This window comes from Klebsiella sp. 28 (assembly GCF_018223905.1).
Taxonomy (GTDB): domain Bacteria; phylum Pseudomonadota; class Gammaproteobacteria; order Enterobacterales; family Enterobacteriaceae; genus Klebsiella; species Klebsiella pneumoniae.
Map to the genome: position 1 here is coordinate 1 of NZ_JAGRQY010000088.1, position 44537 is coordinate 44537.

Below are 44537 nucleotides of genomic sequence, written 5' to 3' on the forward strand. Positions count from 1 at the left end.
TCACCGTTCTTGCAGAATACGGTCCCCAGTATCCTCGGTATTATCGAATGCATCAGCGGTCCCACCGGGGCGGCAATTCTGCTGCTGTTGCCTATGTACGCCATTCATAAATTACCGGTGCTTGCCCCCTGGCGCGGTAAAGCGAGCAACGTTTTCGTCACCCTGATCGGTCTTATCACCGTATCTGCCATTTTTTACGGCATGTTCCAATAACCACCATTATTAGCGAGATGTTATATGAGTCATTATCTGCAGATTAACGGCCAACGGCTTATCGATTCCCTGTATGCACTTGGCGAACATGGTGCGCTGCCAGGCGGCGGTGTATGCCGCCTGGCAGCGACTGCCGAAGATAAAGCCGGCAGGGACTTTGTTGTAGCCCGCATGAAGGCGCTGGGCCTGAGCGTGTCAATTGATGCTATCGGCAATGTCACCGGCGTTTATCACGGCGAGGAGACGTTGCCGATGGTGATGATGGGGTCACATATCGATACCGTCGCCACAGGTGGGTTATACGATGGCAACTACGGCGTTATGGCCGGCCTTGAGGTGATTGCCACCCTCCAGGATGCCGGGATCCGCACCCGACGACCGTTGGCGGTAACCTTCTTTACTAACGAGGAGGGGGTGCGATTTCAGCCCGATATGATGGGCAGCGTGGTGTTTGCCGGCGAGTATCCGTTGGCGCAGGCGCTCGCGGCAAAAGATCTCGACGGTATCACGCTCGATGAAGCGCTGCGTAACATTGGTTATAAAGGCGAACGTCAGCCGGGAGATATGGCGGTAGATAGCTACGTTGAGCTGCATATCGAACAGGGACCAATTCTTGATAAAGAGCAGATTGATATTGGCGTGGTTACCGGCGTACAGGGTATTTCGTGGCAGGAATTTACCCTGAGAGGCGTATCGAATCATGCGGGTACTACCCCAATGTCCATGAGACGTGATGCCGGGCTGGCGGCTGCGAAAATCGCTGTTTTTGCCCGTGAGCTGGCGCTAAGCCTTGGTGGTAATCAGGTAGCTACCGTTGGACATTTCAGCGTGAAGCCTAATCTGATCAACGTCATTCCCAACCATGTCGTCATGTCAGTGGATCTCCGCAATACCGATAATGCGATCTTATGTCTGGCGGAGCAGCAATTGGCCGAATTTGTCGCGAAAACGTCGCAGGAAGAGGGCGTGGAGATAACCAGCCGCTCACTGGTGCGCTTTAATCCGGTCATTTTTGCCGATGAGATCGTCAATGCGGTGGAAGCCGAGGCGGAGCGTCAGGCGCTCAGTTACCGACGTTTGCCAAGCGGCGCCGGACACGATGCACAATTTATGGCGTCGGTATGTCCCGCCGGGATGATTTTTGTCCCCTGCGTCGATGGCATTAGCCATAACGTCAAAGAACATAGCGCAGCCAAAGATCTGATTGCTGGCGCCAATGTGCTGCTGCAGGTGGTTTTACAGCGCGCCCAGCGTATGGACTAATGTTTACAGGAGCAGAGAATGAATCAGCAACAGCTAAAGCAGCAGCTTATCGCCTGGCGTCACTATTTGCATGCCCATCCGGAAAGCGCCTTCGAGGAGCAGAATACTTCACGGTTTATTGCCGAAAAGCTCGAAGCTATGGGCATTGAGGTGCACCGCGATATTGGCAAAACCGGGGTGGTGGGGAGATTGAAATGCGGCGACGGGAAGGGCGTTATCGCTATTCGTGCCGATATCGATGCCATTCAATTGACCGAACAGGGAGACTGGTCTTACCGCTCCATGACCGCCGAGCGGATGCACGGCTGCGGACATGATGGTCATACCTGCATTGCGCTGGGCGCGGCGCAGTTGCTATTGCAGCGGCAGAATTTTAACGGCACGGTCTGCTTTGTTTTTCAGCCTGCTGAGGAACCTGGCTATGGCGCCAGAGCGATGATGGACGATGGCGTTATTGAACGCTTTGGCATAGAGGAAATCTACGGTCTGCATAATATGCCGGGTATGAAAGCCGGGACTATCGCCACGCGAGTCGGTGGCATTATGGCCAGTGAAGATAACTTTATTATTCGTATTAAAGGGCAGGGAGCGCATGCGGCGCGGCCGCATATGGCGAAAGATCCGCTGGTCATTGCGGCGGAAATCATCCTGGCTTTGCAGACAATTGTTTCGCGAAATGTTGATCCGAACGTGCCAGCGGTCATTTCCTGTACTGAACTGCACACCGATGGCATCCGCAATGCGATTCCGACGCACGTCGAAATCAAAGGGGATACGCGCAGCTTTGCACCGGAGGTGCAGATGCTGCTCGAAGAACGAATGCGTACCATTAGCGAAGCGATTTGCGCGATGCACGGTGCGACGTGCCAGTTCAGCTATACCCATGAATTTGCGCCAACGGTGAACTGGCAGCAATGCGTTGATGTAGCGGTCACCGCTGCGATTAACGTGGTAGGGGCTGAGAAGGTGGACGGCAACGTCGCACAGATGATGATTTCGGAAGATTTTGGCGCTTTTCTGCAAAAAATCCCCGGCTGTTTCATCTTTTTAGGCAACGGCGATAGTTCAGATGCTCAGGGCAATACACCGTTGCATAATGCCTGCTACGACTTTAATGATGAGATATTGCTAACTGGCGCGGAGTATTTTGCCGAGGTCGTCAGAGCCCGTCTGCCGCAGGAGTGATATTGATTGGCCCGATAGCAGAATGCCGTCGGGCCATGTTTTTTAGCTTGCCTTTTTAATCGGCGGCAGGTCGAAAGCCTCGCGCAGGGCGCGGACGAAGGCCTTATCGTGGCAGATGGTTTTCCCCGGGCTGTCGGAGAGTTTCGCCACCGGCTTGCCATTACATTCCACCAGCTTAATCACGATATTGAGCGGTTTAACCTGCGGCAGATCGCAGGTTAAACGGGTGCCAATCCCAAAGCTGAGCTTCACCCGCGAGGCGAAGTGGCGGTACAGATCGACGGCTTTGGCCAGGTCGAGATTATCGGAGAAGACCAGCACTTTGCTCAGCGGATCGATACCCAGCTTCTGATAATGGGCGATAGCTTTTTCTCCCCATTCCACCGGGTCGCCGGAATCGTGGCGCAACCCCTGATAGCGGGTGGCGAATTCCGGACCGAAATCGCGCAGGAACGCATCCATAGTGATGCAGTCGGTCAGCGCGATCCCCAGCTGGTCGGGATACTCTTCCAGCCAGGCGGCAAGGGCCGCCCGCTGGCTGCTGGCAAGGCTGGGGCTGATCTGCTGGTGGGCCTGGAACCACTCATGGGCCTGGGTACCCATCGGGGTTAAATTCAGACGGCGCGCCAGATCGTAATTGCTGGTGCCGACAAACCATGGTTCCTGCTGCAGACGCCGCACAATACCTTCCTGCACCTCGCGTGAGAAACGACGGCGGGTGCCGAAGTCCATCAGACGGAAGGCGCTCATGTCGAGGTCAGCGGTCATGGTGGCGAAGTCGCCTAGCTTATGTTCCAGCGTGTTGAGCGCCTGATCGACGCCCATCTCTGGTGAACGATAGCGATGGACCAACTCGCTTATCACCGCCAGCAGCGGGACTTCCCACATGATGGCTTCCCGCCATGGGCCGGTAAGGCGAATGTTCAGCTTACCATTGTCATTGCTGACCGTGACCTGGCTCGGGTCATAGCGAAAATCGCGCAGCCAGTTGAGGTAATCCTGGCGAAAAAAGGGAAGGGTGGACAGCCAGCGATATTCATCATCCCGCAGCCTCAGGTCGCGCATGGACTCCACCTGCTCGCGGATCGCGTCGGCATAGATGCCGAGCAGGTCGTCTCCGCGGCAGCGAAACTCCGCCGCCACATGCACATCGCCGTAGCGGTGGAAGACAGCCTGCTGCATGTGCAGCTTATAGGCATCCGTATCAAGCAGCGAGTGCAGTACAGGAGAAGTGAATTGTGTCATGGTGCGCAGTAGCATCCTCTCACTGGAGCGTTCCATCGAAACCAACGCGGAAAATGGAGGCGGAGTATACCTTTATTACCCGACTCTGTCCCGCGATGGCGAGCAATGGTGACGCTAACGGTCATTTGCGAGGCCTAGTTTAATATATTGAACATGGATCACACCACAAGCTTTGCGTCGGGTCGAGGGCATTTCGTGCCGCGAGTGTTAACAAAATGTAGCGATTTCCGTGTTTCACGTTGAAAAGATGAAGATTCTGCATAGCGCGATTGACACAACAGGAATAGACTGGGACGACACTTTACCGAAGATGCTAAAGGTTTTTTATGACACAACAGCCCCAAGCCAAATACCGCCACGACTATCGTGCGCCGGAGTATCTGATTAGTGATATCGATTTGACCTTTGACCTGGATGCCGCAAAAACCGTTGTTACGGCCGAGAGCAAGGTCTCCCGCCACGCGGCTGCGTCTGATGTGCCATTGCGCCTGGACGGCGAAGATCTGACCCTGATCGCTCTGCAGGTGAACGGCCAGCCGTGGAGTGACTATAAAGAAGAAAACAATCAGCTGGTGATCGGCGGCCTGCCGGAGCATTTCACCCTGACCATCGTCAATGAGATCAGCCCGGCGGCGAACACCGCGCTGGAAGGCCTGTATCAGTCAGGCGAAGCGCTGTGCACCCAGTGCGAAGCGGAAGGTTTCCGCCATATCACCTGGTATCTGGACCGTCCGGATGTGCTGGCGCGCTTTACCACCAAAATTATCGCCGATAAAGCGAAATACCCGTTCCTGCTTTCCAACGGCAACCGTATGGCGGAAGGGGAGCTGGAGAACGGTCGTCACTGGGTACAGTGGCAGGATCCGTTCCCGAAGCCGTGCTATCTGTTTGCGCTGGTGGCCGGTGATTTTGACGTCCTGCGCGATTCATTCCGCACCCGCTCTGGCCGCGAAGTGGCGCTGGAGCTGTACGTCGATCGCGGCAACCTCGATCGCGCTCCCTGGGCGATGACCTCGCTGAAAAACTCTATGAAGTGGGATGAGGAGCGCTTTGGCCTCGAGTACGACCTCGATATCTATATGATTGTCGCCGTCGACTTCTTTAATATGGGTGCCATGGAGAACAAAGGACTCAACGTCTTTAACTCCAAATATGTTCTGGCCCGTACCGATACCGCCACCGATAAAGACTACCTCGATATTGAGCGCGTGATTGGTCATGAATATTTCCATAACTGGACCGGCAACCGCGTCACCTGTCGTGACTGGTTCCAGCTCAGCCTGAAAGAGGGGCTGACCGTGTTCCGCGATCAGGAGTTCAGTTCCGACCTCGGCTCACGGGCGGTGAACCGCATCAACAACGTGCGCACCATGCGCGGGCTGCAGTTTGCCGAAGACGCCAGCCCGATGGCGCACCCGATCCGTCCGGATATGGTTATCGAGATGAACAACTTCTACACCCTGACGGTCTATGAAAAGGGTGCCGAAGTGATCCGCATGTTGCACACCCTGCTGGGTGAAGAAAACTTCCAGAAAGGGATGCAGCTGTACTTTGAACGCCATGACGGCAGCGCCGCCACCTGCGACGATTTCGTGCAGGCGATGGAAGATGCCTCTAACGTCGACCTGTCGCACTTCCGCCTCTGGTACAGCCAGTCCGGTACGCCAATCGTCACCGTGCATGACGACTATAATCCGGAGACCGAGCAGTATACGTTGACCATCAGCCAGCGTACGCCGCCGACCGCCGAGCAGGCCGAGAAGCAGCCGCTGCATATCCCGTTTGCCATTGAGCTGTACGATAACGAGGGCAAGGTGATCCCCCTGCAGAAGGGCGGTCACCCGGTACACCCGGTGCTTAATGTGACCCAGGCCGAGCAGACTTTCGTCTTCGATAACGTTTATTTCCAGCCGGTGCCGGCGCTGCTGTGCGAATTTTCAGCGCCTGTGAAACTGGAATACAAGTGGAGCGATCAGCAGCTGACCTTCCTGATGCGTCACGCGCGGAATGATTTCTCGCGCTGGGATGCGGCGCAGAGCCTGCTGGCGACTTACATCAAGCTGAACGTCAACCGCCATCAGCAGGGGCAGCCGCTGTCGCTGCCGGTGCACGTAGCGGATGCCTTCCGCGCCATCCTGCTGGATGAGAAGATTGATCCGGCGCTGGCCGCTGAGATCTTAACCCTGCCGTCAGCCAACGAAATCGCCGAGATGTTCGCGATTATCGATCCGATCGCCATCGCCGCCGTGCGCGAAGCGCTCACCCGCACCCTGGCGAACGAACTGGCGGACGAATTCCTCGCGGTTTATAACGCCAATAAGCTCGACAGCTATCGGGTGGAGCACGCCGATATTGGTAAACGTGCTCTGCGCAATACCTGCCTGCGCTATCTGGCGTTTGCGGAACCGACGCTGGGCGATAAGCTGGTGGCGACGCAGTATCACCAGGCAGATAACATGACCGACGCGCTGGCCGCCCTGTCGGCGGCGGTTGCCGCTGAGTTGCCGTGCCGCGATGCGCTGATGCAGGAGTACGATGACAAATGGCATCAGGACGGTCTGGTGATGGATAAGTGGTTTATCCTGCAGTCCACCAGCCCGGCAGCCAACGTGGTGGAAACCGTGCGCGGTCTGCTGAACCACCGTTCGTTCAGCATGAGCAACCCGAACCGTGTGCGCTCGTTAATCGGCGCTTTCGCCAGCAGCAACCCGGCGGCGTTCCATGCTGAAGATGGCAGCGGCTATCAGTTCCTGGTGGAGATGCTGACCGAGCTTAACCAGCGTAACCCGCAGGTGGCGTCGCGCCTGATTGAGCCGTTGATTCGTCTGAAGCGTTATGATGAGAAGCGACAGGCGCTGATGCGCGCCGCGCTGGAGCAGCTGAAGGGGCTGGAGAATCTCTCTGGCGACCTGTTCGAGAAAATCAGTAAGGCGCTGGCGTAACGGTGGCAAAATCCCCGGTTGCGCTCTCGCTTACCGGGGCTACAGCGCTGTGCGATTTGGTAGCCCGGCCGAGCGAAGCGCGGGCCGGGGACGTTAGTTAGCCATGACTAAACAAACGCGGCGCACGCTCGCTGTCGCCGCGTTTCATCACCCGATCCAGTACTTCAGCCTCCAGCTCGGCCAGCTTCGCCGAACCGGTGCGCCGCGGTCGCGGGATATCCACGCTTAAATCGAGGCCAATCTTCTTCTCTTCAATTAACAGCACCCGATCGGCCATGGCCACCGCTTCACTGACGTCGTGCGTGACCAGCAGGACCGTAAAGCCATGCTCCTGCCACAGGGAGACGATCAGCTCCTGCATCTCCAGACGGGTGAGGGCATCCAGCGCCCCCAGCGGTTCGTCCAGCAGCAGCAGGCGCGGGCGATGGATCAGCGCGCGGGCCAGCGCAACGCGCTGCTTCTGCCCACCCGACAGCGCGGCCGGCCACTCCTGTGCGCGGCTTTCAAGTCCGACGCTGGCCAACGCCTGCAGGGCGGCGTCGCGCCAGGCGCCTTTTAACCCCAGCCCCACGTTATCAATCACTGTTTTCCACGGCAGCAGGCGCGCATCCTGAAACATCATCCGGGTGTCGTCCTGGATCGCCGCCAGGGGCGTCGCGCCAGCCAGCAGTTCGCCGGCGTTTGGTTTTTCCAGACCTGCCAGCAGGCGCAGCAGGGTACTTTTGCCGCCGCCGCTGCGGCCTACCACCGCCACAAACTGGCCGCTGGGAATATGCAGATCCAGCTCGTTAAGAATGGTGTTGTCGCCATAGCGTTTCGTCACCCCGTTCAGCAGCAGCGGGATACCTGGGTTGAGACGGGCAGTGTTCATGCGTTAGCCTCCTGAAGATGATACGCCGGATTCCAGCGCAGCCAGAGCCGTTCCAGCAGCTGGGCGCAGACGTCGGCCAGTTTGCCAAGGATGGCGTAAAGGATGATCGCCACTACCACCACGTCGGTTTGCAGAAATTCACGCGCGTTCATCGCCAGATAACCGATGCCGGCATTCGCCGAGATAGTTTCGGCGACAATAAGCGTCAGCCACATCAGACCAAGGGCAAAACGCACGCCGACCATAACTGAGGGCAGGGCGCCGGGTAATATCACGTGACGGAACAGGGCGAAGCCGGATAAGCCATAGCTGCGCGCCATCTCAACCAGCCCACGGTCAATATTGCGGATCCCGTGCCAGGTGTTGATATAGATCGGGAACAGGGTGCCCAGCGAGACAAGGAAGATCTTGGCGGTCTCATCGATGCCGAACCACAAGATCACCAGCGGGATCAGCGCCAGATGCGGGACATTGCGCAGCATCTGGATCGAGGTATCCAGCAGACGCTCGCCCCAGCGAGACAGGCCGCTGATCAGGCCGAGTATTAGCCCGATCGAGCCGCCGATGGCGAAGCCGACCAGCGCCCGCCATGAGCTGATGGCCAGATGCTGCCACAGCTCACCGCTGGCCGAGAGGGTCCAGAACGCTTTCAATACCCCCTCCGGCGAGGGCAGCACCCGCGTCGACAGCCAGCCGACGGACGAGGCCAGCTGCCAGACAATGACCGTCCCTACCGGCAGCAGCCAGGGGGCGAGGCGTAACAACAGGGGATGGGTTGATTTTGCCATCACGGTCTCCTCAGCTTTGCGCTACTTTACGCGGAATAAACTCGTTGGCGACCGCTTCCCCCTGCAGGCGCAGGCTTTGCGGCTGCGGGATGGACGGCACCGCGACGTCAAGCAGGGGGAACAGAAGCTCTCCGACCCGGTACGCCTCTTCCAGATGCGGATAGCCGGAAAAGATAAAGCTATCGATACCCAGCGCGGCGTATTCATTGATCCGTTCGGCAACGGTGGCGGCATCGCCCACCAGCGCGGTCCCGGCGCCGCCGCGCGCTAAACCCACGCCAGCCCACAGGTTGGGGCTGATTTCCAGCTTATCGCGTCGCCCGTTGTGCAGGGCCGCCATCCTTTGCTGGCCGACGGAGTCGGTTCTGGCGAAAGCCGCCTGGGCGCGGGCGATCGTCTCGTCGTCAAGATGGGAGATAAGGCTGTCCGCCGCCTGCCACGCTTCCTCGTTGGTTTCCCTGACGATCACGTGCAGACGGATGCCAAAACGCACCTGGCGACCATGCCGGGCGGCTTTCTCTCGCACCTGAGCTATTTTCTCTGCCACCTGGGCCGGCGGTTCTCCCCAGGTAAGATAAAGATCGACCTGCTCAGCGGCCAGCTCCTGCGCCACCTCAGACGAGCCGCCGAAATAGAGCGGTGGACGCGGCTGCTGCAGTGGCGGAAACAGCAGTTTGGCGTCGCGAACGCGCTGATGCTTGCCGTTAAAGGTGACGGTTTCTCCCTCCATCAGCTTACGCCAGATGTGGGTAAATTCAGCCGAGGCCTCATAGCGCTCGGTGTGGTCGAGGAAGACGCCGTCGCCTGCCAGTTCGGCAGGATCGCTGCCGGTGACCAGATTGAACAGCGCCCGGCCGTTTGACAGCCGGTCCAGGGTCGCCGCCTGACGCGCGGCCACCGTCGGCGATACCACGCTTGGCCTGAGGGCGACAAGGAACTTCAGCCGCTGCGTCACCGGGATCATTGAGGCCGCGACCAGCCACGCATCCTCACAAGAGCGTCCGGTCGGGATCAGCACGCCGGTGAAGCCCAGCCGATCCGCCGTCTGCGCGATTTGCTGCAGATAGCCATAATCGACCGGACGGGCACCCTCTTCGGTACCCAGATAACGACCATCACCATGGGTCGGTAAAAACCAGAAAATATTCAGACTCATGATTTCGCTCCTTGTGTGGCGGTGGGCTGCCAGATGCGGGCCCGGATATCAACTTTTTTTGGCACCAGCTTGTTCTCGTAGAACAGGTCTGCCGTCTGCTGCTGGCGAGCGGCGGTTTCGGCGCTCACCGGGGTAACCGCGGTGGGGGGACGATGGTCCAGATAGCTGGCGATCACCGCCTCCGGTAAGCCCATCGTTTTCGCCAGCAGCGTAATGCTTTGCGCGCGTTGGCTGTGGGTCAGGGCATCGGCCTGAGTAAAGGTGTCGAGTACGCCTTCAATGAAAGCGCCATTGCGTTCAGCGTAGGGCCGGGAAGCAAGATAGAAGGATCCCGTCTGTTTCAGATCGGTTCCGTCAGTGAGTACCCGGGCGCCGCCCTGCAGCAGCGCGGCGGAGTAGTACGGATCCCAGATGGCCCATGCGTCGACATTGCCCTGCTGGAAGGCGGCGCGCGCATCGGCGGGGGCAAGGTAAACCGGCTGAATATCGCTAAATTTCAGACCAGCGAGCTGCAGGGCGCGCAGCAGCAGATTGTGGGAGCTGGAGCCTTTCTGGAAAGCGACCTTTTTCCCTTTTAACTCAGCAACGTTATGAATCGGGCTGCCCTGCGCCACCAGGATCACCTCCGCCTTGGGCTTGGGCGGCTCCGCGCCGATATAGACCAAATCGGCGCCTGCCGCCTGGGCAAATATAGGCGGAATATCGCCGGTACTGCCGATATCAATGCTGCCGACGTTCAGCGCCTCCAGCATCTGCGGACCGGCCGGGAACTCAATCCACGAGATATGGGTTTGCGGATAGCGCTGCTCCAGCAGCTGATGGCTCTTCGCCAGCACCATGCTGACGCTGCCTTTCTGGTAGCCGATGCGCAGAGCGTCAGGCGCCGCCGGGGCGGCGTGACCCAGCGTAGAGAATAGCAGCAGTCCGCCCAGAGTCAGGGCGCGGAGAGGATTAAGCATGCTCCACCCCACGCAGAGATGTTAACGACGGCGCACGGCTGCTGGGGCGATGCAGCGCCTGCCAGAAGGTCTCCAGGGCGTCATCAAGGCGCCGCTGCAGATTCGCGGTAAACTGCGGCTTATGCTGGTAATCGGTCACCTGGCTGTCATCAGCGAAGACGCCATGGAGGATCTCCTGGGCCTTGAGGGCATTCAGCACTGGCTTCAGCGCGTAGTCCACCGCCAGCATGTGAGCGATGGTGCCGCCGGTGGCCAGCGGCAGCACAATTTTGCCCTCCAGCGCTCGCTCAGGCAGCAGGTCGAGCAGCGTTTTCAGCGCGCCGGAGAACGAGGCTTTATACACCGGCGTGGCGATGATCAGGCCATCAGCCCCGGCCAGCTGTTCATTGAGCGTCTGCAGCGCCGGGTTGTCAAAACGAGCGTACAGGAGGTCTTCCGGGGCAAAGTTCTGCAGATGCCAGTGGCAGACTTCGATATCGGCGGCGGTGAGCGTCTCTCTGGCGTATTCCAGCAAGGCGCTGGAACGGGAAGGGTAACGCGGGCTGCCCGCAAGCGTAATGACGCGCATCTCTCTCTCCTTATAACTAAATGTTTGCATTTATCTATAATTGATAACATTTATAGTGAGTGTGACAGAGGGCCATTATTTCCCTAAATGATTTATCCGCGGTTAGATAGCCGAAAAGCGCATAATGGCGCGCGGGGTAGGTAATCGTTTGCGCTGATGGGGGATTTTTTGTCGCAGGTCAATTCCCTTTCCGCAACAGATCGCACATAATACGCCCCCGGTTTGCACACCGGGAATCCAGGAGAGTTCATGTACTACCCCTTCGTTCGTAAAGCCCTTTTTCAGCTCGATCCTGAGCGCGCTCATGAAGTTACCTTTCAACAATTACGCCGTGTCACCGGGACGCCGCTGGAAATGCTGGTTCGCCAGAAGGTACCGGCCAGGCCTGTCACCTGCATGGGGCTAACCTTTAAAAACCCGCTGGGTCTGGCGGCCGGGCTGGATAAAAATGGGGAATGCATTGACGCGCTGGGCGCGATGGGGTTTGGTTCGATTGAGATCGGCACCGTGACGCCGCGTCCGCAGCCGGGCAACGATAAGCCAAGGATCTTCCGTCTGGTTGATGCCGAGGGATTGATCAACCGCATGGGCTTTAATAACCATGGCGTCGATAACCTGGTTGAGAATGTGAAAAAGGCGCATTTTGACGGCGTGCTGGGTATCAATATCGGCAAAAATAAAGATACGCCGGTTGAGCACGGGAAAGATGATTACCTGATTTGTATGGAAAAAGTCTATCCGTACGCCGGGTATATCGCCATTAATATCTCCTCGCCGAATACCCCAGGGCTGCGCACGCTGCAATACGGCGAAGCGCTGGATGATTTACTCTCCGGTATTAAAAATAAGCAGCTCGAGCTGCAGCAGAAGCATCAAAAATATGTCCCGGTCGCCGTAAAGATCGCGCCGGATCTTTTGCCTGAGGAATTGATCCAGGTTGCCGATAGCCTCGTGCGTCATAATATTGATGGCGTGATTGCAACCAATACCACCCTCGATCGTTCCCTGGTTCAGGGAATGAAACATTGCGATGAGACCGGCGGGCTTAGCGGTCGTCCATTACAATTAAAAAGCACTGAAATTATCCGTATGCTCTCCGCTGAGCTGAATGGCCGTTTGCCTATCATCGGCGTGGGCGGCATTGATTCGGTGATTGCCGCGCGGGAAAAGATTGCCGCCGGGGCATCGCTGGTGCAGATCTATTCTGGATTTATTTTTAAAGGTCCGCCGCTGATTAAAGAAATTGTTACCCACATCTAATCTTTTCCTCCTCTGAATCCCACCCAGGGCTTTATTTCCGGCCCTGGTTGTTTTATATTCCCTCACTGTTGCTTATTTAAACATTTTAGACTTTTCTTAATTTTAGAAAATATTCTGCGGTAAGTCGCAACAACTTTGCAGAGGCGTATGAAAGGGGACAGGGGGAAAAATGCGGATTAAACCTGACGATAACTGGCGTTGGTATTACGATGAAGAGCACGACCGCATGATGCTCGATCTGGCCAATGGCATGTTATTTCGCTCGCGCTTCGCCCGGCGCATGCTGACTCCGGATGCCTTTGCCCCTTCGGGATTTTGCGTTGATGACGCCGCGCTCTATTTCTCTTTTGAAGAAAAATGTCGCGATCTCGAGCTATCGAAAGAGCAGCGGGCGGAATTAGTCCTTAACGCGCTCACCGCCATCCGTTTTCTCAAACCGCAGATGCCGAAAAGCTGGCACTTTATCGCCCATACCCATCACTGGCAGCCGAGCGGCGGCGACGCCGCCTGCGTTTGGCTGAGCGATACCGGCGAGCAGGTGAATTTACTGGTGGTGGAGCCGGGCGATAACGCCGCGCTCTGTCTGTTGGCTCAGCCGGGTCTCACCCTTGCCGGCCGCGTCATGCAGCTGGGCGATGTCATTAAAATCATGAATGACAGACTGCAGCCGGCGCAGAGCGCGGTCAGCTACAGTCTGGGGCAGGCGGTTTAAGGCGCCAGGCGTAGCGCTGTTTTCGGTACACAGCTGCAGGCGAGAATAGTGCCATCCCCGGCAACCGCGTTTTTCTTTAACGGACTCACTTCTCCCTCTTCCAGCCGGATGCGGCAGCTGCCGCAGATCCCCGCCCGACACGAATAGGGTACGCGAATGCCCTGTTGTTCCAGTTGCTCCAGCAGCACCTGCTGGTTATTGCCGGTAAACTGTTGACCCTGCCATTCGATGGCAACCGTAGCCTGCTGCTGCGCCTCGGGAGCCGGGGTATCGTCGCTTTCACCTGCCCCGTAGGCTTTCGCCGGGCCGCGGGTAAGGATTTCCACTTCATCTCCCACCCGGATCACCCCGCTGTTGCGGGCAATCAGGTTCTGGCCAAAATCGACATCGCCATTGTCCAGCGCGGTACGAAAACGCTTTAAGGTTTCCAGCGGCTCCCCGGCGGGATGCTTCTGACCGCGCTCCGGGCTGACGGTGGTAAAAATGCAGCGGCTGCACGGCTTAGCGACGTCAAACACCACCTCGCCGATGCGGATCACTTTCCAGCTATCTTCATCCCAGGCCGCCGCGCCGGTGACCACAAGGTTAGGGCGAAACTGTTCTATGCTTACGCTGGCCGGGCAGCGCTGTTGCAGATCGCGCAGGGAGGCCTCGTTAGCCAGCAGGTAAGGGTAGCCGTCGGCGAAGGAGAGCGGCACCGCATCATGGCGCTTTACCCGGCGGGTTAGCTGCGGCCCCAGCCAGCGCAGCTGGACATCGCGCTTGAAAAAGCCGCTGAGCCACTGGTTAACGGCGGCGGGCGCGATGAGGGCGGTAAAATGGTTGCCCCAGACTTCGGTCGGCTCGGCCTGCGTGGCGAAATCGCTAAAACGCACCACGGCGCTGCTGCCGTCCGGTGCGGTCAGGTGAAGGCCATCATGCAGCGGCGCCGGAATAAATTTCACCATTTGCGGAAACTGGCGAGCGGTAATAAAGGTCCCGTCGGTTTCGGTGACCATAAACAGGCGATCGAAGGCCAGGCCGCTGATATCAGCAAAGGCGTGGGTCAGGCCCATGCCGCGCATGGATTTAACAGGATGAATAAAAAGTCGCGATAGCGTTACCATACGCTGCCTCCGGGTTCCAAAAATAAGCCTATAACTTTATGACATAGGGCACATATTGGCTATAATGCGCACCAATTTTCTTTAAGTAAAAGTGACGATATGAATTCTCTGTTTGCCAGTACGGCTCGTGGGCTGGAAGAGCTGTTAAAAACTGAACTGGAAGGGCTTGGCGCGACGGACTGCCAGGTAGTCCAGGGCGGGGTCCATTTTCAGGGGGATACGCGCCTGCTGTATCAAAGCCTGATGTGGAGCCGGCTGGCTTCGCGCATCATGCTGCCGCTGGGCGAATGTCGCGTATACAGCGATCTGGATCTGTACCTCGGCGTACAGGCCATTCCGTGGACGGAGATGTTCAACCCTGGCGCCACCTTCGCGGTGCATTTTAGCGGCCTCAATGACGAGATCCGTAACAGCCAGTACGGCGCGCTGAAGGTTAAAGACGCCATTGTCGACAGCTTCACCCGTAAGAATCTGCCGCGCCCGAACGTCGATCGTGAGTCGCCCGATCTGCGGATCAACGTCTGGCTGAACAAAGAGACGGCGCACATCTCGCTGGATCTGAGCGGCGAAGGCCTGCACCTGCGCGGCTATCGCGATGGTACCGGAATGGCGCCGATCAAAGAAAATCTCGCGGCGGCGATCGTCATGCGCTCTGGCTGGGTACCGGGTACGCCGCTGCTCGATCCGATGTGCGGCTCCGGTACCCTGCTGATTGAAGCGGCGATGCTGGCGACCGACCGCGCGCCGGGCCTGCACCGTGGCCACTGGGGCTTTGGCGGCTGGGCGCAGCACGATGACGCCATCTGGAAAGAGGTGAAGGCGGAAGCGCAAACCCGCGCTCGTCAGGGATTGGCAGCGTATGAGTCACGCTTCTACGGCTCAGACGTCGACGCGCGCGTAATCGAGCGCGCGCGCCGCAACGCCCGCCGCGCCGGCATTGGCGAGCTGATCGATTTTGACGTGAAAGACGTCGCCCAACTGAACAACCCGCTGCCGAAAGGCCCGTACGNNGACGTTCGCCGTACGGCGAACGTCTGGAAAGCGAGCCAGCGCTGATCGCTCTGCACAGCCTGCTTGGCCGGATAATGAAAAGTCAGTTCGGCGGCTGGAACCTGTCGGTATTCAGCGCTTCGCCGGAGCTGCTGAGTTGCCTGCAGCTGCGTGCCGACAAGCAGTTTAAAGCCAAGAACGGCCCGCTGGACTGCGTGCAGAAGAATTATCACCTGGCGGAGAGCGAAGGCGGCAAGCCGGCGATGTTGGCGGAGGATTTTGCTAACCGTCTGCGTAAGAACCTGAAGAAGTTTGAAAAATGGGCCCGCCAGGAAGGAATTGAATGCTATCGCCTGTACGATGCTGATCTACCGGAATACAACGTGGCCATTGACCGCTATGCCGACTGGGTGGTGGTCCAGGAGTATGCCCCGCCGAAAACCGTCGACGCGCATAAGGCGCGCCAGCGTCTGTTCGACATCATCGCTGCGACTATCGCCGTACTGGACATGGCGCCTAACAAGCTGGTGCTGAAAACCCGTGAACGGCAGAAGGGGAAAAACCAGTATCAGAAGATGGCGGAGAAGGGCGACTTTATTGAGGTACAGGAGTATAACGCGCGCCTGTGGGTCAACCTCACCGACTACCTGGATACCGGTCTGTTCCTCGACCACCGTATCGCCCGTCGCATGCTCGGCCAGATGAGTAAAGGTAAGGACTTCCTGAACCTGTTTTCCTATACCGGCAGCGCCAGCGTCCACGCAGGCCTCGGCGGTGCACGATCCACCACCACGGTGGATATGTCACGCACCTACCTGGAGTGGGCGGAACGCAACCTGCGTCTCAATGGCCTGACCGGCCGCGCGCATCGCCTGATGCAGGCGGACGTGCTGGGTTGGCTGCGGGAGAGCACCGAGCAGTTCGATCTGATCTTTATCGATCCGCCGACCTTTTCCAACTCCAAACGAATGGAAGATGCGTTTGACGTCCAGCGCGATCACATTCGCCTGATGACCGATCTAAAACGTCTGCTGCGTAAAGGCGGCACCATTATGTTCTCGAATAACAAACGCGGTTTCCGTATGGATCATGACGGGCTGGCGGCGCTTGGCCTGAAGGCGCAAGAGATTTCGCAAAAAACGCTGTCGCAGGATTTTGCCCGCAACCGTCAGATCCACAACTGCTGGCTGATTACCGCAGCCTGAAAGGAATAAATAATGTCACTGATTAGTATGCACGGCGCCTGGCTTTCCTTCAGCGATGCGCCGCTGCTGGATAATGCCGAGCTGCATATTGAAGATAACGAACGCGTCTGCCTCGTCGGACGCAACGGCGCCGGTAAATCTACCCTGATGAAGATCCTCAACCGCGAACAGGGGCTGGATGACGGACGCATCATTTATGAACAGGACCTGATCGTGGCGCGTCTGCAGCAGGATCCGCCGCGTAACGTTGCTGGTACGGTATACGATTTTGTCGCCGAAGGGATCGCCGAGCAGGCGGCTTATCTGAAAGCCTACCATGACGTGTCGCATCAGGTGATGACCGATCCGAGCGACAAAAATTTAAATGAACTGGCGCGCCTGCAGGAGCAGCTCGATAACCTGGGACTATGGCAGCTGGACAGCCGCATTAACGAAGTGATTGAGCAGCTGGGCCTTGACGCCAATGCGCAGCTGGCGTCGCTGTCCGGCGGCTGGCTACGTAAAGCGGCGCTGGGCCGCGCCCTGGTCAGTGGGCCGCGCGTGCTGCTGCTGGATGAGCCCACTAACCACCTCGATATCGAAACCATCGACTGGCTGGAAGGTTTCCTGAAAACCTTTAAAGGCACGATTATCTTTATTTCGCATGACCGTTCCTTTATCCGCAATATGGCGACGCGCATTGTCGACCTCGATCGTGGCAAGCTGGTGACCTATCCGGGAAATTACGATCAGTATCTCCTCGATAAAGAAGAAGCCCTGCGGGTCGAAGAACTGCAGAATGCAGAATTTGACCGCAAGCTGGCCCAGGAAGAGGTGTGGATCCGTCAGGGAATCAAAGCGCGCCGGACCCGTAACGAAGGCCGAGTCCGCGCGCTGAAGGCGATGCGCCGCGAGCGCGGTGAGCGTCGGGAAGTGATGGGCAGCGCGAAGATGCAGGTTGAGGAGGCTTCCCGTTCCGGCAAAATCGTCTTTGAGATGGAAAACGTCAACTATCAGGTTGACGGCAAAGTGCTGGTGAAGGATTTCTCCGCACAGATCCAGCGCGGCGACAAGATCGCCCTGATCGGCCCCAACGGCTGCGGGAAAACCACGTTGCTGAAGCTGATGCTCGGCCAGCTGCAGGCCGACAGCGGGCGGATCCATGTTGGCACCAAGCTGGAGGTCGCCTACTTCGACCAGCACCGCGCGGAGTTGGATCCGGATAAAACGGTGATGGACAACCTGGCGGAAGGCAAACAGGAGGTAATGGTTAACGGTAAGCCACGCCATGTGCTGGGTTATCTACAGGACTTCCTGTTCCATCCGAAACGAGCGATGACCCCGGTACGTGCGCTTTCCGGAGGGGAACGTAACCGCCTGCTGCTGGCCCGGCTGTTCCTGAAACCCAGCAATCTGCTGATCCTTGATGAACCGACTAACGACCTCGATGTTGAAACGCTGGAGCTGCTGGAAGAGCTGATCGATGGCTATCAGGGGACCGTGATGCTGGTGAGCCACGATCGTCAGTTTGTCGACAATACCGTGACCGAGTGCTGGATCTTCGAAGGCGGCGGTCGTATTGGCCAGTACGTCGGCGGCTATCACGACGCCCGCGGTCAGCAGGCCCAGTCTTTGGCGCAAAAGCAGACGGTCGTTAAAAAAACGACGGAAGTCGCTCAGCCAAAAGCAGAAACTGTCAAACGCGGCGGGAACAAACTAAGCTATAACCTGCAGCGCGAGCTGGAACAACTGCCGCAGAAGCTGGAGGCTCTCGAGGCCGAACTGCAGACGCTGCAGGATCAGGTTGCCGATCCCGATTTCTTCGGTCAACCGCACGATCGCACGCAGCAGGTGCTGGCGCAGCTAGCCGAAGCGGAGCAGGCGCTGGAAGCGGCCTTTGAACGCTGGGAATATCTCGAAGGATTAAAGAACGGCGCCTGAGCCGAGGAGTTGTCATGTGCGATCATCATCATGCTGCGCGACATATTCTATGTCCCCAATGTGATTTGCTGGTGGCTTTGCCGCAGCTTGAGCATCGCCAGAAAGCCGCCTGCCCGCGCTGCGGTACAACGTTAACCACCACGTGGGACGCGCCTCGCCAGCGTCCCACGGCGTATGCGCTGGTCGCGCTGTTTATGCTGCTGCTGGCCAACCTGTTCCCTTTTATCTATATGAAAGTGGGCGGCATCAGTAGCGAAATAGAGCTGCTGGAAATTCCCAACGTACTGTTTACCGAGGATTACGCCAGTCTCGGGACTTTCTTTTTACTCTTTGTTCAATTAGTGCCGGCGTTTTGCCTGGTCACCATTTTGCTGCTGGTTAATCGGGTCAGAATGCCTGCCGGCCTGAAGACGTTCCTTGCGCGAATTCTCTTTCAACTGAAAACCTGGGGGATGGCGGAGATCTTTCTTGCCGGCGTGCTGGTGAGCTTCGTCAAGCTGATGGCCTACGGTGATATCGGCATCGGTCTGAGCTTTGTTCCCTGGTGTATGTTTTGCCTGCTGCAGTTACGTACTTTTCAGTGCGTCGACCGCCGCTGGCTATGGGATGATATTGCCCCCATGCCGGCCATTACCCAGCCGCTGAAGGTCGGGGTGACCGGTATCCGTCAGGGGCTGCGCTCCTGTGCCTGCTGTACGGCGGTGTTGCCGGTCGATCAGACCGTCTGCCCGCGCTGTAACAGTAAAGGAACGGCGCGGCGCAAAAATAGCCTGCAGTGGACGCTGGCGCTGCTGGTGACGTCATTTATCCTTTATCTCCCTGCCAACATTATGCCGATCATGATCACCGATCTGCTGGGCGATAAAATGCCATCGACCATTATGGCCGGGGTGATTTTACTGTGGAGCGAAGGTTCTTATCCGGTGGCGCTGGTGATCTTTATCGCCAGTATTATGGTGCCGACGCTGAAGATGATCGCTATCGCCTGGTTATGCTGGAACGCCAACGGCAACGGCGCGCGAGATTCGGAGCGCATGCATCTGATCTATGAGGTGGTGGAATTTGTTGGCCGCTGGTCAATGATTGACGTTTTTGTCATCGCCGTGCTCTCTGCGCTGGTCCGCATGGGAGGATTAATGAATATCTATCCAGCCATCGGCGCGGTCATGTTTGCGCTGGTGGTGGTGATGACCATGTTTTCAGCCATGACATTTGATCCCCGTTTACTGTGGGATCGTGAGCCAGATTCAAGCCATGAGGAAATACAACAACATGGAAAATAAGAGCGGAGAAGCGAAAGTGCAGAAGGTGAAGAACTGGTCACCGGTGTGGATCTTCCCTATCGTCACTGCGCTAATCGGGGCATGGATCCTGTTTTATCATTACAGCCATCAGGGGCCTGAGGTCACGCTGATCACCACCAACGCGGAAGGGATTGAAGGGGGAAAAACCCGGATCAAGAGCCGCAGCGTAGACGTTGGGGTGGTGGAGAGCGCGACGCTGACCGACGATCTCACCCACGTGGAAATCAAAGCCCGCCTCAATTCCGGGATGCAGAAGCTGCTGCACAACGATTCCGTCTTCTGGGTGGTAAAACCGCAGGTTGGGCGCGAGGGGATCAGCGGTCTTGGGACATTGTTGTCCGGGGCCTATATTGAACTGCAGCCGGGAACGAAAGGTTCGGTGCCAGCTCAGTATCCGCTACTGGATTCTCCGCCGCTGGCCTCGCCGGATGCCAAGGGGATCCGTATTCTGCTGGAAAGCAGCAAGGCGGGTCAGCTGTCGCCGGGCGATCCGGTGTTGTTCCGCGGCTATCGCGTGGGGTCAGTGGAAACCAGCACCTTCGACACGCAGAAACGTCGTATAACTTACCAGCTGTTCATCAATGCGCCGAACGATCGCCTGGTGACCACCAACGTTCGTTTCTGGAAAGACAGCGGGATCGCTGTAGATTTGACCTCGGCGGGGATGCGCGTCGAGATGGGCTCGCTGTCGACGCTGTTTGGCGGCGGGGTGAGCTTCGATATTCCTGAAGGACTGGACCTCGGCGAGCCGGTGGCGAATAAAACGGAATACCATCTGTTTGACGATCAGAAGAGCATCCAGGATTCAGTCTTTACCGAGCATATCGATTACGTCATGTTCTTCAAAGACTCGGTTCGCGGCCTGCAGCCGGGCGCGCCGGTGGAGTTCCGCGGTATCCGTCTGGGCACCGTCGGCAAAGTGCCGTTCTTTATTCCGGGGCTGAAGCAGCGTTTGAACGATGACTATCGTATTCCAGTGGAAGTGCGGGTTGAACCGCAACGGCTGATTAATCAGCTTGGCGGCGATCCGAATATTCGCGCCCACATTGACGATCTGATCAACCGCGGACTGCGCGGCTCGCTGAAAACCGGTAACCTGGTGACCGGCGCGCTGTATATCGATCTCGACTTCTATCCGAAGGCGCCCCCGCGCGGGAAAATACAGGAGTTTAACGGCTATCCGATTATCCCGACCATCAGCGGTGGACTGGCACAGATCCAGCAGCGTCTGATGGATGCGCTGGATAAGATTAATAACCTGCCGATTAATCCGCTGCTGGAGCAGGCGACCAGCACCCTGGCGCAGAGCGAGAAGACGATGCAGCACGTGCAGACCACGCTGGATAATCTGAATAAGATCACCTCCAGCCAGTCAATGCAGCAGCTGCCCGCCGATATGCAGACGACGCTGCGTGAGCTGAACCGTAGCATGCAGGGCTTCCAGCCGGGCTCTGCGGCCTACAATAAGATGGTGGCCGATATGCAGCGTCTGGATCAGGTGCTGCGTGAGCTGCAGCCGGTTCTGAAAACGCTAAATGATAAGAGCAATGCGCTGGTATTTGAGGCGAAGGATAAAAAAGATCCACAGCCGAAGGGAGCGAAATAATGAAAAAATGGTTACTGGCGGCAGCCGTATGCGTACTGACGGCGTGCAGTAGCGGCGGGGAAAGCAAGACATACTATCAGCTACCGGTTGTGCAGGGCGGCGCGCAGAGCGCCGCCAGTCAGGGGGCACGTCTGCTGTGGGTAGAGCAGGTCAGCATCCCGGATTATCTGGCGGGTAACGGGGTGGTCTATCAGACCACCGACGTGCAGTATGTGATCGCCAATAATAATCTGTGGGCCAGTCCGCTGGATCAGCAGCTGCGCACTACGCTGGTGGCGAATCTCAGCCAGCAGTTGCCGGGCTGGGTAGTGTCGTCCCAGCCGCTGGGGAGCGAGCAGGATACCCTCAACGTTGCGGTCAATGGCTTTCATGGTCGCTATGACGGGCGGGTTATCGTTAGCGGCGAGTGGCTGCTGAAGCATCAGGGACAGCTGATTAAACGCCCGTTTAACATCGTCCTCAGGCAGGAACAGGATGGTTATGACGCGATGGTCAAGACCCTGGCGCAGGCGTGGAGCCAGGAGGCGGCTGCCATTGCCAGCGAGCTTAATCGTCTGCCATAAGTAAAATTCATCATAATGATCTGCCGCGCGGTTCACCTGGGCCGCGCGGCATTTTTTTTGCCAGGTCAGTTTGTTACCGGCGGCTGCGCCGAGCGAACAAAAAATGAACTCTTATATAGGTCACAAATATGACACTGGCGTGAATTTTGCGCATTGACGTTGCCTTCTTTTCGCGGTATTCGTAACCCGTGGCTGCACAATTTGCGACCACTGTTTTCTTTTCCACCAGATCAAAGAATGAGGGAAACGAGGCATGAAGAGACAAAAACGAGATCGCCTGGAACGGGCACACCAACGCGGATATCAGGCGGGTATCGCGGGAAGATCGAAAGAAATGTGTCCATACCAGAGCCTGAATCAACGCTCATGGTGGCTGGGAGGCTGGCGAGAAGCCATGGAGGACAGGGTACTAACGGCCTGACACTGTCTCTTTAAAAAAGAAGCCTCCGCATAGCGGGGGCTTCGCCTTTTAATCGCTACTGAATGTTATCAGAAAGCGGAAGTATCCTGGAACAGACCCACTTTCAGATCGTTCGCGGTGTAGATCAGACGATCGTCAACCAGCACTTCACCATCCGCAAGTCCCATAATCAGACGACGGTTAACAATGCGCTTGAAGTGGATGCGGTAGGTGACTTTTTTCGCGGTCGGCAGAACCTGACCGGTGAATTTCACTTCGCCAACGCCCAGCGCGCGGCCTTTGCCTTCGCCGCCCAGCCAGCCAAGATAGAACCCGACCAGCTGCCACATAGCATCCAGGCCCAGGCAGCCCGGCATCACCGGATCGCCGATAAAGTGGCAACCGAAGAACCACAGGTCAGGATTGATGTCGAGTTCTGCCTCAACATAACCTTTATCGTAGTTACCACCGGTTTCGGTCATTTTGATGACGCGGTCCATCATCAGCATGTTTGGTGCCGGTAACTGCGGGCCTTTCGCGCCGAACAGTTCACCACGACCAGAGGCAAGAAGATCTTCTTTTGTATAGGATTCGCGTTTATCTACCATGTTTTCAGTAAGCCTTATTTTAAGTTCGGGACGCAGGATAGCTAACACGTGTAAGCTGAACAAGTCCGATCAGTTAGAACTTGTCCCACCTAACCAGCGTAGCGGCCACGGAAAACGATGGCGAGTCTCTTGCTGGGTCGCCTGCGCTATCCGCTCCTGAATGGTTTGTCGCAGCGTCTGTCCTTCACCGTCCCACATCAGCTGGGTCAACATCGGCAGCGCTTCGGTAATATCGTCAATGGCCCAGATAGCAAACTGGTTGTCGGCAACGGCCTGACGTAGCTCGTGGCTCAGGCTGAGATGACGAACGTTGGCGGCAGGGATAATCACTCCCTGTTTGCCGGTTAAACCGCGCTGCTGACAGATAGTGAAGAAGCCTTCAATTTTCTCGTTCAGGCCGCCGACCGGCTGCACGCGACCAAACTGGTCGACGGAGCCGGTGATCGCGATGCTCTGATTTATCGGTACATTGGCCAGGGCGCTGATTAAGGCGCAGAGTTCCGCCATGGAGGCACTGTCGCCATCCACTTCACTGTAGGACTGCTCAAAGGTCAGCGAAGCAGTGAAGGGAAGCTGCTGCTCCAGCTCGAGCTCGGACATCAGAAAAGCCTGCATGATCATCATGCCTTTCGCATGAATGTTACCGCCCAGCTCGGCTTTACGTTCGACGTCGATAAATTCGCCATCGCCAATGTGCACGACGCAGCTGATGCGTGAAGGTTCACCGAACGCGCGTGGATGACCGGGGAATTCGATCACCGACAGGGCGTTGATCTGCCCGACGCATTCGCCTTCGGTTTCAATCAGGATCTGTTCCTGCAGGATTTCATCCTGCATACGCTCCGCCAGGTAGCCTTCACGCCATACCCGGCGCGCCAGCATGGTCTGCATCGCTTCGCCGGTAATCTCCTCTCCTTCGCAGAAGGCGGCAGCCTCCCGCAGCTGGCGGGTTATCCATAGCGGACTGAGCGGCAGGGTCTCCTGGTCGCCGGTATAGCGCGTTCCCTCATCGATCAGCAGAGGCCAGGCATCGGCTGCCGGGCCCGGGAGCTCCAGCTGCTGCGCATTCTGCCATACCCACTGGCACCAGGCCTTTAGCGTGTCGGCGTCAGCAAACTGCAGAGTGTCTTCATACTCGCTATAGATCGCCTGCGCAGCCAGCTCCGGCTCCATTTCCTGGAAATCGGCCAGCGATTCGCGTTCGCCCACCAGGATGATTTTCAGACTCAGCGGCATGGAGGGAATGCTGACCGGCAGCGGACGCGATTCATCCATAGAAAGCCAGTCAAAGCGCTGACGAGTCACCATATTTTTCAGACGCACCCACAGCAGCGGTTGCGCCAGCAGTGTACGTAGCGAAAGCACAAGCACGCCGCCGTTGGCCTGATGGACCAGCCCAGGCTGGAGGGTGATTGCACCGTTAAACTGGCGTACGCAGCCAAACAGCTGTTCCGCTTCTACCCAATCGGCCATCACGACCGGGGCAGTACTGGCGAAATTATCCTCAGCGCCCTGCGCCGGTGCGAGCGTCACCTGAGCGTCGGTTACCTCATAGCGGACGCCGTAAAGCGGTGCGGCAGGCTCGTGCAGAGTCCGGGTTTCAGCCGCCAGCCATTGCAGATATTCCGGCTCTTCAGGGGCTTTCACCAGCATGAAGGAGGAGACTGCCGGCGTGTACAGCAGCTGCTCAAGCCCATAGAACAAACGCGGCTGCAGATCGCCCGAGAGGGAGGGGGCCGGATGGGAAAGTTCAGCTTGAGCAAACAGCGCCTGGTAAGCTTCCAGATCAGGCGCAAGGTCGGTTCGGGTCAGTTTCGTAATGGTCAAAGTCGCTGTTTTTTAGTTAGATGTAAAGCGCGCAATTATACCTGATGCCGCGACCGAGCACACGGAGGATTATGGTTACCCTGATGATTACCCGGTCGCAGACTTCACGAATAATGATTTATATTCAGCACATCAGAAAAAAACTGATATCCTGAAATGAGTTACACGGTCACATTGAGATCGCAATGAAATATCAACAACTGGAAAATCTTGAAAGCGGCTGGAAATGGAAATATCTGGTAAAGAAGCACCGGGAAGGTGAGCTGATTACCCGCTACATTGAGGCCAGCGCTGCGCAAGCTGCGGTAGATGACTTGCTGACGCTCGAGAATGAACCTGTGCTGGTGCATGCCTGGATTGAGCAGCATATGAATCCGGCGCTGATGAACCGCATGAAGCAGACTATCCGCGCGCGACGGAAACGCCATTTTAACGCTGAGCATCAGCATACGCGTAAGAAGTCTATCGACCTTGAGTTTGTCGTTTGGCAGCGACTTGCTGGCCTGGCGCAGCGGCGGGGCAAAACCTTGTCTGAAACCATCGTCCAGCTGATTGAAGATGCCGAGCACAAAGAGAAATATGCCAGCAAAATGTCGAGCCTGAAGCACGATCTGCAGGTACTGTTAGGGAAAGAATAGCCAGGTAGGATCGTCGACCCGCCTGCTGGTGGTTGCCCTGGCCGGGGGCTGCTTCACAGCTCTCAGCCGCTAAAGTGGGCGAGAGGGCATAAAAAAAACCCGCCGAAGCGGGTTTTTTTTATCGGTTATAACTTAAGCCGCCGGCTGAGTTACAACTTCTTTGTAGCCTTTAACTTCGATCTCTACACGACGATCCGGAGCCAGGCAATCGATCAGGGCAGCGCGAGCTTTCACGTTGTCGCAGGTGTTGCCAGTAACCGGGTTGGATTCACCCATGCCGCGAGCGGAGATTTTGCCAGCCGGGATGCCTTTAGCAACCAGGTAGTCAACAACGGACTGAGCACGTTTCTCAGACAGCTGCTGGTTGTAAGCTTCGGAACCGATGCGGTCGGTGTAGCCCAGAACAACAGCGGAACCGTCTTTCGGATCCATGTTGCTCAGCTGAGTGTACAGCTGATCCAGAGCCTGCTGACCTTCCGGTTTCAGGGTAGCTTTGTTGAAGTTGAACAGAACGTCAGACTTCAGGGTGAAGTGCTTGGTAGCCACTTCCGGAGCCGGAGCCGGAGCCGGAGCAACAACCGGTGCAGCATCTTCCTGACCGAAGCGGTAGGAAACGCCCAGGCTCAGCATGCCGTTATCAGGACGGGTACCCACAGTGCCCGCGTCGCCGATGTTGTTAACCCACTGGTATTCCAGACGGGTAGCGATGTCACGAGTAACAGCCCACTCTACGCCGCCAGCAAATACTGGGGAAACGCCAGTGTCGTGTTCGCTACGGGAAACGCCGGTAGAAGCGTAGTTGCCTTTGGAGTCAGCGCGCCAAACCATGCCGCCCAGACGGGTGTAGATGTCCAGATCGTCAGTGATCGGGTAACCCAGTTTAGCGGTCAGCTGAACGCCCTGAGCTTTGAAAGCACCGTTGTCAACGCTGCCTTTATATGCCATACGGCCCAGCCAGTCATAACCCATTTCGAAACCGAGGTACGGGTTAACCTGGTAACCACCGAACGCACCAGCACCAAGCTGATCGTTACGGGTCGGACCGTTGTTGTTCTGGAAACCGTTACCGTAGAAACCGGTGTCGTGATACTGGGACCAACCCAGTTTACCACCTGCATACCAGGTGTTATCTTTCGGAGCGGCCTGCGCTACGGTAGCGAAGCCAGCCAGTGCCACTGCAATCGCGATAGCTGTCTTTTTCATTTTTTGCGCCTCATTATCATCCAAAATTCGCCATGAAGTTACAAAAGACCTCACGGTTAAATCCTTCACCGGGGGCGTGACTTGTTGTTAACTATGCTGATACATGCAGCGTAAGCCGATCACCCCTGGCGATGTAAAGTCTACAACTTAGTTCGAAACTTACAAGTGTGAACTCTGTCAGGCATATGAAAAAAAAGGGTTGTGTACACAATATTTAACAAATATGGTTGATTTTCGTACACGAAAAAAAGACAGAAATCCCCGTGTGGCAGGCATTCCGCGAAAAAGACCATAAAAAACGCTGTACCTTTCCCAGCGGTAAAAAAAATTCCAGGAATAATCCTAATTTCACTCAATGATACAAATTTGAGTGAATTTTTAGCCCGCTGAGTTGTCTGCCGAGCGTGCCCTGATTTCGCACCGGGCGCATGATGAATCCCATCGCGGACCCTACCTGGGCAGCGTTAACGAGACGTTCGTGTTCGTCAGCGGTTAACTCCTCCGCCAGCCAGCAGATAACCACACTATAATTACCCGTGCGCAGGGCACGGATCATTGAGTCTATGGTATGGCTGGGAGAGAGCTGGCTAATTTGCATGACCTTGGACAGCGGCAGACCGGCGGACTGAACCCATTCGCGGCTGAGCTTTTGTTGCGGCGTGAGCCACAGCTGCCAGCGCGACTGTTGACCCAGCTGCTGTAATAAAGGTAGCAGCAATAACTGCGTCATCATGGGTTGATCTTCACGATAGACAATTTCACTGATCAGCCCATTGGTGTTCTGTTCGCCAGAACGATGAGCGTAGTGGCCTGCCGGAGCAGAAGCCTGTGCTGAACGGTTTGCGTGAGCTGAAGTAAACATAGTCTATCCCGCCTTTAGTTACTGTATGCATATACAGTATCTTCGCCAGGGGAAAAGATCAACCGCAATTTGCCATTTTGCTGCCGGGAATTTAATCGCTTCTCGTGGTTCCTTATCTGTCAAAAGAAGCCCCTGCATTATCCAATCCTTAACGCGCGCTAATGGTTTCATTTCTCCCTGTCGATTGCTGCAACGCTTGCGATTTTCTGAAAGCGTCTCGCAAAACCGCATTCTGGTGAAAAAGTCGGCGAAAATCATCTTGCTGCTGCCCGGGAAGTCCCTTATGTTTTCTCTTAGCGGATCCGTTAACAACTTAAGTTTAATTACATGATTAACAAAGGAATGATCATGAGAAAACTAGTTTGTCCGCGGCTCCCGCAATTTCAGGCCTGCGTCTCACCGCTGGGTCAACTGCATACTCGTCCGCTCTTTGGCGGCTACAGCCTGGCTATTGATGATACGGTGTTTGCGATGGTGGCCGAGGGGAACATTTATCTGAAGGCCTGCGAGCAGAGCGCTGCTTATCGGGTGGAACATCGTAATCCTCTGTTAACGCTGCGCCGACACGGCCGCATAGTGCCGCTGAAGTATTATCAAATTGACGACACTTTATGGCGCGATGAGCAGCAGCTTTTTCGGCTATCGCTACTGTCGTGGCAGAGTGCGCAGCGCGAAAAGAACTGCCGACGGGCGTCGGGCCGCCTGAAGGATTTACCCAATATCAGCTTTCATATGGAATTGCAGCTGATTCACGCGGGCATACCGGACGTTAGGACGTTGCGGGAAGTTGGTGCGCAGGAGGCATGGTTGAGGCTACGCGTAAATAATGCTTCTTTATCGCTGAGCGTATTGCTGGCGCTGGAGGGGGCGATTGCCGGGGTACATGCCGCCGCGCTCCCGACGCCACGGCGTCAGGAGCTTCTCGAATGGGCGGCTACCCGGTAGCGGAAAAGCCTTGTTATTCGGTTTGGGCGTGGACCCGTTGCTGCAGGCGGCAGATTTCAGGCAGCAGCGCCAGCAGCAGGCCAATCTGCTGTAAGACCAAGGGTTCCTTACTGTCCGCGCGCGGTTCCAGATGATGGATCCGGCTTTGCAGGCTGTTCAAAGCCTGTTGCACCCGCTGTTCATCCGCGGGGGTATGGTGCAAGGCGTCATCCACATAACAGACTGCATCATCCAGCAGGGCGAGGATTTCCGGCGTGGACAGTTTTTCCCGATGCGCGCCAAGAGCGGAGATGTAGCTGGTGAACGTGTGGTTAAGGCATAGCAGACGAAAGGCGGTTTCTCGCTGGGTGGCATCCGCGCGTGGTTCAGTCGATAAGTTCGAGACGACGGAGGCCAGCTCAGCATCACGGTTGTAGGCGTCACGACGCGCGACACGGTAGGCCAGCCGGTTGTCGCGGCCCTGATGATACTGCTCCAGAATCGCGTCCAGATAGCGGCAGTTCGCGTTCATTGCCCGGTCCAGCACCCGCGGCAGGTTGCGGAATTTCCAGTCCGGCCAGATGAAGCTGACCGCTGCCCAGGCGATGGCGCAGCCGATCAGCGTATCAATGATACGCGGCAGCGCGACTTCAAAGCCCTCGCCAAGCAGGTTAAAGCACAGCAGCACCAGCAGCGTAATAAACATCGTGGCATGGGCGTACTGCACGTTACGGAAGGCAAAAAACAGCACGCCGGTCAGGACGATCAACAGCAGTTGCCCTTCAACAGAGGGAACCAGCAGCAGGACCGGCAGGCCGATCGCCACCCCAACCAGCGTGCCGATAATCCTTAGCGCCAGGCGATGGCGGGTGGCGTTATAGTTCGGCTGACAGACGAACAGGCTGGTTAGCAGGATCCAGTAGCCATGCTGGAGCCCGGTAAACTGGATAAAGGCATAGCCGGCACAGAGCACCAACGACATACGTACTGCGTGGCGGAAAAGGGCCGACTCTGGCGACATATTGCGCTGCAGGCGCAGCCAGATATCGCTCAGACCGCCAAGTCTGTCGTCGGCCAGCAGCGTCTCGGTATTACTCCCGGCAGGCGCGGTGGTTTGCACCGATTCAATGGTGGCCAGCTGAGCATCGATAGCGCGCAGGTTATTCAGTAAATACCCTAGGGCGTTGAGCTGCTCGTCGGATGCGCCGCCGGCGCGCACGCGCTCAAGTGCCGCATCGAGATGCATGAACGCCCGTTCAAAATGGGCATCATGCTGATAGGGTTCGCGTAACAGAATCGCCCGCGACAGTTTCTGGCAGGCCTGCGCCTGCATCGAAAGCATTCGCTGGAAACGGAACATCACATCGCTATAGCGAAATTGATCGCGTAGGGTTTGATACTGAATATGCGATGAGCTGGCGCGTTCATGAATATCCTGGGCCACAAAGTAGTACTGCAGGGTGCGGCGGGTGCCGCGCTGGCCCCGATCGCCTCGCAGTCGGGTTAGCAGCGAGACCTTGGTTTGGTTAAGCGTAGCTACCAGCTGGCCATTAGCGAGCGCCAGATCGTACAGCGGCGCCTGGCTCTCATCCTCAAGGTCAGGATCAAACAGCCGGGATTTGAGCTCAAGATAGCGGGCCAGTTGCTCATAGCTACGCGCCAGGTTGTCCTGCAATGGACGAATCGGAAAGATCAGGTGCCCGGACAGCGTCAGCAGGTTGTACCACACGGCCCCCGCCAGCAGGAACAACGGCTGCAGATACCAATGATCGTACAGCGTGACGCCGAGCATGGTGTAGATGGCGATAAGCAGGGCGCCGAAGGCAATGGTCGCATAGCGCTGACCGAGGCCGCCAAGCAAAATAAAGCCGATGGTAGACACGGTTAAACCAAGGGCAAACAGCGGCGGCCACGGAAACAGCAGCTCCACGGAGGCGGAGGCGATAAAAAAGCAAACCAGAGTAATGGCAAGATTACGCAGACGGCCAGCCAGACGGTCGTCAAGGTCGGTCAGAGCCGCAGCCACGACGCCGAGGGTGAGGGGGATGGTCAGTTTGACTTCGCCGATCCACCAGGGAAACAGCGTTGTGCCGCAGAGCGCGATAAAAATTCGTACGTTATAAAGCCAGGCGCTGTTCCAGGTGTAGCGGCGTAGCAGGGGGCTAATCATGTCCGTGTTCCGTTCGGTTACTGAAAGCGACGACGCGCATTGGCTTCACGCGCAGCACGCGCGGTTTCCACAGAAACGACCCGGCGACCCACCGGCCAGAGGGCGATGGCGGCGATTTTGAAATTCGCGATCCCCACCGGGATGCCTATGATAGTCAGGCACTGAGCTATACCGCTGAAAATGTGCATCAGGCAGAGCCACCAGCCGAAAAAAATGAACCACAGAATGTTCAGAACGGTACCGCCGGCGTTCAGTAGACCGTTTTTGCGCCCCGGCTCGAGCTCGTCAACATGAATCGCCTCGTTACCGTAGGGAAATAACGAAAGGCGAGTGATTTCCCAGCAGGAACGAGTCAGCGGCAGCGTGACAATCAGAATGATGCTGACCAGGGTGGCGAGTAGCCAGCCTAGAGTGGTGGCGAAACCGCCAAGGATAAAGTTCAAAATATTCAGAATGGTACGCATAAAGCCTCGGTTTTGCCCGGTGGATAATAAGACCTGATGATTGTAACGTTTTTTTGCGCTGGAGCACCTGGTCCGGGGCGGTTAAACTGAAAAACAATCCACCCTGATTGAAAATCGACATTATATGGAACTTAAAGCGACAACATTGGGCAAACGCATGGCTCAGCACCCTTATGATCGGGTGCAGCTACTGAACGCCGGGGTAAAAGTTTCCGGCGATCGTCATGAGTATCTTATCCCTTTCAATCAGTTATTGTCAGTGCATTGTAAGCGCGGTCTGGTCTGGGGCGAACTGGAGTTTGTGCTACCGGACGGGAAAGTCGTGCGTTTGCACGGTACCGAGTGGAGCGAAACGCAGCGCTTTTATCATCATTTACATACGCTCTGGCAGCAGTGGAGCACGGAGATGAGCGATATCGCCGCCGGCGTGCTGAAGCAGCAGCTGGCGACGATCGAGCACACTCGCGCAGAAGGCAAGTGGCTAACCCGTCAGCAGGTGGCGGATGTTCAGGATAATATACGCCATGCGTTGACTGGTTTGCCGATGCCCACCAGTCGGCTTGATGCCTTTGATAACTGCCGGGAGCTGTGGCGGGAGTGTCAGCGCTGGTTAGGCGATATTGAAGCGACGCGTCTGGCCCATAACCAGGCCTTTACCGAGGCGATGCTGGAGCAATATCGCGAATTTTTTGATAGCGTTGAGTCGTCCCCGCTCAATGCGTCACAAGCGCGTGCGGTAGTGAACGGCGAGCGCTCCCTGCTGGTGCTGGCGGGAGCGGGCAGCGGTAAAACCTCGGTGCTGGTGGCGCGAGCGGGCTGGCTGCTGGCGCGGGGAGAAGCCGCGGCAGATCAAATTTTGCTGCTGGCATTCGGCCGCCAGGCGGCGCAGGAAATGGATGAGCGGATCCGCGAGCGTCTGGCATCAGATGATATTACCGCGCGTACTTTCCATTCGCTGGCGTTGCATATTATTCAGCAGGGCAGCAAAAAAGTGCCCACTATCAGTAAGCTGGAAAGCGATACTGCGGCCCGCCACGCATTGCTGCTGAAAAGCTGGCAAAAGCAGTGCCAGGAGAAAAAAGCGCAGGCGAAAGGTTGGCGCCTGTGGCTGGAAGAAGAGATGGGCTGGCAACTGCCGGAGGGGGACTTCTGGCAGGACAAAAAGGTGCAGCGGCGGATGGCCAGCCGGCTTGACCGCTGGGTGAGCCTGATGCGCATGCACGGCGGCTCCCAGGCGGAGATGATTGCCGGGGCGCCGGAAGCGGTACGCGACCTGTTCAGTAAACGGGTGAAGCTGATGTCGCCTCTGATGAAAGACTGGAAAGCGGCGCTCAAGGCCGAGAATGCGGTCGATTTTTCCGGCCTGATCCATCAGGCGGTCAATATTCTCGATAAAGGCCGCTTCGTCAGCCCATGGAAACACATTCTGGTGGATGAATTTCAAGATATTTCGCCGCAGCGAGCCTCGCTGTTGGCCGCGTTACGCCGGCAGAATAGCCAAACCACGCTCTTTGCCGTCGGGGATGACTGGCAGGCGATCTATCGGTTCAGCGGGGCGCAGCTTTCTCTGACCACCGCATTCAACCACTACTTTGGCGAAGGGGATTGCTGTGCGCTGGATACCACCTATCGCTTTAACGGGCGTATCGGCGAAATAGCCAATGGCTTTATCCAGCAAAATCCGCATCAGTTAAGCAAACCGCTGAACAGCCTTATGGCAGGTGATAAAAAGGCCGTCACGCTGTTAGCCGACGACAAGCTGGACGATCTTCTGGATAAGCTGAGTGGTTACGTTAAGCCCGAGCAGCGCATCCTGCTGCTTGCCCGTTATCACCATCTGAAGCCTGAGGCGCTCAACAAAGCGGCGACGCGCTGGCCGCACCTGCAGCTTGATTTTATGACGATTCATGCCAGCAAAGGTCAGCAGGCTGACTTTGTCATTGTGTTGGGACTGCAGGAGGGGGAGGATGCGTTTCCGGCCCCGGCGCGCGAGTCGATTATGGAGCAGGCGCTCCTGCCGCAGCCGGAAGATTTTCCGGATGCGGAGGAGCGTAGACTGTTGTACGTGGCGCTCACCCGCGCTCGTCACCGGGTATGGCTGTTATTTAACAAGGCGCAACCTTCGCCGTTTGTCGAGATCCTGCAGGCGCTGGATGTGCCCGTGGCCAGGAAGCCGTAATCGCGGCTCGATTATTTCAGGCGCTCGGCAAGATAGCGTGGATAATCCGGGATCAGAATATCGAGCGGTTGACCGAAGTGCGGCGACTGGATAATAAAGTCAGCGGTGGAGACGTTAGTGGCGACCGGAATGTTCCAGACGGTGGCCAGGCGCAGCAACGCTTTGACATCCGGGTCGTGGGGAACGGCGTTCAGCGGATCCCAGAAGAAGATCAGCACGTCGATTTTGCCTTCTGAAATCAGGGCACCCACCTGCTGGTCGCCGCCCATCGGACCGCTCAGCATGGCATTAACCTCCAGGCCGGTAGCCCGGGAGACGAGATTACCGGTAGTGCCGGTAGCATACAAAATATGTTGCGCCAGCAGCGCCTGATGGCGAGCAACCCATTTCATCAGCATATCTTTGCAGTGATCGTGAGCCACCAGCGCGATATGTTTTTGCGCAGGCAGGGTACGTGTTGTCAGTTCCATATTTTCATTCCACATTTTGACCTGCAAACAGATTACTGAATGTGGCTGTCGCTGCAAGCATCGGGGATGAAAATTTTGCTGAATCTGTGGGTTAGGCTGGATGGCCCCCTGCTGCGGATTAGCATACACTTAGGTGAAATAGCAGGAGGAAACCATGAAAGAGAATGATATTGCTGGCATCCTGACCTCGACACGGACGATTGCGCTGGTCGGAGCCAGCGACAAGCCTGATCGTCCGAGCTACCGGGTCATGAAGTATCTGCTGGATCAGGGGTATCACGTTATCCCGGTTTCGCCGAAGGTGGCGGGCAAGACGCTGCTGGGACAACAGGGGTATGCGACGCTCGCCGACGTTCCGGAAAAGGTCGACATGGTTGATGTCTTCCGTAATTCAGAAGCGGCGTGGGGCGTAGCGCAGGAAGCGATAGCCATCGGCGCGAAAACGCTATGGCTGCAGCTGGGGGTGATCAATGAGCAGGCTGCGGTGCTGGCCAGGGAAGCCGGATTGAGCGTAGTGATGGATCGCTGCCCGGCCATTGAACTACCGCGACTAGGGTTGGCGAAATAAAATAAAACCCCGCGTTAGCGGGGTTTTATTTTAGTTGCGAAGGCGCGGAGCCTGCAGCTGCTGACGAATCGTTTTGGCCAGTTCGTCAAGGGACGGCTGTTCCGGGTGTTCGTCGCGGGTTTCGCTGCTCAGCTGCGCTTCTGCCAGATAGGTGTGAATCGGCTGGCCATCATCATCTTCCATCACCACATGGTACCAGGGCGCCGCGCGCAGTTCGTCATTGGCGGCAATTTCATCCTCTTCCGGCTCCGCGAGCGAATACTCGGGATCGACATCGACGATGACGCCCAGGTAGCCCAAGAGCGTATGGCGGACCTGTTGGCCGATACCGAATTTGCTGGCTATCATAGGCACCTCCTGGGAAACATGAATACTCCCTATATGAGGCTCATGTTTCGTTTTTCAAGTTACATGACGCGACAGGCAAACCCCTTCAGATACAGCCCTTCCGGGTAGGTTGCGATCACCGGGTGGTCGGCAGCCTGACGGAACTGTTCTATAAATTGTACATCACGCCCGGCATCAATTGCGGCATCGGCGATGATTTTCTGAAATAAATCGGTGGTCATCAGCCCGGAGCAGGAGAATGTCAGCAGCACGCCGCCGGGGTTCAGCAGCTGGATCGCCAGCATATTGATATCTTTATAGCCGCGGCAGGCGCCCATCAGCTGGCTTTTATTTTCCACGAACTTCGGCGGATCCATCACGATCACGTCGAATTTCTCTCCCTGATCGCGGTATTTACGCAGCAGTTTGAACACGTCGTCGCGCACAAACTCCGCTTTGGACAGATCCAGTCCGTTGATCTCCACGTTCTGGCGGGCAACGTCGAGCGCCTCCTGCGAGGTATCCACGCTGGTGACCTGGCGGCAGCCGCCCATCAGCGCCGACACCGCAAAGCCGCCGGTGTAGGAGAAGCAGTTCAGCACCCGTTTATCCGCGACATAGCGGCGGGTGGCCAGGCGGCTGTCGCGCTGGTCGAGGTAGTAGCCGGTCTTGTGCCCGCCCTGGATATCGACTAACAGCTTCATGCCGTGCTCGGTGATCGGCAGCAGCGCCGGGGGCAATTCGCCCACCACCGGCCCCTGGGCCAGCTCCAGTCCCTCTTTTTTACGCACGGCGACATCGCTGCGATCGTAAATGGCGCAGTCCGGGAACAGGTTCTGCAGGGCGCTGATGATGGCGGCGCGCTGGTATTCGGCGCCTGCGCTGAGCAGCTGCAGCACGAAAAAGTTGCCAAAGCGGTCGATAGTGACGCCCGGCAGGCCATCGGACTCGCCGGCGATCAGGCGGTAGCTGTCGAGGCCATCACGCTCGGCCAGCCAGGCACGCCAGGTTTGCGCCTGCTTCAGACGGCGTTCAAAGAAGGCGCTATCGATGGCTTCATTGCGGTCGAAGGTCCACACGCGGGCGCGGATCTGCGACGACGGCGAGTAAGCGCCGCGGGCCAGCCATTTTCCCTGATGGTCAACGATATCGATGGTTTCACCGCTGCGGGCTTTACCTTCCATGCGGGCGACGCCGCCGGAGAATATCCACGGATGGCGACGCAGCAGGGATTTCTCGCGTCCTTTGGCTAACACTAAGCGGGGGAATAGGGAATCTGTCATGGGGCTACCTTTAAGCAACGGGAATGTCGGCACCGAAAAATGGCGCGTAGATTAGCACACCTGGCGCACGCAAGCATCTTTCGCCCGGCAGGCACAGGTGAGCGTTTCGGCACAAAATGCAGGCGCTTCGGCACATTCAGTTGGTGCGGACTCTCATACCCTGTTTTCTCACCCCAACGAGGAGCAGACGATGAAAACAGGTATCCGCATGGCTGTGGCGATGGTAGCGGCTGTGAGCAGCGGCGCGATGGCCGCGCCGTTTAGCGTAAGCAGCAATGATATGCGTGACGGGCAGCCGCTGGCCCAGCAGCACTGGTTTGCCGGTTTCGGCTGTACCGGAGGCAATGTCTCTCCGCAGCTGGCATGGAAAAACGCCCCGGCGGGCACGCGCAGCTTCGCGGTCACCGTCCGGGATCCCGATGCGCCTACCGGCAGCGGCTGGTGGCACTGGACGGTGGTCAATATCGCCAGCAGCGTCTTTTCGCTGCCCGCTGGCGCGGGAGATAAAAACAGCGCTACACTGCCGGGCGGAGCGGTCCAGGGCCGCAACGATTTTGGCTATGCCGGCTTCGGCGGCGCCTGTCCGCCGGCGAGAGATAAACCGCACCGCTATCGCTTTACGGTATGGGCGCTGGATGTCCCCACGCTGCCGGTGGATGCCGGGGCCAGCGGGGCGCTGGTCGGCTATCTGTTACATAGCCATGCTCTCGCCAGCGCACAGTTGACGGCGATGGCCGGGCGTTAAAATAAAAGGTCGGTCTGATGGAGAGTATCCACTTTCAGCATAGCGCCTTAACCGCGGCGGAGATCACCACCCGACGGCTATGCAGACTGCATCGCGTGCGGCTGTTCTCCCCGGCGCTCTGTCGGGTGAAACGCGGCAGCAAAGTGATTGTGCAAGGGGAGAGCCGGGTGCTGGCGACTCCGCAACAGCTGATTGTTTTGCCAGCTGACGTGGAACTGGAGGTGATTAACCAGCCGGAGAATGGCCTCTTTTGCTCCGATCTGCTATCGCTGACGCCCGAGCTGCTGACGAGGTTTAAGACCCGTTATCTCAGCGAACCACCGCCAGGGCGCCTGACCTCGCTCTGCGCACCGGTGACGACAGAGCTGGCGTTTATGTGGCAAAGCGTTCTGCAGGCGGTGCGGGAGGGATTGTCCGTCGCGCTGCAGCAGCACCAGACCATGGGGCTGCTGCTGGCCCTGTATGAGGCTGGCTATGCGGGCCCGCTGCTCGTCGAGCGGCAGCAGGATCTGTCGGCGCAGGTGCGGCAGCTGATTATGCTGTCGCCGGCGCAGGCATGGAGCGTGTCGCGGGTGGCGAAAATGCTCTTTCTCGGCGAGTCCACGCTGCGCCGTCGGCTGCAGCAGGAATCGCAGAGTTTTCGCAAGATCGTCGAGGAGGTGCGGATGGCCCACGCCCTGGGGCAGCTGCAGACCACCTCGCGGCCAATAGGCGAAATTGCGCAGAACAGCGGATATCAGTCGGGATCGCGCTTTACCGCGCGCTTCCGTCAGCATTATGGTTTACTGCCGAAGCATGTACGCTGAGCGAATTTGCTATCCTCAGCGTATAGCGTGAGCGAAAAGGAGATGATTATGGCCAGTATCTGCACAATGGCATGGATTTACGGTTCGGTTCAGGGCGTGGGATTTCGCTATTCCACGCAGCGGGAAGCGCTGCAGCTGGGGGTGACCGGTTATGCCCGTAATCTGGATGACGGCGGGGTGGAAGTGCTTGCCTGCGGCGAGGCGGAGCAGGTGGAAAAACTCATCGCCTGGCTGAAAGCCGGGGGGCCGCGCAGCGCGCGGGTTGACCGAGTGTTAACCGAACCCCATCAACCCACCCGCAGCTGGGACAAATTCGCGATCCTCTATTAGATGCACTTCACCGGCTTCGGCAAGCCGGCGATTTTAGTCGCCTGTTTGGCGGGTCCTTTCGGGAACAGGCGATAGAGATAGCGGCTGTTGCCTTTCTCTTCGCCAAACTTGTTGGCCATCGCCTTGACCAGCATACGGATCGCCGGAGAGGTGTTAAATTCAAGGTAAAACTCGCGCACAAAGCGCACTACTTCCCAGTGTTCAACGGCGAGCGTTATCCCTTCCTGCGCGGCAATGACTTCCGCCATCGCCTCGCTCCACTGGGTGGTATCTTTCAGATAGCCTTCGCTATCCGTTTCAATTTCGTTGCCTTCAAAAATAAACATGATTTTTCACATACCGCCTGAAACTGGCCGCAGTGTAGCAAAAAAAAAGGCCCCGCATAAGCGAGGCCTCTGTTAAGCAGGGGAGCGGTTAGTCCCGGCTGGCGAAGCCCAGGATGCTCAGCAGGCTGACAAAGATGTTGTACAGCGAGACATACAGACTGACCGTCGCGCGGATATAGTTGGTTTCACCGCCGCGGATAATGTTGCTGGTCTCGAACAGGATGGCGCCCGAAGAGATCAGGATGAACACCGCGCTAATCGCCAGGTGCAGCGCCGGCAGCTGCAGGAACAGGTTAGCGACCATACCAATCAGGACGACCACCACGCCGGCCATCAGCATCCCGCCAAGGAATGACATGTCTTTACGCGTCGTCAGCACATAGGCCGAGCAGCAGAAGAAGACCAGCGCCGTGCCGCCCAGCGCCAGGCCGATTAAATCGCCCATGCCGGCAGAAAGATACGCGTTCAGCATCGGCCCAAGGATATAGCCGAGGAACCCGGTGAAGGCGAAGGCGGAAATAATCCCGGTGGGTTTATTCGCCGTTTTGTAGGTCAGGAACATCAGACCGTACATCCCCACGAGGGTCAAAATGAGACCCGGCGAAGGGAGCATCAGCACTGTGCTGGCGGTGGCGGTGATAGCGGAAAACGCCAGCGTCAGGCTGAGCAGGAAGTAGGTGTTACGCAGAACCTTGTGCGTGCTGAGCAGCGAGGAACGGTCACGCGATGATGTAATTATGCGATCCATGAGTCACTCTCTTATGACAGATGTAATTAGGGATAAAGAATAAGAAAAACAAGCGTGAAGCCCTAATGCTTTTACCCATCTTTACTTAGTTTTTACCGCTTTTGCCTGGCATAAAATTCTATATAGATAGGGAAAAGCGATATATTTTCGCTTTTCGCGTCGCTGAGCCGATCGAAATCTTATAGGTCACTGAAATATATTGCCTTATTGCAGTTCTGCGACTAAGTGTGGAAGAGGGGGATTACCCCGTACGTCAAAGGCAAAGGGAAATGACATTACACAAAAAAAATCACATCACCCGAACACTCCTGGCTGTCAGTATGCTGGCTATGAGCGGCGGGGCGCTGGCGGCGCAGGTGCCGCCGGGCACCCAGCTGGCGGAAAAGCAGGAGCTGGTCAGAAATAACGGCAGTGAACCGGCGTCACTCGATCCGCATAAAGTCGAGAGCGATGTTGAATTCAATATCATTAGCGATCTCTTTGAAGGGCTGGTTAACGTGTCGCCAGCGGGGGCGATCCAGCCGCGACTGGCGGAACGCTGGGAAAACAAAGACAACCTGTTATGGACCTTTCATTTACGCCCCGGTCTGACCTGGTCTGACGGCACGGCCATTACAGCGCAGGATATCGTCTGGAGCTGGCAACGGCTGGTCTCGCCGGCAACAGCCTCCCCCTACGCGAGCTACCCTGGCAATATGCATATCGCCAACGCCCGCGAGATTGCCCTCGGGCAAAAGGGACCCGAGACGTTGGGGGTGAAAGCGCTGAACGACACCACGCTGCAGGTCACTCTGACCCAGCCGAATGCCGCCTTCCTGGCGATGCTGGCGCACCCTTCGCTGGTACCGATCGACAAAGTGCTGGTGGAGCGGTATGCCGATAAATGGACCCGACCAGAGCATATCGTCACCAGCGGCCCGTATAAGCTGTCCCAATGGGTGGTGAATGAGCGGCTGGTGGCTGAACGTAATGCAAAGTACTGGGATAATGCGCATACCGTTATTAATAAAGTGACTTACCTGCCAATCTCTTCGGAGGCCGCTGATGTCAACCGCTACAAAGCAGGGGAGATTGATATTGTCTATACGGTGCCGATCAATCAGTTTGCGCAGTTGCAGAAAACCATGGGCGACCAGCTGGACGTTTCGCCGCAGCTGGCGACCTATTACTACGAATTCAATACTACCCGGCCGCCGTTTAACGACGCCCGTGTGCGTCGCGCGCTGAATATGGCGCTTGATAAAGATATCATTGCCGGAAAAGTGCTTGGCCAGGGCCAGCGCCCGGCCTGGCTGATCGGTCAGCCGGATATCGGCGGCGTGACGCTGCATAACCCGGACTACGCCAGCTGGCCGCGTGAGAAACGGATTGCCGAGGCGAAAAAACTGCTGGCGCAGGCGGGGTATGATGAAAGCCATCCGCTGGTCTTTACCCTGCTCTATAACACCTCTGAGTCGCACCAGCGTATCGCCATTGCCGCCAGCTCTATGTGGAAGAAAAACCTCGGCGTCGAGGCGAAGCTACAGAACCAGGAGTGGAAGACGATGCTGGATACCATGCATACGCATAACTTCGACGCCGTCCGCTACGCGTGGATTGCCGACTACGACGATGCCGCCACCTTCCTCAATACTTTCCGTACCGGGGATAGCGAGAACACCAGTCAGTACAGCAACCCGGCTTACGACGCGGCGCTGCGCAACGCGGCGCAAGCCTCCGACGTGGCGACCCGGGGCAAATACTATCAGCAGGCGGAAGATCTGCTGGCGCAGGATGTTCCCGCCATTCCGGTCTATCACTATGTACGTACCCATCTGGTGAAACCTTGGGTAGGGGGCTTCACGCCGGATAAGCTGGGGTATTACTACACCAAAGACATGTACATTAAAAAACACCCATCCGCCAGCGGCGATGGGCGTTGATTTTCTGTGCAAACTGCCTGAAATTCAGACGAATAACACAAAATTGTTTGTTTTTAAGGCAGTTGATCAAAATGATGCTTTACAGCATCCGCCGAGGTGTTTATAGTGCGCCTCACACCGGAAGTGTGGCCGAGCGGTTGAAGGCACCGGTCTTGAAAACCGGCGACCCGAAAGGGTTCCAGAGTTCGAATCTCTGCGCTTCCGCCATTTTTATGGCAAAATCAATAACTTACAGATTTTTTTTGATTCTGTCATGCATAAAGTAATGCATTAGAAGCCCGTGTAAAACGGGCTTTTTTTGTATCTAAAATCCGTGTTTTTCATCAAAAATTAATCCAGTCTTAAGCCCTTCCAGCCCAACAAAATCCCTTAAAAACAGTAATCCGATAGCAGGAAGCCTGCGATCCATTTTTTTAATCATTGGATGATTTATCACCAATCTGGACGGCTACCTGCATGACCTACTCAACTGCACTACGCGAATACTGGACAACCTATTGTTCTGTCAGTTAAAACAACTAAAAATGGTAAAACGGATAGCAGAGTTATGAAACGAAGCGAACTCAGGAAAGTACTGGAAGAATGGTTTGATGTTGAACGGTATGAAGCGATAAAGGAACTCACCCTACAGCAATTCTATGTTGAGGTTGAGCGGCGTATATTGGCCTACAAGATGTTGCTGAAACGGGATACGTTACCGCCTCTGAGCAGAGCCTTATTGGATGATTACCGCTATAAGATCCTCCGAGGCGAAATTTTGTTTAGCGGCGACACATCCACGCAGGGAGATGGGCTTGCCAGAACCTATGCAGTGGTCCCCGTAACCCGGAGCAACGCACAATTATATGCGAAAAGTTTGACACTGATTGGAACCCATCCTGAGACATCCCAGATAAGTCAGTCTGAATACGTGTCGGAGTATCTGAAGGAATCCGGTATCAAAAGTCTGTCCTCAATTACCGTCGATATCTTCCTGCAAGAAGCTTCAACCGAAGACATCATCGAACACCTGAAGGTGCTCATTCCCCAATGGAAGAAACAGCTAAAAATGAACGATCCGGCTGTTCGCGAGTATCGTTTTGGCAAAAGCACGCTGAGAAAAATCATTGATTATCGACTCATCCCGATGATGGATCTCATTTTTTGGGGAGCAGATAATAATGATACCAAAATCTCACTTTCACTGATGTCATCGCTGCTGCATGAGAACAGCGAGAAGGATAGGGATGAGGGAATGCTTAAGGTGACTGACTATCCGCTGGCTATGGCGTTGCTGACAGACGAGAACTATCTGAAATCGTTTGAAGATTACATGATGGAAAACAATGTCTTAAAGGACACAAAGATTGTAGATCACGTCAAAGACGAGAAGAAGACGAAAGAAGACAAGTAAAAAAGGGTTACGTTCGCCCTGAGCGAACGTGATCACATCCATCCTCAACCATTTTTTTTCTGTTCACATTTCCCCAGTTTTTTCGAAAAACTCTTCTGCCAACATCCCTAAAACGCCATAAGCGAATTCGCTATTATTGTCCTCGTTGAAACAACAGAGGAAAAAACAAATGAGAAATGAAATCGCAGGTAAAAGATTAATCCGTGTTCCAGAAGTTCTGAGAAGAGTCGGATTTAGTCGAACCACAATGTATGAGCTTATCAAGGAAGGACGATTCCCGGATAAGGTAATCATAGGGGCAAGATCTGTAGCCTTTGTGGAAAGTGAGATTGATGCATGGATTGAAAATACCATTTCCGATTCACGCAGAAATAATAAATAACATAAAAGAGGAAGTGAAAATGAAAGTGAAAAGAATAGAAATAAATGTTAGTAATGATGATACAAAATACTTTGTTCTGAAAAGTGGCGAAGACTATGACTACTATTTGCGATGTATGTATGAGTATATGGGGGAAAGGTTCTATCATAACCTTGAAGACGATAGTTATATGGAAGGTGTTTTAAAATCAATAATAGAGAATGGTAAGAAAGATTTTAATGAGTTCTTGAAAAAACATAAATATAAAGCATCGCTTAAAAACGTATATTTTGATGAAGTGCTTGTCAACCTGAGGCAGATACATCATATGATGAGTCACTATATTTTACATACATAATCGCTGGCGTCATCTATTCGGCCCCGCAAGGGGCTAATACCAAACGAAATGAATAAAATAAGCATTTAATTATGAGGATATAAACATGACTAAAGAAAATACTATTGAAAATAGATCAACCGAACTTTTTTATGATCTTGCTTGTAGATCGTTTTCCGCAAGCTGGAATATGTTTATGGAAGTCAATGGCGATGGAGATGCCAATGACTATCTGGATGATCCGGATTTTATGAGTCCATTTATTATTTATGTGATTGACCATATTCAGAATAACTTTGAGAGATTTACCACGCAAGAAGGAAACAGCGGTGATATTAATCAGGTCAACTTTGAACAAGTAACAGCGCTGCTGGTAGGGTATTCAGAAAACTTTAGAAAGTAAGAACTAATCTTGCCCCGCAAGGGGCTAACTATAAAAAAATAAGGAAAAAAAGATGAAGAATGATATGTCAGTAATCGTAAGTATGTTATGTGAAAAAACACCTAAAGTGATGAACCTTATCCAAGAGAGCTTGGATATATTTATCGCATTAAGAGGTAGTTCAGTCGAAGAAATAATGAATGATAAGACCTTGTTAGATGATTTAAATCGTTATGTAAATGAGACACTGTATGATGAGATGGATCTGGAATATGGTTCGGTAATCATCAAGATAGTATCTAATAAATAGTATTAATACCTACTCGATATGTATCTAATATTTAACTTAATAAAAGGAATCAAGTATGAAAGAGATTATTTTAAATGAAAGTAATAAAATGAAAATAAATATTATCACAAATGTATTACAGGGATATTGCGAAACGATCTATAGTATCTCTGAAAAACAGCCTGAAACAGCCATGAATATTTTAACAGGGGAAATGTTATCAGAGATACTTTATGATGTTTTGATTGCCTGTGAAGTTGAAGACTATGTTAAAAGTGGAAGAGGTAAAGATGTATCTGATATCAATATGGATGAGTTAAAGGAAACGATTTTATACTGGCATAAAGAGCATATCATTGAGCTTGTACTGAAAAACATCAAACCGGATGATGTGGATGAACGTATTTTCTGGAAGTTAAAAATGACTGTGAATCAGTATTGAAACATGGCAATATTCCCTCGTACAGAGGGAAATAATCCTATAATGAAATGGAGATAACCAATATGATTGATGAATTCCATATTATGTATATGTATAAAAAAATCCAAGCTGAAGCGGCTACTACCGACATTAAAACACTGGAACAACTTTTGAAGAAGTTCCGTAAGGTTGTTGCTGAGCGCCGGGAAGAATACTATCGGGAGATGGGTGAGAAGAAGGCGCATAAACTCAAGATGAAAAGATTGCAAATGTTGCTTGAAAAAATGGAGAATAATCATATTTACCCAGAAGACCTCAGTTTAAAAAAAAGTGAACCATATTAGGGACTTCAAGAATATAGTCGCTATTACGTTTCATTTGTCACTCCGCCGCCCTCTGGTTTCATTTTCGGAAGGGGTGACGGCTATCCTGACACTGAGGGGATCTCCCTCCTTTTCCACTTTAGGAGGCTAATTGCAATAGCAAGTAAATAGTTACATTGTGAAATTATTTTTTGAACGTTAAGTTCTCTACCATGAAAAAGAAGCATGTTTAGCCAAGTGATTGAATGTTATGGCTTTTATTTTGTGGTGAAAAATTATCAAGCAATATATTATTTATACTTACTTACAAAAAAGGACATTTTAATTATGGCTACGGCACAAACACAATTTGAAAATTTTCATTCAAAAATACTC

At 55.4% G+C, this 44537-nt stretch carries 42 protein-coding genes, 1 tRNA gene and 3 pseudogenes; 28 read left to right on the forward strand and 18 right to left on the reverse strand.

The features are described from left to right. From KHQ28_RS15195 to KHQ28_RS15205, 3 genes and pseudogenes are all read left to right on the forward strand, one after another. Nucleotides 1-213: pseudogene (locus KHQ28_RS15195) on the forward strand (hypothetical protein); the annotation flags it as partial. Nucleotides 214-237: 24 nt separating this feature from the next. Then, nucleotides 238-1476 (forward strand): Zn-dependent hydrolase, encoded by a 1239-nt coding sequence (locus tag KHQ28_RS15200; protein WP_004141764.1) that lies wholly within the window; start codon nt 238-240, stop codon nt 1474-1476. A gap of 18 nt (nt 1477-1494) precedes the next feature. Next, on the forward strand, nt 1495-2661 hold the full coding sequence (locus KHQ28_RS15205) for a M20 aminoacylase family protein (protein WP_004147828.1): 1167 nt from the start codon (nt 1495-1497) through the stop codon (nt 2659-2661). A gap of 42 nt (nt 2662-2703) precedes the next feature. Here the strand turns inward: KHQ28_RS15205 and pncB are convergent, their stop codons facing one another. Continuing rightward, nucleotides 2704-3906: a nicotinate phosphoribosyltransferase gene (pncB, locus tag KHQ28_RS15210; protein WP_002898217.1), complete on the reverse strand. Its 1203-nt coding sequence runs from the start codon at nt 3904-3906 to the stop codon at nt 2704-2706. A gap of 326 nt (nt 3907-4232) precedes the next feature. Between pncB and pepN the strand changes: the two genes are divergently transcribed. Next, nucleotides 4233-6848: an aminopeptidase N gene (gene pepN / locus KHQ28_RS15215; protein WP_002898220.1), complete on the forward strand. Its 2616-nt coding sequence runs from the start codon at nt 4233-4235 to the stop codon at nt 6846-6848. A gap of 97 nt (nt 6849-6945) precedes the next feature. Here the strand turns inward: pepN and ssuB are convergent, their stop codons facing one another. The 5 genes and pseudogenes from ssuB to ssuE form a co-directional block, all read right to left on the reverse strand. Continuing rightward, on the reverse strand, nt 6946-7719 hold the full coding sequence (gene ssuB / locus KHQ28_RS15220; protein WP_004150838.1) for an aliphatic sulfonates ABC transporter ATP-binding protein: 774 nt from the start codon (nt 7717-7719) through the stop codon (nt 6946-6948). After that, nucleotides 7716-8507 (reverse strand): aliphatic sulfonate ABC transporter permease SsuC, encoded by a 792-nt coding sequence (gene ssuC, locus KHQ28_RS15225; RefSeq protein ID WP_004141755.1) that lies wholly within the window; start codon nt 8505-8507, stop codon nt 7716-7718. Before ssuC ends, ssuB begins: the two co-directional genes overlap by 4 nt. A gap of 10 nt (nt 8508-8517) precedes the next feature. Next, entirely contained in the window at nt 8518-9663 is a 1146-nt protein-coding gene (gene ssuD / locus KHQ28_RS15230) for an FMNH2-dependent alkanesulfonate monooxygenase (RefSeq protein ID WP_032419135.1), read from the reverse strand. Next, nucleotides 9623-10622 (reverse strand): annotated as a pseudogene (locus tag KHQ28_RS15235) (sulfonate ABC transporter substrate-binding protein). The gene ssuD and the pseudogene KHQ28_RS15235 overlap by 41 nt, the downstream one beginning before the upstream one ends. Beyond that, complete coding sequence (gene ssuE, locus KHQ28_RS15240; RefSeq protein ID WP_002898296.1) at nt 10615-11190, reverse strand: NADPH-dependent FMN reductase; 576 nt, start codon at nt 11188-11190, stop codon at nt 10615-10617. Before ssuE ends, KHQ28_RS15235 begins: the two are co-directional and overlap by 8 nt. A gap of 249 nt (nt 11191-11439) precedes the next feature. Here ssuE and pyrD point away from each other — a divergent pair, with 249 nt between their 5' ends. Together pyrD and zapC are read left to right on the forward strand one after the other, a co-directional pair. Beyond that, a complete protein-coding gene (gene pyrD / locus KHQ28_RS15245; RefSeq protein WP_002898303.1) occupies nt 11440-12450 on the forward strand; it encodes a quinone-dependent dihydroorotate dehydrogenase in 1011 nt (336 codons plus the stop codon). Nucleotides 12451-12619: 169 nt separating this feature from the next. Then, nucleotides 12620-13162, forward strand: coding sequence for a cell division protein ZapC (gene zapC, locus KHQ28_RS15250; RefSeq protein ID WP_002898308.1), 543 nt, complete (start codon nt 12620-12622; stop codon nt 13160-13162). Here the strand turns inward: zapC and KHQ28_RS15255 are convergent. Continuing rightward, nucleotides 13159-14268: a YcbX family protein gene (locus KHQ28_RS15255; protein ID WP_004179196.1), complete on the reverse strand. Its 1110-nt coding sequence runs from the start codon at nt 14266-14268 to the stop codon at nt 13159-13161. The genes zapC and KHQ28_RS15255 overlap by 4 nt on opposite strands. A gap of 99 nt (nt 14269-14367) precedes the next feature. Between KHQ28_RS15255 and rlmKL the strand changes: the two are divergent. The 6 genes and pseudogenes from rlmKL to rmf all read left to right on the forward strand — a co-directional run bounded on the left by rlmKL (nt 14368) and on the right by rmf (nt 22277). Beyond that, nucleotides 14368-16463: pseudogene (gene rlmKL, locus KHQ28_RS15260) on the forward strand (bifunctional 23S rRNA (guanine(2069)-N(7))-methyltransferase RlmK/23S rRNA (guanine(2445)-N(2))-methyltransferase RlmL). Between the two features lie 12 nt (nt 16464-16475). After that, nucleotides 16476-18383, forward strand: a complete 1908-nt coding sequence (locus tag KHQ28_RS15265; protein ID WP_004147848.1) for an ABC transporter ATP-binding protein — start codon at nt 16476-16478, stop codon at nt 18381-18383. 14 nt (nt 18384-18397) lie between these two features. Further along, on the forward strand, nt 18398-19666 hold the full coding sequence (gene pqiA / locus KHQ28_RS15270; protein WP_004147849.1) for a membrane integrity-associated transporter subunit PqiA: 1269 nt from the start codon (nt 18398-18400) through the stop codon (nt 19664-19666). Beyond that, nucleotides 19656-21293, forward strand: a complete 1638-nt coding sequence (pqiB, locus tag KHQ28_RS15275) for an intermembrane transport protein PqiB (protein ID WP_002898390.1) — start codon at nt 19656-19658, stop codon at nt 21291-21293. The genes pqiA and pqiB overlap by 11 nt, the downstream gene beginning before the upstream one ends. Continuing rightward, complete coding sequence (pqiC, locus tag KHQ28_RS15280) at nt 21293-21856, forward strand: membrane integrity-associated transporter subunit PqiC (RefSeq protein ID WP_002898392.1); 564 nt, start codon at nt 21293-21295, stop codon at nt 21854-21856. The genes pqiB and pqiC overlap by 1 nt, the downstream gene beginning before the upstream one ends. Nucleotides 21857-22109: 253 nt before the next feature. Next, nucleotides 22110-22277: a ribosome modulation factor gene (gene rmf / locus KHQ28_RS15285; protein ID WP_002898396.1), complete on the forward strand. Its 168-nt coding sequence runs from the start codon at nt 22110-22112 to the stop codon at nt 22275-22277. A gap of 68 nt (nt 22278-22345) precedes the next feature. Here the strand turns inward: rmf and fabA are convergent, their stop codons facing one another. Both fabA and KHQ28_RS15295 read right to left on the reverse strand, forming a co-directional pair. Continuing rightward, a complete protein-coding gene (gene fabA, locus KHQ28_RS15290; protein WP_002898398.1) occupies nt 22346-22864 on the reverse strand; it encodes a bifunctional 3-hydroxydecanoyl-ACP dehydratase/trans-2-decenoyl-ACP isomerase in 519 nt (172 codons plus the stop codon). Nucleotides 22865-22933: 69 nt separating this feature from the next. Then, entirely contained in the window at nt 22934-24691 is a 1758-nt protein-coding gene (locus tag KHQ28_RS15295; protein WP_004147851.1) for a Lon protease family protein, read from the reverse strand. Nucleotides 24692-24876: 185 nt separating this feature from the next. On the opposite strand from KHQ28_RS15295, the gene matP reads away from it, so the two are divergent. Then, nucleotides 24877-25329, forward strand: a complete 453-nt coding sequence (matP, locus tag KHQ28_RS15300; RefSeq protein WP_002898404.1) for a macrodomain Ter protein MatP — start codon at nt 24877-24879, stop codon at nt 25327-25329. A 132-nt stretch (nt 25330-25461) separates the two neighbouring features. Here matP and ompA read toward each other — a convergent pair whose 3' ends face one another. Further along, nucleotides 25462-26532 carry a porin OmpA gene (ompA, locus tag KHQ28_RS15305; RefSeq protein WP_002898408.1) on the reverse strand — a complete coding sequence of 357 codons (1071 nt, stop codon included), beginning with the start codon at nt 26530-26532 and terminating at the stop codon, nt 25462-25464. 352 nt (nt 26533-26884) lie between these two features. Further along, nucleotides 26885-27394, reverse strand: a complete 510-nt coding sequence (gene sulA / locus KHQ28_RS15310; RefSeq protein WP_002898418.1) for an SOS-induced cell division inhibitor SulA — start codon at nt 27392-27394, stop codon at nt 26885-26887. Nucleotides 27395-27742: 348 nt separating this feature from the next. On the opposite strand from sulA, the gene KHQ28_RS15315 reads away from it, so the two are divergent. Further along, entirely contained in the window at nt 27743-28339 is a 597-nt protein-coding gene (locus tag KHQ28_RS15315) for a TfoX/Sxy family DNA transformation protein (RefSeq protein ID WP_004179217.1), read from the forward strand. 13 nt (nt 28340-28352) lie between these two features. Here the strand turns inward: KHQ28_RS15315 and yccS are convergent, their stop codons facing one another. Continuing rightward, nucleotides 28353-30488 (reverse strand): YccS family putative transporter, encoded by a 2136-nt coding sequence (yccS, locus tag KHQ28_RS15320; protein WP_002898422.1) that lies wholly within the window; start codon nt 30486-30488, stop codon nt 28353-28355. Nucleotides 30489-30505: 17 nt separating this feature from the next. After that, nucleotides 30506-30952 (reverse strand): YccF domain-containing protein, encoded by a 447-nt coding sequence (locus KHQ28_RS15325; protein ID WP_002898425.1) that lies wholly within the window; start codon nt 30950-30952, stop codon nt 30506-30508. Between the two features lie 124 nt (nt 30953-31076). On the opposite strand from KHQ28_RS15325, the gene helD reads away from it, so the two are divergent. After that, complete coding sequence (helD, locus tag KHQ28_RS15330; protein WP_009308304.1) at nt 31077-33131, forward strand: DNA helicase IV; 2055 nt, start codon at nt 31077-31079, stop codon at nt 33129-33131. An 11-nt stretch (nt 33132-33142) separates the two neighbouring features. Here helD and mgsA read toward each other — a convergent pair whose 3' ends face one another. Then, complete coding sequence (mgsA, locus tag KHQ28_RS15335) at nt 33143-33601, reverse strand: methylglyoxal synthase (RefSeq protein WP_002898432.1); 459 nt, start codon at nt 33599-33601, stop codon at nt 33143-33145. Nucleotides 33602-33755: 154 nt separating this feature from the next. On the opposite strand from mgsA, the gene KHQ28_RS15340 reads away from it, so the two are divergent. Then, nucleotides 33756-34169: a CoA-binding protein gene (locus tag KHQ28_RS15340; RefSeq protein ID WP_004144085.1), complete on the forward strand. Its 414-nt coding sequence runs from the start codon at nt 33756-33758 to the stop codon at nt 34167-34169. Nucleotides 34170-34199: 30 nt separating this feature from the next. Here KHQ28_RS15340 and hspQ read toward each other — a convergent pair whose 3' ends face one another. Together hspQ and rlmI are read right to left on the reverse strand one after the other, a co-directional pair. Beyond that, complete coding sequence (gene hspQ, locus KHQ28_RS15345; protein WP_002898441.1) at nt 34200-34517, reverse strand: heat shock protein HspQ; 318 nt, start codon at nt 34515-34517, stop codon at nt 34200-34202. Between the two features lie 59 nt (nt 34518-34576). Further along, nucleotides 34577-35779 carry a 23S rRNA (cytosine(1962)-C(5))-methyltransferase RlmI gene (rlmI, locus tag KHQ28_RS15350; protein ID WP_032419134.1) on the reverse strand — a complete coding sequence of 401 codons (1203 nt, stop codon included), beginning with the start codon at nt 35777-35779 and terminating at the stop codon, nt 34577-34579. Between the two features lie 190 nt (nt 35780-35969). Between rlmI and KHQ28_RS15355 the strand changes: the two genes are divergently transcribed. The 3 genes from KHQ28_RS15355 to yccX are packed head-to-tail and all read left to right on the forward strand — an operon-like array spanning nt 35970 to nt 37660. Beyond that, nucleotides 35970-36524: a YbhB/YbcL family Raf kinase inhibitor-like protein gene (locus KHQ28_RS15355; RefSeq protein WP_032419133.1), complete on the forward strand. Its 555-nt coding sequence runs from the start codon at nt 35970-35972 to the stop codon at nt 36522-36524. 17 nt (nt 36525-36541) lie between these two features. Then, nucleotides 36542-37330: an AraC family transcriptional regulator gene (locus tag KHQ28_RS15360; RefSeq protein WP_032419132.1), complete on the forward strand. Its 789-nt coding sequence runs from the start codon at nt 36542-36544 to the stop codon at nt 37328-37330. Between the two features lie 48 nt (nt 37331-37378). Then, a complete protein-coding gene (gene yccX, locus KHQ28_RS15365; protein WP_032419131.1) occupies nt 37379-37660 on the forward strand; it encodes an acylphosphatase in 282 nt (93 codons plus the stop codon). Here yccX and tusE read toward each other — a convergent pair. Both tusE and yccA read right to left on the reverse strand, forming a co-directional pair. Continuing rightward, on the reverse strand, nt 37657-37986 hold the full coding sequence (gene tusE / locus KHQ28_RS15370) for a sulfurtransferase TusE (RefSeq protein WP_002898457.1): 330 nt from the start codon (nt 37984-37986) through the stop codon (nt 37657-37659). The genes yccX and tusE overlap by 4 nt on opposite strands. 88 nt (nt 37987-38074) lie before the next feature. After that, nucleotides 38075-38734 (reverse strand): FtsH protease modulator YccA, encoded by a 660-nt coding sequence (gene yccA / locus KHQ28_RS15375; RefSeq protein ID WP_002898458.1) that lies wholly within the window; start codon nt 38732-38734, stop codon nt 38075-38077. Nucleotides 38735-39003: 269 nt separating this feature from the next. On the opposite strand from yccA, the gene KHQ28_RS15380 reads away from it, so the two are divergent. From KHQ28_RS15380 to KHQ28_RS15420, 9 genes are all read left to right on the forward strand, one after another. Next, on the forward strand, nt 39004-40656 hold the full coding sequence (locus KHQ28_RS15380; RefSeq protein WP_023286208.1) for an ABC transporter substrate-binding protein: 1653 nt from the start codon (nt 39004-39006) through the stop codon (nt 40654-40656). A 119-nt stretch (nt 40657-40775) separates the two neighbouring features. Further along, nucleotides 40776-40863 (forward strand) — tRNA-Ser (locus KHQ28_RS15385). A gap of 340 nt (nt 40864-41203) precedes the next feature. Further along, entirely contained in the window at nt 41204-42049 is an 846-nt protein-coding gene (locus KHQ28_RS15390; protein ID WP_032419130.1) for a DUF6387 family protein, read from the forward strand. Between the two features lie 169 nt (nt 42050-42218). Continuing rightward, nucleotides 42219-42431 (forward strand): AlpA family transcriptional regulator, encoded by a 213-nt coding sequence (locus KHQ28_RS15395; RefSeq protein ID WP_023302112.1) that lies wholly within the window; start codon nt 42219-42221, stop codon nt 42429-42431. A gap of 19 nt (nt 42432-42450) precedes the next feature. Continuing rightward, complete coding sequence (locus KHQ28_RS15400) at nt 42451-42768, forward strand: hypothetical protein (protein ID WP_023302111.1); 318 nt, start codon at nt 42451-42453, stop codon at nt 42766-42768. An 85-nt stretch (nt 42769-42853) separates the two neighbouring features. Further along, nucleotides 42854-43150, forward strand: a complete 297-nt coding sequence (locus tag KHQ28_RS15405) for a hypothetical protein (protein WP_023302110.1) — start codon at nt 42854-42856, stop codon at nt 43148-43150. Nucleotides 43151-43202: 52 nt separating this feature from the next. Then, nucleotides 43203-43439: a hypothetical protein gene (locus KHQ28_RS15410; protein ID WP_023302109.1), complete on the forward strand. Its 237-nt coding sequence runs from the start codon at nt 43203-43205 to the stop codon at nt 43437-43439. Nucleotides 43440-43494: 55 nt separating this feature from the next. Then, complete coding sequence (locus KHQ28_RS15415) at nt 43495-43860, forward strand: hypothetical protein (RefSeq protein ID WP_023302108.1); 366 nt, start codon at nt 43495-43497, stop codon at nt 43858-43860. 62 nt (nt 43861-43922) lie between these two features. Further along, nucleotides 43923-44183 carry a hypothetical protein gene (locus KHQ28_RS15420; protein WP_023302107.1) on the forward strand — a complete coding sequence of 87 codons (261 nt, stop codon included), beginning with the start codon at nt 43923-43925 and terminating at the stop codon, nt 44181-44183. The last annotated feature ends 354 nt before the right edge of the window (nt 44184-44537 follow it).

What these genes read in the sequence shown, in the direction of transcription:
- KHQ28_RS15200 (WP_004141764.1), top strand. Translation starts at nt 238, where the DNA reads ATGAGTCATTATCTGCAGATTAACGGCCAACGGCTTATCGATTCCCTG.
- KHQ28_RS15205 (WP_004147828.1), top strand. Translation starts at nt 1,495, where the DNA reads ATGAATCAGCAACAGCTAAAGCAGCAGCTTATCGCCTGGCGTCACTAT.
- pncB (WP_002898217.1), bottom strand. Translation starts at nt 3,906, where the DNA reads ATGACACAATTCACTTCTCCTGTACTGCACTCGCTGCTTGATACGGAT.
- pepN (WP_002898220.1), top strand. Translation starts at nt 4,233, where the DNA reads ATGACACAACAGCCCCAAGCCAAATACCGCCACGACTATCGTGCGCCG.
- ssuB (WP_004150838.1), bottom strand. Translation starts at nt 7,719, where the DNA reads ATGAACACTGCCCGTCTCAACCCAGGTATCCCGCTGCTGCTGAACGGG.
- ssuC (WP_004141755.1), bottom strand. Translation starts at nt 8,507, where the DNA reads ATGGCAAAATCAACCCATCCCCTGTTGTTACGCCTCGCCCCCTGGCTG.
- ssuD (WP_032419135.1), bottom strand. Translation starts at nt 9,663, where the DNA reads ATGAGTCTGAATATTTTCTGGTTTTTACCGACCCATGGTGATGGTCGT.
- ssuE (WP_002898296.1), bottom strand. Translation starts at nt 11,190, where the DNA reads ATGCGCGTCATTACGCTTGCGGGCAGCCCGCGTTACCCTTCCCGTTCC.
- pyrD (WP_002898303.1), top strand. Translation starts at nt 11,440, where the DNA reads ATGTACTACCCCTTCGTTCGTAAAGCCCTTTTTCAGCTCGATCCTGAG.
- zapC (WP_002898308.1), top strand. Translation starts at nt 12,620, where the DNA reads ATGCGGATTAAACCTGACGATAACTGGCGTTGGTATTACGATGAAGAG.
- KHQ28_RS15255 (WP_004179196.1), bottom strand. Translation starts at nt 14,268, where the DNA reads ATGGTAACGCTATCGCGACTTTTTATTCATCCTGTTAAATCCATGCGC.
- KHQ28_RS15265 (WP_004147848.1), top strand. Translation starts at nt 16,476, where the DNA reads ATGTCACTGATTAGTATGCACGGCGCCTGGCTTTCCTTCAGCGATGCG.
- pqiA (WP_004147849.1), top strand. Translation starts at nt 18,398, where the DNA reads ATGTGCGATCATCATCATGCTGCGCGACATATTCTATGTCCCCAATGT.
- pqiB (WP_002898390.1), top strand. Translation starts at nt 19,656, where the DNA reads ATGGAAAATAAGAGCGGAGAAGCGAAAGTGCAGAAGGTGAAGAACTGG.
- pqiC (WP_002898392.1), top strand. Translation starts at nt 21,293, where the DNA reads ATGAAAAAATGGTTACTGGCGGCAGCCGTATGCGTACTGACGGCGTGC.
- rmf (WP_002898396.1), top strand. Translation starts at nt 22,110, where the DNA reads ATGAAGAGACAAAAACGAGATCGCCTGGAACGGGCACACCAACGCGGA.
- fabA (WP_002898398.1), bottom strand. Translation starts at nt 22,864, where the DNA reads ATGGTAGATAAACGCGAATCCTATACAAAAGAAGATCTTCTTGCCTCT.
- matP (WP_002898404.1), top strand. Translation starts at nt 24,877, where the DNA reads ATGAAATATCAACAACTGGAAAATCTTGAAAGCGGCTGGAAATGGAAA.
- ompA (WP_002898408.1), bottom strand. Translation starts at nt 26,532, where the DNA reads ATGAAAAAGACAGCTATCGCGATTGCAGTGGCACTGGCTGGCTTCGCT.
- sulA (WP_002898418.1), bottom strand. Translation starts at nt 27,394, where the DNA reads ATGTTTACTTCAGCTCACGCAAACCGTTCAGCACAGGCTTCTGCTCCG.
- KHQ28_RS15315 (WP_004179217.1), top strand. Translation starts at nt 27,743, where the DNA reads ATGAGAAAACTAGTTTGTCCGCGGCTCCCGCAATTTCAGGCCTGCGTC.
- yccS (WP_002898422.1), bottom strand. Translation starts at nt 30,488, where the DNA reads ATGATTAGCCCCCTGCTACGCCGCTACACCTGGAACAGCGCCTGGCTT.
- KHQ28_RS15325 (WP_002898425.1), bottom strand. Translation starts at nt 30,952, where the DNA reads ATGCGTACCATTCTGAATATTTTGAACTTTATCCTTGGCGGTTTCGCC.
- helD (WP_009308304.1), top strand. Translation starts at nt 31,077, where the DNA reads ATGGAACTTAAAGCGACAACATTGGGCAAACGCATGGCTCAGCACCCT.
- mgsA (WP_002898432.1), bottom strand. Translation starts at nt 33,601, where the DNA reads ATGGAACTGACAACACGTACCCTGCCTGCGCAAAAACATATCGCGCTG.
- KHQ28_RS15340 (WP_004144085.1), top strand. Translation starts at nt 33,756, where the DNA reads ATGAAAGAGAATGATATTGCTGGCATCCTGACCTCGACACGGACGATT.
- hspQ (WP_002898441.1), bottom strand. Translation starts at nt 34,517, where the DNA reads ATGATAGCCAGCAAATTCGGTATCGGCCAACAGGTCCGCCATACGCTC.
- rlmI (WP_032419134.1), bottom strand. Translation starts at nt 35,779, where the DNA reads ATGACAGATTCCCTATTCCCCCGCTTAGTGTTAGCCAAAGGACGCGAG.
- KHQ28_RS15355 (WP_032419133.1), top strand. Translation starts at nt 35,970, where the DNA reads ATGAAAACAGGTATCCGCATGGCTGTGGCGATGGTAGCGGCTGTGAGC.
- KHQ28_RS15360 (WP_032419132.1), top strand. Translation starts at nt 36,542, where the DNA reads ATGGAGAGTATCCACTTTCAGCATAGCGCCTTAACCGCGGCGGAGATC.
- yccX (WP_032419131.1), top strand. Translation starts at nt 37,379, where the DNA reads ATGGCCAGTATCTGCACAATGGCATGGATTTACGGTTCGGTTCAGGGC.
- tusE (WP_002898457.1), bottom strand. Translation starts at nt 37,986, where the DNA reads ATGTTTATTTTTGAAGGCAACGAAATTGAAACGGATAGCGAAGGCTAT.
- yccA (WP_002898458.1), bottom strand. Translation starts at nt 38,734, where the DNA reads ATGGATCGCATAATTACATCATCGCGTGACCGTTCCTCGCTGCTCAGC.
- KHQ28_RS15380 (WP_023286208.1), top strand. Translation starts at nt 39,004, where the DNA reads ATGACATTACACAAAAAAAATCACATCACCCGAACACTCCTGGCTGTC.
- KHQ28_RS15390 (WP_032419130.1), top strand. Translation starts at nt 41,204, where the DNA reads ATGAAACGAAGCGAACTCAGGAAAGTACTGGAAGAATGGTTTGATGTT.
- KHQ28_RS15395 (WP_023302112.1), top strand. Translation starts at nt 42,219, where the DNA reads ATGAGAAATGAAATCGCAGGTAAAAGATTAATCCGTGTTCCAGAAGTT.
- KHQ28_RS15400 (WP_023302111.1), top strand. Translation starts at nt 42,451, where the DNA reads ATGAAAGTGAAAAGAATAGAAATAAATGTTAGTAATGATGATACAAAA.
- KHQ28_RS15405 (WP_023302110.1), top strand. Translation starts at nt 42,854, where the DNA reads ATGACTAAAGAAAATACTATTGAAAATAGATCAACCGAACTTTTTTAT.
- KHQ28_RS15410 (WP_023302109.1), top strand. Translation starts at nt 43,203, where the DNA reads ATGAAGAATGATATGTCAGTAATCGTAAGTATGTTATGTGAAAAAACA.
- KHQ28_RS15415 (WP_023302108.1), top strand. Translation starts at nt 43,495, where the DNA reads ATGAAAGAGATTATTTTAAATGAAAGTAATAAAATGAAAATAAATATT.
- KHQ28_RS15420 (WP_023302107.1), top strand. Translation starts at nt 43,923, where the DNA reads ATGATTGATGAATTCCATATTATGTATATGTATAAAAAAATCCAAGCT.